This window comes from Roseomonas sp. AR75 (genome assembly GCF_005222815.1).
Classification (GTDB): domain Bacteria; phylum Pseudomonadota; class Alphaproteobacteria; order Acetobacterales; family Acetobacteraceae; genus Falsiroseomonas.
The window spans coordinates 665,447-721,400 of sequence record NZ_STGB01000005.1 but is presented as its reverse complement, the minus strand read 5'-3'; the positions used below and the strand labels follow the sequence as shown (position 1 = coordinate 721,400).

Sequence of the window (55,954 nt, the reverse complement as noted above, 5' to 3'; positions counted from 1 at the left end):
CCTCGCGCAGCGCGCGGCGCGCGGCGCGCAGCACCAGGCGCTTCTCCTCGGCCTCGGTCGCGGCGGGGTCGGGCTCGAAGTGGAAGCCCTTCACGCGGCCGACGGTGTGGCCTTCGACCATCACCTCGCCCTGGCGGGTGACGGCGGAGAGCAGCTCCTTCTCGGAATCATCCAGGCTGCGGATCAGATGCGCCGCGCGCCGGTCGACGAAGCGCGCCAGCAGGCGCTCATGCAGCGCGTCGGAGACATTGTCCTCCGCCTTGCGCGCCTCCGCCTGATGCGCGGCCGCGTCCTCCAGCCAGTCGGCGCGCGCGGCGACGTAGGACCACACGCGGATATTGGCGAGGCGCGCCATCAGCGTGTCGAGGTCGCCCTCGATGTTGTCGAGGCCGGCGATGCTGCCCGCCACCCAGTCCTGCGGCAGCCGCCCTTCCTTCGCGAGATGCCCGAAGATCTTGCCGCACAGCCTCGTGTGGCTGTCATCGGCGATCTTGCGGAAATCCGGCACCTGGCAGGCTTCCCACAGCAGGCGCACGCGGGCGCGCCCCTGCGCGAGATCGCGCATCTCCGCCTCGCGCGACAGCGCATGCAGCGTGATGTGGTCCACCGCGTCATTGCCCTTGGCGAGACCCGGGGCGGGCGGCGGCGCGGCCAGCGAGGCCAGCAGCGCATCGACGCTGCCGAAGTCCAGGTCGCTGTTGCGCCAGGCGAGCTGCGACAGCGGCTCGAATTCGTGGTTCTCGATCTGCTTGGCCATCTCCTCGGGGATGGCCGGAGAATCAGCGGTGGTGCCGAAGGTGCCGTCGCGCATGCCGCGGCCTGCACGGCCGGCGATCTGCGCCGCTTCCTGCGCGGTCAGGTCGCGCAGCGCATGGCCGTCGAACTTGCGGAGCGAGGCGAAGGCCACATGGTCCACATCCATGTTGAGGCCCATGCCGATCGCATCCGTCGCGACCAGGAAATCCACCTCGCGGTTCTGATAGAGCGCCACCTGCGCGTTGCGCGTGCGCGGCGAGAGACGTCCCATCACCACCGCGCACCCGCCACGGCGGCGCCGCACGGCCTCGGCGATGGCGTACACTTCCGTCGCGCTGAAGGCGACGATGGCGCTGCGCGGCGGCAGGCGCGTCAGCTTCTGCTGGCCTGCATGGGTCAGCTGCGACAGGCGCGGCCGCGTCTCGATCTCGGCCTGCGGCACCAGGCGCTGCAGCAGCGGGCGGATTGTCTCCGCGCCGAGGAACATGGTCTCCACCATGCCGCGCGCATTCAGCAGCCGGTCGGTAAAGATATGCCCGCGATCAGCATCGGCGCAGAGCTGTATCTCGTCCACCGCCACGAATTCCGTGCGGCGGTCGAGCGGCATGGCTTCGACCGTGCAGGCAAACCAGCGCGCCTCCGGCGGGACGATCTTCTCCTCGCCGGTGATGAGCGCGACATGCTTCTCGCCCTTCACCGCGACCATGCGGTCGTAGTTCTCGCGCGCGAGCAGGCGCAGCGGGAAGCCGATGATGCCGGAGGCATGAGCCAGCATGCGCGTGATGGCGAGATGGGTCTTGCCGGTGTTGGTGGGGCCGAGCACGGCCCGCACCCGGGCGGGGAACATCGATCGGTCGGACATCGTGTGGTGTGGCGTGGTCCGTCGGGGGTGGGGGACGCGTCGCACGGCGGGGCCGCCTTGGCAACCTCAGGCCCGGCGGGCAGCTTGCGCGCGGTGAACCAACCCCTCCGACACGCCGTGCTCTTCGCCGCCCAGTTCTTTGTGGTGGGCGTCACGCTGCCCTTCCTGCCGGCGGTGCTGGCGGCGCGCGGGCTGACACCAACCGAGGTCGCGGCGGCGCTCGCCACCGGTTCCGCGCTGCGGCTGGTGGCGGGGCCGCTGGGCGGGCGGCTGGCCGATGCGCTGGGCGGGCCGCGCGGCCTGCTCGCGGCGGGTGCGGCGGTGGCGGCGCTCGCCGCCTCCGGCCTGCTGGTCGCCAGCGGCTTCCTGCTGGTGCTGCTGTCCTATGCGGCGATGAGCATCGCCATGGCGCCGATCGTGCCGCTGACCGATGCCGCCGCGGTCGCTGCCTCGCGCCGGGAAGGGTTCGATTATGGCCGCGTCCGTTCGGCGGGCTCGGTCTCCTTCATCCTGGCGGCGCTGCTGGCGGGTCAGGTGGTCGGCGCCTTCGGCACGCAGGCGGCGACGCCGATGATCGTCGCGGGACTGCTGGCGACCTCCCTGGCGGCCCTGGCCCTGCCCGCCGCGCCACGACACCCGGCGGCGCGGCGTGGCGGACTGGCCGGGTTCCTCGCGCCCTTGCGCATACGGGGCTTCCCGTGGCTGCTGCTGGTCTCTGCCCTGGTCCAGGGCAGCCACGCCTTCTACTACGCCTTCGGCACGCTGCACTGGCGCGCCGCGGGGCTCGGCGACGGGCTGATCGGCGCGCTCTGGGCCACCGGCGTGATCGCGGAGATCGCGCTGTTCTTCTGGGGGCGCGGCGTCGCCACGCGGCTCGGCCCGGTCGGGCTTTCGTTGGTCGCGGCCGGCGCGGGCGTGATCCGCTGGGGCGCACTGGCGCTCACCACCGATCCGCTGCTGCTGTTCCCCCTGCAGGTCCTGCATGGCGCCACGTTTGGCGCGCAGCATCTGGCCGCGATGATGGTGCTCGGCCGCATCGTGCCGCCGGCCCAGGCGGCCACCGCGCAGACGCTGCATGCCGCACTCGGCGTCGGCTTCGCCACGGGCGCGCTGACCTTCGCCAGCGGGCCGCTCTACGCAAGCTTCGGCGGCGGCGGCTATCTGGCGATGGCGCTGCTCTGCGCGCTCGCGGTGCCGGCGAGCCTGGCGCTCGGCGCCGCCCTCACGCGGTAGGGCGCGCATCCGCCCAGGCGGACCCGTCCCACACGCGCGACACGACCTCCACGCTGTCGCCTGTCACCGCGATGCGATGCCAGGCATTCGGCTTGCCGCGCAGCCGGTGGGAGGTGGCGGTCGCGCCCTGCACCAGCAGGATGCGCGTGCCGGCGGCCTGCGCGACATCGGCCAGGTGCAGATGGCCGCTCAGCACCATGCCGACGCGCTGCCGCGCGAAGACCGCCAGCGCCCGCGCGGCCCCGCCCACCAGCCTGGCCGCAGGGCTGTCCGCCGGCGCGGCGAAGGGATGATGGCCGACCACGATACGGAACAGATGGGGCGGCAGGGCGGCCAGCCGCGCCTCCAGCCGCGCCAGCCGGCCGCGCCCGATCCGCCCGCGTTCCCATTCCAGGTCGAAGCCGCCGCGCCGCGTGGTGTTCAGCCCCACCACGCCCACGCGGTCATCGGTCCAGACCGGCTCGGTCTCCGCCGAGACATGGCGACGCCAGCGTCGCCAGGGGTCCGCGAAGCGCTCCAGCAGCTCGAAGGAGGGCATGTCGTGGTTGCCCGGCACCGCGAACCAGGGCGCCGGCAGGCTGCGCAGGAAGGCCGCGGCGGCGAGGTACTCGCGGGTGCGCGCGCGCTGCGTCAGGTCGCCGGAGATCACGACGAGATCCGGCTTCGCCGCCGCCACGTCGGCGCCGATCGCCGCGACCACCGCCGGATCCTCGGCGCCGAAATGCAGGTCCGACAGATGCGCGATGACCGTCATGGCACCGGCTCCGCCGCCGGCACGATCACCCGCAGCGCGCCGGGGTGGATGCGGAAATCGAGCGGCGGGTCCAGCAGCAGCGCCTCCCCATCGGCCATGACGCGCAGCGCCTTGCGGGGCGAGGCGACCGTCACCTGCCGCGCCGCATGCTCATGCACCAGCCGCGATCCGCGCCAGGTGCCGAGGAGCATGCCCCCGACCAGCCGCACCCACCACCAGAGGCCATAGCGCCGCGCCACATAGAGCGTGAGTTCCCCGGCATCGAGCCGCGTGCGCTTCATCACCATCCCGACGCCCTCTGCGTAGCGGTTGCTCGCCACCGCCAGGGCGCGGGTCCAGAGCCGAACCGGCCGCGCGCCCTCGAGCGCGACGGAAAGGCGCATCGGGCGATGCTGCCAGGCCGCGCGCAGCCCGGCGATCGCGAAGGCGAGCCGCGAGCGCAGGGAGGCGCGGCCGCGATGCCGCTCGCGATGCCGCCCGAGCCAGGAGGGTGAGCCGATCACCGCGTTGCAGAGGAAGGCATGGCCGTTCACCTCGGCAACGTCGATGGCGCGGATCCGGCCATGCGCCAACGCCTCCGTCGCAGCATCGAGCGCCAGCGGAATGCCGAGATCCTTGGCCAGCATGTTCATCGTGCCGAGCGGCAGGATGCCGAGCGCGGTGCCGCTGCCCATCAGCCTTGCCGCCGCGGCCGCGATGGTGCCGTCGCCGCCGCCGACCACCACGGCGTCCGCGCCGCGCGCGACGGCATCGTCCAGCCGTGCCGCCAGGCCTTCGGGATGGTCGGGGATGTGCACCGCTTCCAGCCCCGCAGCCTCGAGGTGGCGCGCGACCTCCTCCTCCGCCGCGTCCCGGCCGAGCAGCGATCCGGCCGACCGGTTCAGGACGATGGCGACGCGCATGCCGGTGCAACGGTCGCCCGACGCGATGGTTCGTCGGCCGGCGATGGCGGGGCGGGATTCCCCTGCGGCCCGTTCGGCCCTAGCGTCGCGCAACCCTGGCGGGGAATGCGACGCGCCATGTTGCATGCCTGGTTCTACAGCGAGGCCGAGGTCATCGTCGCGAGCAGCTTTGCCGCGGCGCTCCTGCTGGCCGCCCTTGCCTATCTGCTGGTGTTCCACGCGCCGCTGTTCGCGCCGGTGCGGCAGAAGCCGACCGTCGCGCCGTTCCTGAGCGCCACGACCAGCCTGTTTGCGCTGTTCCTCGCCTTCAATGCCGGTCATGCCTGGCTGAACGACACCGCCGCGCAACGCGCCGCGGCGGCGGAACGCGGCGCGGCGGAGCGCATCCTGCACATCCTCGTCCGTTTCCATCCGGTGCCGGAGAGCGGTGTCGCGCCGCTGCGCGACTACCTGAAGGCCGTGGTGGAGCATGAATGGGGGCGCGGCGCGAACACCGATGCTTCGCCGCCCGCGCAGAAGGCGCTGCGGGAGCTGGAAGCCATGGCCTGGGATGCGCGCGCACAGCACGGCATGGAGCCGGGCCTTGCCGATGCGCTGATCCGCGCCATCGACGCGCTGGAGCAGGCGCGTGCCACGCGGCTCGGCCTCGCCGCCAATATCGGCGACGAGGGCCGCTGGATGGTGCTGATCCTGCTGGCCTTCGGATCGCTGCTGGGCATGGCGATGGCGCATGCCGACCGCCCCGCGACGGCGCGGCTGGCGATGGCCGTCTTCGCGCTGGCCATCGCCAGCGCGGCCGCGGTCACGGCGGCGTATGAATCGCCCTATACGGGGCTGTTCTCGGTGGACGCGGACGATCTGGCCGCGGTGCTGCGGGAGATCGGGTCGGCGGGGCGGTGACCACGCCGCGGCCGGCGTACGCGAAAAGGGCGCGGCCCTCGCGGACCGCGCCCCCTGTCCTGTCGTTCCGGCCGGCCGGTCAGGCCGCCTTGGCCATCCCGCGCAGCACGTAGTGCAGGATGCCGCCGTTGCGGTAGTACTCGACCTCGTCCGCCGTATCGACGCGGCAGAGCAGCGTCGTCTCGGTCTTCGAGCCGTCGGCGCGGGTGATGACCATCTTCACGTCCATCCGCGGCTTCAGCTCCTCCAGCCCGAGCAGGTCGATCTGCTCGTTGCCGGTGATGCCGAGGCTCTTGCGGTCCTCGCCATTCTTGAACACCAGCGGCAGCACGCCCATGCCGACCAGGTTGGAACGGTGGATGCGCTCGAAGCTCTCCGCGATCACCGCCTTCACGCCGAGCAGCATCGTCCCCTTCGCCGCCCAGTCGCGCGAGGAGCCCGTGCCGTATTCCTTGCCGCCGATCACCACCAGCGGCACGCCTTCCTGCTTGTAGCGCATCGCAACGTCGTAGATCGGGCCCTGCTCGCCGGAGGGGTAGTGCTTGCTCATGCCGCCTTCCACGCCCGGCAGCATCTCGTTGCGGATGCGGCTGTTGGCGAAGGTGCCGCGCATCATCACCTGGTGGTTGCCGCGGCGGGCGCCGTAGCTGTTGAAGTCGGCCTGCCGCACCTGGTGCTCCAGCAGGTATTCGCCGGCCGGGGACGCCTTGCGGATGGAGCCGGCGGGCGAGATGTGGTCGGTGGTGATGCTGTCGGCCAGCACCGCCAGCACGCGCGCGCCCTGCACCGACTTGATGTCGGCGACATCCATCGTCATGCCCTCGAAATAGGGCGGGTTCTGCACGTAGGTGGAGCCGGAGTTCCAGCGATAGGTGTCGCTGTCCGCATCCACGCGGATCGCCTGCCACTGCGCCGGGCCCTTGAACACGTCGCCGTAGCGCGAACGGAACATCTCGCGCGTCAGCACGGCGTGGACGGTGTCGTTCACCTCCTGCTGCGTCGGCCAGATGTCCTTGAGGTAGACGGGCTTGCCGTCGCTGCCGGTGCCGATCGGGTCGCTCGTCATGTTGAGCTTCACCGTGCCAGCGAGCGCATAGGCCACGACCAGCGGCGGGGAGGCCAGGTAGTTGGCGCGGACATTCTGGTGCACCCGGCCTTCGAAGTTGCGGTTGCCGGAGAGCACGCTGGCGACCACCAGCTTGTTGTTCTCCACCGCGTCCACGATCGGGTCGGCGAGCGGGCCGGAATTGCCGATGCAGGTGGTGCAGCCATAGCCCACCGTCTGGAAGCCGAGCGCGTCGAGATCAGCCTGCAGGCCCGACTTCGTCAGGTAGTCGGTCACCACCTGCGATCCCGGCGCGAGCGAGGTCTTCACCCAGGGCTTCGGCTTCAGCCCCTTGGCGCGCGCCTTCTTCGCCACCAGCCCGGCGGCCACCAGCACATAGGGGTTGGAGGTGTTGGTGCAGCTGGTGATGGCCGCGATCACCACGTCGCCATGGCCGAGGTCGTAATTGGCGCCCTCGACGATCACGCGCAGGTCGGCCTGGTCGCCCGGCACGCCCATCGTGCCCGCGGCCAGGTCCTTGCCAAAGGCGCTGGAGACGGCGGAGAGCGCCACGCGGTCCTGCGGCCGCTTCGGCCCGGCAAGCGAAGGCTCTACGGTCGCGAGGTCCAGCTCCAGCGTGTCGGTGAAGACCGGGTCGGGGGTGGAGCTGTCGCGCCACATGCCCTGCGCCTTCAGATACTGCTCGGTCAGCGCGATACGGTGTTCGTCGCGGCCGGACAGGCGCAGATAGTCCATCGCCTTCGCGTCCACCGGGAAGAAGCCGCAGGTCGCGCCGTATTCCGGCGCCATGTTGCCGATCGTCGCGCGGTCGGCCAGCGGCAGGTCATCGAGGCCCGGCCCGTAGAACTCCACGAACTTCCCGACCACGCCCTTCTTGCGCAGCATCTGCGTGACGGTCAGCACCAGGTCGGTCGCCGTCACGCCTTCCTTCAGCCTGCCATGCAGCTTGAAGCCGATGACGTCGGGAATGAGCATGGCGATGGGCTGGCCGAGCATCGCGGCCTCCGCCTCGATCCCGCCGACGCCCCAGCCCAGCACGCCGAGGCCGTTCACCATCGTGGTGTGGCTGTCCGTGCCGTAGCAGGAATCGGGGAAGGCGTAGGTGTCCGGGCCGTCCTGGCTGGTCCACACCACCTGCGAGAGATACTCCAGGTTCACCTGGTGGCAGATGCCCGTGCCGGGCGGCACCACGCGGAAATTGGCGAAGGCCGACTGGCCCCAGCGCAGGAACTCGTAGCGCTCGCCGTTGCGCTCGAACTCGATGTCCACGTTCTTCTTCAGCGCATCCGCGGTGCCGGAGACATCCACCATCACGGAATGGTCGATCACCAGGTCCACCGGCACCAGCGGGTTCACCTTGCGCGGGTCGCCGTTCAGGCGGTTCAGCGCGTCGCGCATCGCCGCGAGGTCCACCACGGCGGGGACGCCGGTGAAGTCCTGCAGCAGGATGCGGGCGGGGCGGAACGGCACTTCCTTGGTGGAGCGGCCTTCCTTGACCCATTCGGCGATCGCCTTCGCGTCGTTCACCGTGTAGCTGCGGCCATCCTCGAAGCGCAGCACGTTCTCCAGCAGGACCTTCAGGCTGTAGGGCAGGCGGGCGATGTCGGCGCCGTCTCCGCCAAGCGCCTTCGCCGCCTCGGGCAGGCTGAAATAGAAGTATTCCTTGCCGCCGACATTGAGCGTGCGGCGCGTCTTCAGGCTGTCCTGCCCGATCATGCGCATGGTGCGGGATCCCCGTCGCGTTTGGCGCCACGGCCGGATGCGCCCCGGCATCCCGGGTGCCTTCCGCCGGCCTGGCGCGAACCAGCGCCCGGACGCTTTCGCGCCCGCAGCACGCGGCTTAAACCACACCATCACGGGGCAGGCCAGTGGCGCGCCGGCATGGGTCGGCTGCGGGGGGAGCAAGGATGCTGGAGGCGGAGGAGCTGGCCTGCTGGCGGGGCGAGCGGGCGGTCTTCGCCGGCCTGTCGTTCCGGCTTGCGCCCGGCGGCGCCCTGCTGCTGACGGGCGCGAATGGCGCCGGCAAATCCTCGCTGCTCCGGGTGCTGGCCGGGCTGATCCCGGCGGCGGAGGGGCGGCTGCTCTGGAACGGCGCCGACGCCTTCGCCGACCGCGTCGCCCATGCGCGCCGCCTGCGCTACCTCAGCCACGCCGACGCCCTGAAGCCGTCCCTCACCGCCCGCGAGAATCTTCTGTTCTTTGCGCGGCTCTGGGGCGGGGAGGTGGAGCCGGCGCTGGCATCCCTCGGTCTGGCCGATCTCGGTGACCTGCCCGCCCGCGTGCTGTCCTCCGGGCAGAAGCGGCGCCTGGCGCTGGCGCGGCTGGCCCTGGCGCCGGCCGATCTCTGGCTGCTGGACGAGCCGACGGTCGGGCTGGATGCCGCGTCGGTGGAACGGCTGGGCGGGCTGCTCGCCGCGCACCGGCAGGAAGGCGGCATGGTCGTCGCGGCGACGCACCTGCCCTTGCCGATGCCGGATGCCGGGGAGTTCCGGCTGTGACCGCCTTCCTCGCCGTCTTCCGCCGGGAGGTGCAGCTCGCGCTGCGCCACCCCGCCGACACGCTCGCCGCGGTGCTGTTCTTCGTGCTGGTCTGCGCCTTGTTCCCCTTCGGCGTCGGCCCCGCGCCGGAGACGCTGGCGCGCATCGCCCCCGGCGCGCTGCTCGCTGCCGCGCTGCTCGCCGCGCTGCTGCCGCTCGACCGCCTGTTCGGCGCCGAGGCCGAGGACGGGTCGCTGGAGCAGTTGCTGCTCTCCGGCCTGCCGCCGATGGCGCTGGCCATGGCGAAGGCGCTGGGGCACTGGGTCACCACCGGCCTGCCGCTGCTGGCGGCGACGCCGGTTGCCGCGGCGATGCTGAACCTGCCGACCGAGGCCTGGGGCGTGGCGGTGCTGGCGCTCGCGCTGGCCACCGCGATCCTGTCGCTGTTCGGCACGGCGGGCGCGGCGCTGACCCTCGGTGCGCGGCGCGGCGGCGTGCTGCTGCCGCTGCTGGTGCTGCCGCTGGCGATTCCCGCGGTGATCTTCGGCGCCGCGGCGATCGAGGCCGCCGGGGCCGGGCTTGCGGCACGGCCCTTCCTGCTGCTGCTCGGCGCCCTGCTCGCGCTCGCCCTGCCGATGGCGCCGCTCGCGGCGGGGGCAGCCCTGCGCGCGGAGTGATCTCGGCGCGATACGTCGACGATCACGCCGCCCAAAAAGAAACGCCCGGAAGACGATGTCTTCCGGGCAAGTCAAACAGGGAGGCTTCACGTCTGGGAGACGAAGGGGTTCGGGCAGTGCCCGAATGACCCTGCTCCGACGTCTCCGCCGGAACGCCCATGAGAATATGCTGCTTTGCCGCATGCGCGATTGGAGAAAACGCGCGGGCGGGCATGCGTGCGAAGCATGAGTCATCCCGAATTCGCCACCCGTATGCCTTAATGAGCCGGACCGGGTGGAAATGTCGCGCAAACGCGGCATCCGGCGCAGGTTCAAGCACCGCATGCCAATACTGTTCCGCGCGGCGTGACACCGCTGCTGCGGTGCTCACGATTTATTGTGCTGCGAGGCGCCCCGGGGCGGCCAGCTCGGCCACGAGAAAGTCGCGGAACACCGCGACCCGCTTCGAATGGCGCAGCTCTTCCGGGTAGACGAAATAGGCTTCGATTCGCGGCGCCTTCAACTCCGGCAGCACCTGCACCAGCCCGTCCAGCGATTCGCCCATGTAGTCCGGCAGCGCCGCGAGCCCGAGCCCGCTGCGCACGGCTTCCAGGATGCCGGGCAGCGAGTTCATTTCCAGCACCGCGCGGCGCGGCGCGCCGGGGCGCCGCCCGGCTTCCGCGAGCCAGTTCACGCTCTCGATCGGCGGGCGGTAGTCGCCATAGACGATCATCCGGTGCGCATCGAGGTCCTCGGCGCGTTGCGGCATGCCGAATCGCTTGAGGTAGTCGGGCGCGCCGCAGACCCGCCAAGCGAAGCTGCCGAGGTTGCGCTGGATCAGGTCGGGCTGGCGCGGCGGATGCAGCCGGATCGCGACATCCGCCTCGCGCATCGCGAGATCGAGATCGGCGTCGTCCAGCAGCACCGTCAGCGACACGTCCGGATGCAGTTGCAGGAAGCGGTGCAGCCGCGGCGCCAGCCAGATGCTGCCGAAGCCGGTGGTGGTGGTGACCTTCAGGCGCCCCGTCGGCTTCTCCCGGCTTTCGGTGAGCAGAGCTTCGGTCATCGCGAGCTTGGCGAAGACCTCGCGCACGGCGCGGTTCAGCGTCTCGCCCTGCTCGGTCAGGATCAGGCCGCGTGCATGGCGGTGGAACAGCGGCACCTGCAGCGCTTCCTCCAGCGCCTGGATCTGCCGCGACACCGCGGATTGGCTGAGGTTCAGCGTCTCGCCGGCATGGGTGAAGGAACCTGCCTCCGCGACCGCGTGAAAGACGCGCAGCTTGTCCCAATCCAGCGGCATGCCCGCGGCGTCTCCCTGGCGGCACGACCTGCACAGCGACCGTTCACGAATCCGGAACGGGGCAGGGCGCGCCGAAAAGCCTCTCCCGAGTCGTCAGGCTGCCATGAGGCGTGGCCGCCTGAATAGTGCAACTCGCGCATCCCCTGCGGGATGCGCGGAACCCGGCCTAGTACGCGGCGGCGGCGGGCGCCTCGGCCGGCGCATGCGCCAGGAACTTCTCCGCCTCCAGCGCCGCCATGCAGCCCGTGCCGGCCGCCGTGACCGCCTGGCGATAGATCCGGTCCTGCACGTCCCCGGCCGCGAACACGCCGGGTACGGACGTGCGCGTGGTCCCGGGCTCCGTCAGGATGTAGCCATCCGCATCCATCGCGACCTGACCCTTGAACAGGGAGGTGGCAGGATCGTGGCCGATCGCCACGAAGACGCCGTGCACCGGCAATTCGCTGCGCTCCCCGGTGTTCACGTTGCGCAGCGCCAGCGCGCGCGCCACCGGCATCCGCCCACTGCTGTCGGCCAGCACCGCCTCCACCACGCTGTGCCAGACGACCGAGACATTCTCCTTCGCGAACAGGCGCTGTTGCAGGATCTTCTCCGAACGCAGCTCGCCGCGCCGATGCACCAGGGTGACGTGGCGCGCCAGGTTAGAGAGATAGAGCGCCTCCTCCGTCGCGCTGTTGCCGCCGCCGATCACCGCGACATCCTTGCCGCGATAGAAGAAGCCGTCGCAGGTCGCGCAGGCCGAGACGCCGAAGCCCGACAATTCCTTCTCGCCGGGAATGCCGAGCCAGCGGGCCTGCGCGCCGGTCGCGATGACCACCGCCTCCGCCTCATACACGGTGCCGGAATCGCCGGTCGCGCGGAACGGCCGCCGGTCGAGCCGTACCGCCGTGATGATGTCCTGCACCACCGTCGCGCCGACATGCTCGGCCTGCGCCTGCATCTGCTCCATCAGCCAGGGCCCCTGGATCGCCTGGGCAAAGCCGGGATAGTTCTCCACCTCGGTGGTGATGGTGAGCTGGCCACCCGGCTGCAGCCCCGCCACGACGAGCGGCGCCAGCCCGGCGCGCGCGGCGTAGATCGCCGCGGTGTAGCCGGCCGGGCCGGCGCCGATGACGAGGAGCCTGGTGCGGCGGAGTTCTGACACGGTCGTTCTTCCAGGGTGCGTGCAGCGCACCATATCGCCCCGCATCGACGCTTGCTCAACCGGTTCCGTGCCAATTCGGCCCGCAGCAGGGCGCGGGAGCGGGTGGTTCTCACCTTGCCAAATCTTAATGTAGAACTATGTTCCAGCCGTAACGTATGCGGATGCAACAAGAGGCCAGCGATGCGACGCCACGACCTGCCTGACCTGGACGCGGTGGATCGGCAGATCATTGCCGAACTCCAGGCGGACGGCCGCATGACGAATGTGGAGCTGGCCCGCCGCGTCGGCCTCTCCGCCCCACCCTGCCTCCGCCGCGTCCGCCGGCTGGAGGAACAGGGTGTCATCCGCGGCTACCACGCGGATCTGGACCCGCATGTGCTGGGCTGGCAGATCACCTTCTTCGCCCTGGTCGGGCTTGAGACCCAGAAGGAGGCAGTGCTCACTGCCTTCGAACGCATGGTCACGTCGTGGCCGGAGGTGCGGGAGTGCCACATGATCCGGGGCGGGGGCGATTTCCTGCTCCGTCTCGTCGCGCGGGACACGCAGCACGAGAATGCGCTGACCTCGCGCCTGACCGAGGCGCCGCATGTGCTGCGCGTGCAGACCATGCCGACGATCCGCACCGCGCAGGACCTGTCCGGCGTGCCGGTGGAGCGGGAAACCGAGCCCGCCTGACCGGCCTGCTGGCGGCGCTGCCGGCGCTGGTGGCGCTGGGCGCCGCCGCATTGGCCGTCGGTCCCGGCGGCAGCGCCTGGCAGATGCCGGCAGCCTGCCCGCCCGGCCTGCCCGACAGCGTCACCTGCTGGCGCGGCCAGGACGAGAACGGCGCCCATCTGCTGATCGCCCGCCCCGCCGACTGGAACGGCCGCCTGCTGGTCTTCATCCATGGCGGCCCCCGCATGGCCGCGCCCGGCCCGCATACCTCGGACGAGGATCTGCTGCGCTACCAGGCCTATCTGCGGCATGGCTGGGCCTTCGCCGCGACCAGCCGCCGCAGGGCCGGCTTCGCCATCACCCGCGCCGCCGAAGACACCGAGAATGCCCGCCGCGCGGCCGTGGAGGCGCTCGGCCCGCCGCGCCTGACCGTGCTGCAGGGCCAGTCCTGGGGCGCCGCGGTCGCCGCCAAGGCCATCGAGGTGATGAACGAGCCGGGGCCCGATGGTCGTCGTCCCTGGGATGCCGCGCTGCTGACCAATGGCGTGCTTGCCGGCCCGACCCGCGCCTATGACATGCGGGTGGATCTGCGCGTCGCATTCCAGGCGGCCTGCGGCACCCACCCGGCACCCGATGAGCCGCAATACCCCGTCACCATCGGCCAGCCGGATGGCCAGCGCCTCACGCGCGACGCCGTCATGGCGCGCTACCTCGCCTGCACCGGTGCCGATCTCGCGCCGGAGGCCCGCAGCGCCGCGCAGCGGCAGGCGCTTGCCGACCTCGTTGCCGCCAGCCGCATCCCGGAGGAGGCGCTGCCCGGCCATCTCTGGTACGCCACGCAGATCTTCGCCGACATCGCCCACAACCTGACCGGCGGGAAGAGCCCCTTCGGCAATGCCGAGGTGCGCTACCGCGGCACCGCCGACGACGCCGCCTTCAACGCCCGCGTGCCCCGCATCGATGCGGACCCCGAGGCCGCCGCTCGGCTTGCCGCGGATGGCGACCTGACCGGCGCGGTGGCGATCCCCGTGCTGACCCTGCACGGCATCGGCGATGCCACCGTCTTCGTCGAGAACGAGGCCGCCTACCGCGCGACACGCGAACGCGCCGGCACCGCAGACCGGCTGGTGCAGGTCTTCGTGGACGAGGACACGCATCTGCAGCTCTCCCCGGTGCTCTATCCGGCGGCGCTGGATGCGCTGGCAGACTGGGTCGAGCGCGGCGAGGTGCCGACGCCCGCCACGATGCAGGCGCGCTGCGCGGCGCTGCGCGACCGCTACCCCGGTGATTGCCGGGTGCGGCCCGAATACCGCCCGCAGCCCTGGGAGGCCCGCGTCAATCCCCGTCGCCCGCCCGAGCTCACCGCCGGGCGCTGAACCGGCCTGCGAGCCGCGCAAGGGCAATTGAGCGACCGGGAGCCTGGGCGCGTGTCGCCATGCGGGTATACTACAACCATTGCGTGTTCTCTGCGGGTGCCGTGACCTTCGCCCTTGTCGACTTCCCCGCCATGCCCGCCCCGCCGAATGGCGAAGGCTGGGCCGGCACGCCGCTCGGTCCGCCCGCCGCCTGGCCACCCGGGCTGCGGCTGCTGGCGGATGCGCTCATCGCCCTGCCGATGCCGGCCTGCCTTCTGTGGGGGCCGGACCTGCTGCACCTGCACAACGGCGCCTGGGCGACGCTCGCCGGGCCGCGCCACGCGGAGGCGCTTGGTCGCCCTGCCGCCGCCGGCCCGGCGGCGCTGTGGGGTGCCGCCTCCTTCGACCCGGTGCGGCGCGGCGGCGCGCTGGACCTGCCATCCGGCACCGGCGCCGCCGCCGGCCACGTCATCAGCCTGCGCCCGCTGCGCGAAACCGCCGCCACCGCCGGGGGCGAGCCGCGGATCGCGGCGATCCTGGCCTGCGCCGTGCGCGGCGCGGCCCAGGCGCTCGCCGCCGCCGAGGCCGCCCTGACCCGCGCGGAATCCGCGCTGCGCGAGAGCGAGGCCCGCTTCACCCGTGCCGTGGAGGCCGCGCAGGCCGGCACCTGGGAGTGGGATCCGCTCGCCGATGTCTGGACCGGCTCGCCGGGACAGGAGGAGCGCCTGGTCGGGCGGCCAGCCGGCAGCCTGCGCAACCTCGCCGCCGTGCTGGACGCCGTGCATCCCGAGGACCGGCCTCAGGTGCGCCAGGCGGTGCGCCGCGTCCTTGCCGGCGAGACCGACACCTACCAGGCCGAGTTCCGCACGCTCTGGCCCGACGGCACGGTGCGCTGGCTGCGCTCGGTCGGCCGCGCCACGCGGGAGGGCAGCGTGGTCCGCCACCTCAGCGGCGTCTCGCTCGACATCACGGCGGAGGTGGAGGCGCGGCAGCGCCAGGCGCTGCTGGCGCGCGAGGTGGACCATCGCGCCAAGAACGCGCTGGCGGTGGTGCAGAGCGTGGTGCGGCTGACCCAGGCCGAGGACCCCGTGCGCTTCCGCGCCGCGGTGGAAGGCCGCATCGCGGCGCTGGCGCGGGCGCAGACCTTGCTCGCCGCCAATCGCTGGCAGGGCGCCGACCTGCACGCGCTGCTGGAGGGCGAGCTGTCCCCCCATCTCGGCGCGGCGCCGCGGGTGGAGCTGCATGGCCCGCTGGTCTCGCTGCCGGCGCGCGCCGCGCAGCCCATGGCGATGGCGCTGCACGAATTGGCGACCAATGCCGCGGCCCATGGCGCGCTGTCGCACCCGGATGGGCGCGTGCAGGTGCGCTGGACCGTCTCCGGGCCCGGCGGCGCGCTGCGCCTGCGCTGGGTGGAGCAGGGCGGCCCGCCCCTGCCGGAGGCGCCGCCACGCCGCGGCTTCGGCTGGCGTGTGCTGGACGGCACGGTGCGTCATCAGCTCGGCGGATCGCTGGCGCTGGACTTCGCGCCGGATGGCCTGACCTGCACCATCGAGATGTCGCTCGGCGATCGCCTGCGCGCCGCCTGATTTTTCCTTCTCCCTCCCCCGCATGCGGGGGAGGGTCGGCGTGGGGGCCGCGCAACCATCACTTGATGGCGCGCACGCCCGTCTCACCGCAGGCGCGCCATCACCCCCGCCGCACCTCGTAGTTGCCGGCGCGGAGCGCGGCGATGATGGCGTTGCCCTGGGCGGCGTCGCGCACCTCCACCATCAGGTGCAGCTCGGTGCTCTGCACCGTCGGCGCGCCGAACAGTTGCTGGTGCTGCACCTCGATCACGTTGCCGCCGAGATCGGAGATGCGCTTGGCGATGTCGGCCAGCATGCCCGGCCGGTCGGGGATGTCGAAATGCAGGCGCAGCAGCCGCCCGTCGCGCAGCAGCTGGCGCAGCAGCACGTTGGACAGCGCACGCGCATCGATGTTGCCGCCGCAGACGGGGATGCCGACCGCCTTGCCGGCGAAGCGCTCGGGGAAGGCGAGCACGGCGGCAAGGCCGGCGGCGCCGGCGCCTTCCGCCACCACCTTCGCACCCTCCGCCAGCAGCGCGATCGCTTCCTCCACCGCGCGCTCCGGCACGACCAGCACCTCGAGCCCGAGGCGCTTGATCAGCGCGAAGGGCAGCTCGCCGACGTCGCGCACGGCGATGCCTTCGGCCACCGTCGGCCCGCCGACCTGCACCGGCTTGCCGGCCAGGCGCTGCGCCATGGCGGAATAGGCCTCGACCTCCACGCCGAACACGGTCGCGCCGGGCTTCATCTCATGCGCCGCCGTCGCGCATCCCGCCAGCAGGCCGCCACCGCCGACCGGCACGGCGAGCCTGTCGATCTCCGGCGCATCCTCCAGCATCTCGAGCGCGGCGGTGCCCTGGCCGGCGATCACGCCGGGATCGTCATAGGGATGGATGAAGAACAGCCCCTCGCGCAGCGAGAGATCGAGCGCATGGGCCGCGGCCTCGGCGAGCGTCTCCCCGTGCAGCACGACGCGGGCGCCCCAGCCTTCGGTGCGCGTGACCTTCGTGGCCGGCGTGTATCGCGGCATGACGATGGTGGCGCGGATGCCGGCGAGCGAGGCATGGCGCGCGACGGCCTGTGCGTGGTTGCCAGCGGACATCGCGATGACACCCGCCTCCCGCTCGCGCGCCGAGAGCAGCGCGATCCGGTTCGCCGCGCCGCGTTCCTTGAAGGCGCCGGTGGCCTGCAGATTGTCGAGCTTGAGGAAGACCGAGGCGCCGGTGACGCGGGAGAGCGTTTCGCAGCGGATGGTCGGCGTGCGCAGCACCGCGCCCTGGATGCGCGCCGCGGCGGCGCGGATATCAGCGAGGGTGACATGCGCCGCCGGCGGCGCGTCGAGTGCAGCGGCGTCGCCGCGCATCGGGGACATGGCGACCTAGCCGAACCGTACGCCCGCGATTTCGTAAACCTTGGAACCACCCGGCGCCGGCACTTCCACGCTGTCGCCGACCTTCTTGCCCATCAGCGCCTTCGCCAGCGGCGAGGACAGCGAGATGGTGCCAGCCTTCATGTCCGCCTCGTACTGGCCGACGATCCGGTAGGTCTTCTCGTCCTCCGTCTCCTCGTCCACCACGGTGACATGCGCGCCGAAGCGCACCTGGTCGCCCGACAGCTTGGAGGTGTCGATCACCTCGACCGAGGGGATGATGCTCTCGAGCTCGGTGATGCGGCCCTCGATGAAGGACTGGCGCTCGCGCGCCGCGTGATACTCCGCGTTCTCCGAGAGGTCGCCATGCGCGCGCGCCTCGGCGATGGCACGAATGACCGCCGGCCGCTCCTCGGCCTTGAGCACACGGAGCTCCTCCTGGAGGCGATTGAGGCCCTCCGCGGTCATCGGGAACTTCTGCACGTCACGTCCTTCCTTCAGACGACCACCGGGCCGACCCCAACAGGCTCGATCCGGCTTGGCAAGAAAGCAGAGAGGGCGGCGGAGGGGGGGTACCCTTCCGCCGCCCGCTCAGAATGATCGCCCAAAATAGGCCTGAAGGGGTGCCACATCAAGGGTTCCGCCCTTCAGCGCCGCGATGGCATGCACCGCCGCCCGGGCGCCGGACATCGTCGTGTAGTGCGGAACGCCATGCGTCAGGGCGCTGCGGCGAATGTCGAAACTGTCGGACACCGATTGCCCCCCGCTGGTGGTGTTGATCACGAGTTGGATGGCGTCGGACTTGATGGCGTCCACGCAGTGCGGCCGGCCTTCCAGCACCTTGTTGACCACCGCGGCCTCGATGCCGGCCTCCTTCAGCCGGGCCGCCGTGCCGCGGGTGGCGCTGACCCGGAAACCCATCTCCAGCAGCCGCCGCGCCAGCGTCACCGCCGCGCCCTTGTCGGAATCCTTGACCGAGATGAAGGCCGTGCCGGCTTCCGGCAGCTTTACGCCGGCGCCGAGCTGGGACTTCAGGAAGGCCCGCTCGAAGCTGCTGTCGAGGCCCATCACCTCGCCGGTGGACTTCATCTCCGGCCCCAGCAACACGTCCACGCCAGGGAAGCGGTTGAAGGGGAACACCGCCTCCTTCACCGCGACATGCGGGGAGATCGCGGCATCGTCCAGGTCGAACTCGCGGAGCGACGCGCCGGCCATCACCCGCGCGCCGATCTTCGCCACAGGCACGCCGGTCGCCTTGGCGACGAAGGGCACGGTGCGGGACGCCCGGGGGTTGACCTCCAGCACGTACACCTCGCCGTCCTTCACGGCGTATTGCACGTTCATCAAACCTTTGACCTTCAGCGCCTTGGCCATCGCCTCGGTCTCGGCCTTCAACTCCGTCACCAGCGCAGGCGCGAGCGAATAGGGCGGCAGGGAGCAGGCGCTGTCGCCGGAATGGATGCCGGCTTCCTCGATATGCTCCATCACGCCGGCGACATAGACCTCGCCGGCCTCGTCGGCGATGCAGTCCACATCCACCTCGATGGCGTCCACCAGATACTTGTCGACAAGGATCGGGTTCTCGCCGGAGACCTGCACGGCGACGGCGCCGAAACGACGAAGCTGCTCGCGGTTGTGGCAGATCTCCATCGCGCGTCCGCCGAGCACATAGGAAGGCCGCACCACCACGGGATAGCCGATGCGCTCCGCGACGCGCTCCGCCTCGTCCAGGTCGCGCGCGGTGCCGTTCGCCGGCTGCTTCAGGCCGAGCCCCTTCAGAAGCTGCTGGAAGCGCTCGCGATCCTCTGCGATGTCGATGCTGTCGCTCGACGTGCCGAGGATCGGGATGCCCGCCTTGTGCAGCGCCTGGGAGAGCTTGAGCGGCGTCTGCCCGCCATACTGCACGATGCAGCCGAGCACCTCGCCGTTCTCCTGCTCCTTGCGGACCAGCGCGATCACGTCCTCCGCGGTCAGCGGCTCGAAATACAGGCGGTCGGAGGTGTCGTAGTCGGTGCTCACCGTCTCCGGGTTGCAGTTGACCATGATGGTCTCGAAGCCGGCCTCGCGCAGCGCATAGGCGGCGTGGACGCAGCAATAGTCGAACTCGATGCCCTGCCCGATCCGGTTCGGCCCGCCGCCCAGGATGATTATCTTGTTCCGGTCGGTCGGACGTGATTCGCAGACGGGCGTGCCGAAGCCGCCCTCATAGGTCGAGTACATGTAGGGCGTGTCGGAGGCGAACTCGGCGGCGCAGGTGTCGATGCGCTTGAACACTGGCGTGACGCCCAGCGCCTGCCGCGCCGCGGCGACCTTCGCTTCCGTCGTCAGTGCCAGCTTCGCCAGGCGACGGTCGGAGAAGCCCAGCGCCTTCAGCGCGCGGAAGGCATTCGCGGTCTTCGGCAGGCCGTGCACGATGACATGCCGCTCCGCCTCCACGATGCGCTCGATCTCGCGGATGAACCACGGGTCGAATTTCGACGCCGCGTGGATCTCCTCGACGCTCATGCGCGCGCGCAGCGCCTCCGCCACCACCAGCGCGCGATCCGGCGTCGGCGTCGCCAGCGCGGTGCGCAGCGTGGTGTGGTCGGTGATGTCGAGGTCATCGAGGCCCGAGAGGCCCGTCTCCAGCCCGCGCAGCCCCTTCTGCAACGCCTCCGCGAAGCTGCGGCCGATCGCCATGGTCTCGCCGACCGACTTCATGCTGGTCGTCAGCGTCGCCGGCGTGCCTGGGAATTTTTCGAACGTAAACCGGGGAATCTTGACGACGACGTAGTCGATGGTCGGCTCGAAGCTCGCGGGCGTGACCTTGGTGATGTCGTTGGCGAGTTCATCCAGCGTGTAGCCCACTGCCAGCTTCGCCGCGACCTTGGCGATCGGGAATCCGGTCGCCTTCGACGCCAGCGCGGAGGACCGCGACACGCGCGGGTTCATCTCGATGATGACCATGCGGCCATCGGCGGGGTTGATGCCGAACTGCACGTTCGACCCGCCGGTGTCCACGCCGATCTCGCGCAGGCAGGCGATGGAGGCATCGCGCATGCGCTGGTATTCCTTGTCGGTCAGCGTCAGCGCCGGCGCGATGGTGACGGAATCGCCGGTGTGCACGCCCATCGGATCGAGGTTCTCGATGGAGCAGATGATGATGCAGTTGTCCGCCTTGTCGCGGACCACCTCCATCTCGAACTCCTTCCAGCCGAGGACGGATTCCTCCACCAGCACTTCCGTGGTCATCGAGGCTGCGAGGCCCGCCGAGACGATCTGCTCGAACTCCTCGCGGTTGTAGGCGATGCCGCCGCCGGTGCCGCCCAGCGTGAAGGAGGGCCGGATCACGCAGGGCAGGCCGACCTGCTCCAGCGCCGCATGCGCTTCCACCATGGAATGCGCGATGGCGCTGCGCGGACTCTCGATGCCGATCTTCGACATGGCGTCGCGGAACTTCAGCCGGTCCTCCGCCTTGTCGATCACCTCCGCCTTCGCGCCGATCAGCTCGCAGCCGTATTTCGCGAGCACGCCCGCTTCCGCCAGCTTCAGCGCGGTGTTCAGCGCGGTCTGGCCGCCCATCGTCGGCAGCAGCGCATCCGGCCGCTCCTTGGCGATGATCTTCTCGACCATCTCCGGCGTGATCGGCTCGATATAGGTCGCATCGGCCAGCCCGGGGTCCGTCATGATCGTGGCGGGGTTCGAGTTCACCAGGATCACGCGATAGCCCTCGGCGCGCAGCGCCTTGCAGGCCTGCGCGCCGGAATAGTCGAATTCGCAGGCCTGGCCGATGACGATCGGGCCGGCGCCGATGATGAGGATGGAGGTGATGTCGGTGCGCTTCGGCATCTCGGGTCAGCCCTTCGGCAAGGTCTTGGTCGGGGAGGAAGGCGGTGCGGAAAGGCTCACGATCCGCGCTCCTGCCGCCGCGCCGTCCACAGCAGCACCGGCAGCCACAGCAGATGCGGCACCAGCCAGAACAGGGTCAGCGGCAGCCAGCGTTCGGAATCCGCCAGCATGAAGGGCGTCGCGCCATGCACGACCGCGGAGATGCCGAAGGCCGTCCAGGCCGCGCGCATCGGCGGGTAGAGCTTGCGCAGCGCCTGCGCCAGCATGAACAGCACCAGGCCGGAATAGCCGAGTGCGAAGAGGCCGAGGACAGGCAGGTTCATTCGCGCATCGCATCCACGATCAGCGCCGCGGCCACCATGGCCATTGCCACGCCGACGGCGCGCTGCTGCACCGCCGCAAGTTCCGGCCGGCGCCGCAGCAGCCCCGCGAAGCGCTCCGCCCCCAGCACGATGACCGCGTCGCAGAGCGTGTTGAGCGCGACATAATACACGCCGAGCACCAGGCCCTGCGTCACCGGCGATCCCTTCGCCGGATCGATGAAATGCGGCAGCCCCGCGATGAAGAACGCAGCGACCTTCGGGTTGAGCGCGGAGGTCGCGAAGCCCAGCCCGAACAGCCGCGCCGGCGTGTCATGCGGCATCGCCGGGTCGTGCCGGAACAGCGTGTGTCCGCCGCCCGGCTTCAGGTAGCCCCAGGCCAGCCAAAGCAGCCCCGTCGCGCCGATCAGGCGCACCGCCTCCCACAGATGCGGCATCGCCGTCAGGATGCTGGCCAGGCCCAGCACCGACAGCAGCATCACCAGGAACAGCCCCGCATTGGTGCCGGCCAGCGAGATAAAGCCGGCATCGTGCCCCTGCGCCATGCTGCGCGACATCAGATAGGCCATGTTCGCGCCCGGCGTCGCCGCCAGCGCGAGGCCGATGCCCGTCAGCACGACGAAGGTGTGCCACTCCGGCATGTCAGCCCCGACCGCTCTCAGTGGCGAGCTTCACGGCGAGCAGCCCGAGCGCCGCACCCAGCACCCAACGCTGCACCGCCATCCAAATCGGCTTGGTGGACAGGAAGCGTGCCGTGCCCGCCGCGCCGAACACCAGCACCGCATCCCAGGCGGCGCAGATCGCGATCTGCAGCGCGCCGAGCACCGCCGCCTGCAGGAACAGGCTGCCGCGATCGGGATCGAGGAAGGGCGGCAGCACCGCCATGTAGAACAGCGCGACCTTCGGGTTCAGCGCCGCGGTGGCGAAGCCCACGCCGAACAGCCGCGCCGCCGGTTCCTGCGGCAGCCGGCGCGGCGCGAAGATCGGCTGCCCGCCCGGCCGCACGCATTGCCAGGCGAGATACAGCAGGTAGATCGCGCCGCCGATGCGCAGCACGTCCCAGGCATAGGGGATGGCCAGCAGCGCCGCGGTGATGCCGGCCGCCGCGCAGAGCATGATGAACAGCGACCCCGCCTGGCAGCCGACGAGGGAAATCATCCCCGCGCCCACGCCCTGCGCGAGGGAACGCGAGACGAGGTACAGCATGTTCGGCCCCGGCGTGACCGCCAGGCCGAGCGACAGCGCGGCGAAGACCAGCAGCGTGTCCGTCGCCGGCATGGCTCAGCCGATGATCGAGAAGCCGCCATCCACCGGGATGGCCGTGCCGGTGACGAAGGCGGCGGCGTCGGAGGCGAGGAAGGCCGCGATGCCCGCGAGATCCTGCGGCACGCCCCAGCGCTTCATCGGCGTGCGCCCGAGCACGCTGTCATGCAGCGTCGGAACCTCGCTGCGGCCGCGCCGCGTCAGGTCGGTGTCGATCCAGCCGGGCAGCACGGCATTGGCGGTGATGCCCTCGGTCGCCCAGGCGGTGGCGAGGCTGCGGGTGTACTGCACGATCGCGCCCTTGCTCGCGCCATAGGCGGGCGAGAAGGGCACGCCGAACAGCGACAGGATCGAGCCGACATTGATCACGCGGCCATGCCCGGACGCCTTCAGCGCGGGATAGGCGGCGCGCGTCAGCCGCATCGCGCTGGTCAGGTTGGTGTCGAGGACGGTGGCCCAGTCCTCGTCGGTGATCAGCTCCGGCCGCTTGCGGATGTTCATCCCGGCATTGTTGACGAGGATGCCGAGCCGCCCCGCCTGCGCCAGCACCTCGGCCACCAGCCTCGCCGGCGCATCCGGGTCGCGCAGGTCGGCGGCCAGCGCGAAGGCCTCGCCGCCGAGTTCCGCGACGGCCGCATCGTTCTTCGCCGCGTCGCGCCCGGTGACGACGACGCGCGCGCCGCAGGATGCGAGCCCCTTCGCCATGCCGAGCCCGATGCCGCCATTGCCGCCGGTGACGAGCGCGACGCGGCCTGAGAGGTCGAACAGCGCCATCTCAGCGCGCCTGCCGCTGCTCGATCAGCCCGACGAAACGATGGAACAGGTAATGGCTGTCGCTGGGCCCCGGCGAGGCTTCCGGATGGTACTGCACAGAAAACGCCGGATGCTTCGTGCTGGCGATGCCCTCGTTCGTGCCGTCGAACAGGCTGCGATGCGTCACCTCCACGCCCTCCGGCAGCGTCGCCTCGTCCACCGCGAAGCCGTGGTTCTGGCTGGTGATCTCCACCTTGCCCGTCCGCAAATCCTTCACCGGCTGGTTGCCGCCGCGATGGCCGCGGTCGAGCTTGTAGGTGCGCGCACCCAGCGCCAACGCCAGCAACTGGTGACCCAGGCAGATGCCGAAGGTCGGCACGCCCGCCGCCAGCACGCCCCGGATCGCGGGCACCGCGTATTCCCCCGTCGCCGCCGGATCGCCGGGCCCATTCGAGAGAAAAACGCCATCCGGCTTATGCGCCAGAATCTCCTCCGTGGTGGCGGTCGCCGGCACCACCGTCACGGCGCAGCCGGCCGAGGCCAGGCAGCGCAGGATGTTGCGCTTCGCGCCGTAATCCACCGCCACCACCTTGAAGCGCGGAGACGCCTGCGTGCCGTAGCCCTGGCCGATCTCCCAGGTGGTCTCGTCCCAGGCATAGGTCTGGCGGGTGGAGACCACCTTCGCCAAATCCATCCCCTCCAGCCCCGGCCAGTCCCGCGCCTGCGCCACCAGGCCAGGGATGTCGAATCGCCCATCGACGGGGAAGGCCAGCACGCCATTGGGGGCGCCGCCGTCGCGGATGCGGGCGGTCAGCGCGCGGGTGTCCACGCCGGCGATCCCCGGCACGCCATGCGACTTCAGCCAGTCGTCCAGGTGCCGAGTCGCCCGCCAGTTGGAAGGCTCGGTCACGTCCTGCTTGACGATCAGGCCTCGCGCGACGGGCGTGACCGCCTCGATATCCTCGGGATTGGCGCCGACATTGCCGATATGGGGGAAGGTGAAGCAGATGGTCTGGCCGGCGTAGGAGGGGTCGGTCAGCACCTCCTGGTAGCCGGTCATCGAGGTGTTGAAGCAGATCTCGGCGACGCTCGTGCCATGCGCGCCGAAGCCGCGGCCCCAGAAGACGGACCCGTCTGCCAGCACCAGCGCGGCTGTCGCGCCCTCAGGGATGGCTGTGTCGGCATCGGTCGTATCGGTCACGGCGGTCTCCGCGGGGCTCTTGCGGGGCAGGTCATCGAGGGCGAGGCCGGTGGCGGCAATCACCGCCGGCCAGTGCTTGGCCGGTATGGCACGCGCCTGGCGCCACTTGCGCAGGGCTTCGGTGCCGATGCCCAGGCGGGTCGCGGTGGTCTCCGGGCCGCCCAGCAGGGCGACGATGTCCTCGACGGTGCGCATGGCCTCGATATGTGGGAAGTTTTTTCCCATGTCCAGCAGGAGGGCCGATTGGGAAGAAAATTCCCGAGTTGGAAGGGCCGTGCGGCCCCCACCCCGGCCCTCCCCCGTGAACGGGGGAGGGAGTAGAGGGCAGGCATAGGAGAGACAGACATGGCCGACGACCTGCGCACGCGCTTCAATGCCGCCCTGAAGGAGTCGATGCTGGCCAAGGACGCCGCGAAGACCTCCACCATGCGGATGATCCTGGCCAAGCTGAAGGATGTGGACATCGCCGCCCGTCCCTCCGGCGTGGACAAGGTGCCGGAGGAGCAGATCGTCGCCATGCTCCGCTCCATGCAGAAATCCCGCCGCGAGAGCGTGGATCTCTACCGCCAGGGCGGCCGCGAGGAGCTGGCCGCGAAGGAGGAAGCCGAGATCGCCGTGATCGAGGGTTTCCTGCCGCAGCAGATGGACGAGGCTGCCATCGCCGCCGCGGTGGACGCGGCGATCGCGGAGACCGGCGCCACCAGCGTGAAGGACATGGGCAAGGTCATGGGCGTGCTGCGCAAGCATGGCGGCGCGCTGGACATGGCGAAGGCCAATCCGCTGGTGAAGGCGAAGCTCGGCGGGTAGGATCGGGCGCCATGGATCGGCCCGCCATCCATTCCGCCAAGGACGACCCGCTGCCCCATTGGGTGCCGCGGCGCCGCATCGACGTGCACGAATACCTGCGCATGGGCGAGGCCGGCATCCTGCGCCGGGAGGACAAGGTCGAGCTGATCGACGGGGAGCTGATCGCGATGTCGCCCGCGGGCGTCCCCCATATCAACAGCATCAACGCCTTGAACCGCATGATCGTGCTCGGCGCGGGGGACCGCGCGCTCGTCTCCGTGCAGAACCCGCTGCGGCTCAGCGACTACACCGAGCCGGAACCCGACATCGCGGTGATCCGGCCATCCTCGCCCAACTACAAGACCACGCCGCCCCAGGCGGAGGACGTATTCCTGCTGATCGAGGTGGCGGGATCCTCCCTGCGCTACGACGTCGGCGTGAAGGCCGGCCTCTACGCGCGCCACGGCATCCCCGAATACTGGGTCGTGGATCTGGAGGCGCGCGTCGTGCTGGTGCATCGCGAGCCGACGCAACTCGGCTACGCCAGGGCGTGCGAGGCGAAGCCGGGCGAGATGCTGGAACCCGCCCTGCTCCCCGGCCTGCGCCTGGCCGTCGCCGACATCCTCGCCTGACATGCGGGGCTGAGGGGCCGCGCCCATGGCCCTGCCGCCGCAATTCCTGGACGAGCTCCGGCTCCGCACCCCGCTCGCGCCGCTGATCGGGCGGAAGACGCGGCTGGCGCGCTCCGGCCGCAACTGGAAGGGCTGCTGCCCCTTCCATGGCGAGAAGACGCCCTCCTTCTACGTCTATGACGATCACTTCCACTGCTTCGGCTGCGGCGCGCATGGCGACGCCATCACCTTCGTCATGCGCGCCGAGGGTGCCAGCTTCCCCGAAGCCATCGAGCGCCTGGCCGCCGAGGCCGGGCTCGATGTGCCGAAGCCCACGCCGGAGGCGGCGGCGCGGGAAAAGCGCGCGCGCGACCTGCACGGCGTCATGGAGGCCGCCGAAGCCGCCTTCCGCCGCCGCCTGCGCCTGCCCGAGGGCGCCGAAGGACTTGCCTATCTCAAGCGCCGTGGCCTGACGGAGGAAACGCTCGAGAAATTCGGCCTGGGCTGGTCCGGCGCCGGGCGCGGCACGCTGATCGCGGACCTGAAGGGCGAGGGCATCACGCCCGAACAACTTCTCGAAGCCGGCCTGCTGCGGGAGCGGGAGGACGGGCCGCCGACCGAACTCTTCTTCAACCGTGTGATGTTCCCGATCCGTGACCGGCGCGGTCGCATCATCAGCTTCGGCGGCCGCATCCTCGGCGACGGCGTGCCGAAATACGTCAATGGGCCGGAGACGCCGCTCTTCCAGAAGCGCCGCAGCCTCTACGGCCTCGATCTCGCCCGCGAAGGCGCCTTCCGCGGCGGCATCGTGGTGGCGGTCGAGGGCTACATGGACGTCATCGCGCTGCACCAGGCCGGCTTCGCCGCCGCCGTCGCGCCGCTCGGCACCGCGCTGACCGAGGAGCAGATGGAGGAACTCTGGCGCCTGACGCCCGAGCCCGTGCTCTGCTTCGACGGCGACGCCGCCGGCGCCCGTGCCGCGGCGCGGGCGGCGGAGGCGGCGCTGCCGCTGCTGAGCACCGAGCGCAGCTTGCGATTTGCGTTGCTGCCAACTGGCGAAGACCCTGACTCGTTGATCGGACGCAGCGGCCGTGCAGGGTTTGAAAGGATCCTTTCCGCAGCGGAGCCGTTCGATACGGCGATCTTCCGCTTTCTGCGTGACGCGATAAGCGACGATTCCACCTTTGGACGAGCCAAGCTTCTGAAGCTGATCGACGATAGCTGCGGTAAAATCACCGATGCCGCCACCAGGAGCGAGATCCGCGCTGAATTGAGACGCAAATTTTTTGATGTCTATCGGACAAAGGGGCGGCCAAAAAAAGCCTATTATAGTGTCAGACCACTCCTCAACGAGAACAGCGCGCGATATTTTAGGAGCGCCGTATTGCTGAGACTGGTTGTCGATCACCCGGAAATTCTGAACGAATACGAAGAAGAATTCGCTAATCTAGACATGCTGGAAGACCATTCGATCATAAGGGGAGTTGTTCAGGATTGGTGGGCTGTCCACAATAATCCGAACGCATTAGACCTGATGGAAGCAATTAAGGGTCGTGAAAGCGACAAGCTTGTTGAGGTTCTCCGCTATGAGTATCAGCGGTATCCGGGTTTAGATAAAAAATACGGGAGAGATTTGGCGACGCCGCATGAAATTTGGAAGCATATGTGTGAATTAAATTCTGTTGGTGCTATCCAAGAGATGATTAGGGAGAAGGTCATCCAATTCGGTAAAGAGCGTGACCCAGAGCGTGCTGCGCGTATACAGGCGCTTATTGTGAGTTTGCGGCAGGCGATCCACGATGCTCATGAATACTAGGCGATGCCAGGATTCTTATTACAAACCGCCATATTCTTGCCGAGTCGAAGGCCCGCTCGCGCAATGCCGCGCGGGCGCTCTCGCATGGCTTGCCGAGGGCCACGTTCTTGACTCGGCGGGGTTGATGGACCACCTCGCGGGGATTGGACTCGGGGAATTCAGCGCGCGGCTGCTGCGCGACGCCGGGCTTCCCGCGGCGGCACGGGTGGACGCCCAGCCGGGGGAGGCCCTGGACGCCTGGTGGCATTTCTTCGGCCTCCTGCGCGGAGAGGCGGAGCTGCGGGCCGACCAGGCGGCCGCAAGGCAGGCCCTGGCGGAAACCAACGATGCCGCGGCGCAGCGCCGGCTGATCGGACTCACCCAGGCGCTCGAAGCGCTGCGGCGGGGCGAATGGAACGAAGGGGGCGGGCCCGAGGCGACCGAAGCGTCGCCGATGGGTGCAAGCACCACCCCATAGGGTAGAGGGGCTTCGCATCGCCGTCACGGCGGTGCCCCCCGCGGTTTCGACGGAGCAGGTCAGGCATGGCAACCAAGGTCGCGAGCGGCACCGAGACGGTCGAAGGTCGGGACGAGGCGGTGGAGGGCGTGCTGCTCGACATCCAGTCGGCCGCCGTCAAGAAGCTGGTCGCCCGTGGCAAGGAGCGCGGCTACGTCACCTATGACGAGCTGAACGCCGCCCTGCCCCAGGAAACGGTGTCCTCTGAGACGATCGAGGACACCATGGCGATGCTCTCCGACCTCGGCATCAACGTGGTCGAGAACGAGGAGACCGAGGACGGCGAGGTCGCGACGCCGAAGCCCGCCGCCGCCGAGAAGGAGGAGGAGGAGGAGGAATCCGGCGGCAACGTCGACGAGGAATCCCTCGGCCGCACCGACGACCCCGTCCGCATGTACCTTCGCGAAATGGGCAGCGTCGAGCTGCTCTCCCGCGAGGGCGAGATCGCCATCGCCAAGCGGATCGAGGCCGGCCGCGACATGATGATCGGCGGCCTCTGCGAGAGCCCGCTGACCTTCAAGGCCATCGTCGCGTGGCACGATGCGGTGAAGGAGGGGAAGATGCTCCTCCGCGACGTCATCGACCTCGAAGCCACCGCCAATGCCGACAACCCCGAGGTGGCGGCCGCGGCCGAGCCGCAGGAAGAGGAGGCCGAGGAGGGCGAGGAAGGCGAGGGCGGCCTCGGCCTCTCCCTCTCCGCCCTTGAGGAGAAGCTGAAGCCGGAGGCGCTGGCCGCCTTCGAGGCGATCGAGGCCGCCTATGGCAAGCTGCACAAGCTCTCCTCCAAGCGGATGGACGCCTACACCTCCGGCGGGGAGACCTCCGCGCGGTCCGAGAAGACCTATGAAAAGCAGCGCAGCGAGCTGGTGGCGCTGGTCCAGAAGGTGCAGCTCCACAACAACCGCATCGAGGAGCTGGTGGACCAGCTCAAGGGGCTGAACCGCCGCCTGACCGGCCATGAGGGCCAGATCCTGCGCATGGCCGAGGGCCACAAGGTGAAGCGGGAGGAGTTCATCGGCGCCTGGCGCGGCCATGAGCTCGATCCCGCCTGGTTCGACGGGCTGGCCAAGCAGAAGGGCAAGGCCTGGCAGAACTTCGTCGCCAAGGCGAAGGACGATGTCGAGGCGGTGCGGGCCGAGATCGCCCGGACCTCGGCCGAGACCGGGCTGCCTGTGGACGAGTTCAAGCGGGTCTATTCCACCGTCTCGCGCGGCGAGCGCGACATGACGCAGGCGAAGAAGGAGATGATCGAGGCGAATCTGCGCCTCGTGATCTCCATCGCCAAGAAATACACCAATCGCGGCCTGCAGTTCCTGGACCTGATCCAGGAAGGCAACATCGGCCTGATGAAGGCGGTCGATAAGTTCGAATACCGCCGTGGCTACAAGTTCTCGACCTACGCGACCTGGTGGATCCGGCAGGCCATCACGCGCTCCATCGCCGACCAGGCGCGGACCATCCGCATCCCCGTGCACATGATCGAGACGATCAACAAGCTGGTCCGCACCAGCCGCCAGATGCTGCACGAGATCGGTCGCGAGCCGACGCCGGAGGAATTGGCCGAAAAACTCGGCATGCCGCTGGAGAAAGTGCGGAAGGTGCTGAAGATCGCGAAGGAGCCGATCTCCCTCGAGACGCCGATCGGCGACGAGGAGGACAGCCATCTCGGCGACTTCATCGAGGACAAGAACGCGATCATCCCGCTCGATGCCGCGATCCAGTCCAACCTGCGCGAAGCCACCACGCGGGTGCTGTCGAGCCTCACGCCGCGCGAGGAGCGCGTGCTGCGCATGCGCTTCGGCATCGGCATGAACACCGACCACACGCTGGAAGAGGTCGGGCAGCAATTCAACGTCACGCGCGAGCGCATCCGCCAGATCGAGGCGAAGGCGCTGCGCAAGCTGAAGCATCCGAGCCGCTCGCGGAAGCTGCGGTCCTTCCTGGACAACTGAGATGTCCGCGGCGGTGCAGCGCGAGCCGGTCACGCGGATCGCGGTGGACGTGACCTTCCTGCGCATGGATGCGCCGCCTTCCGGCCTGGCGCCGCCGCTGGCGGCGGGCCTTGCGGTGGTCCGGCTGGCGCGCTGCTCCGTGCCGTTCTACCGGTACCTCTACGACACGGTCGGCCGCGACTGGGTGTGGTGGCTGCGCCGCACCGTGCCGGATGACGAGATCGCCGGGCTGCTCGCGCGGCCCGACATCTCCATCCATGTGCTCTACCAGGGCGGCGAGCCCGCCGGCTTCTACGAGCTGGAGCGCCGGGGCGGGGAGGCCGGAATCAACCTCTCCTATTTCGGCCTGATGCCGCATGCGATCGGCGCCGGCACCGGCCGCGCATTGCTGCGCCATGCCGTGGACACCGCCTGGGCCGAGAAGCCGCGCGCGCTGACGGTGAACACCTGCACCGCCGACCATCCGCGCGCCCTGCCGAACTACGTCGCCGCCGGATTCAAGGTGCTGCGCACGATCCGTGAGGTCTGGCCGGTTCCCAACCGCCTGGGGCTGCGCATCCCGGAACGCCTGCGCATCTGACCCGGCCTTTCCCCCGCCGCGCCAGCGGATAGACTGGTCCGAGGATTGGGGGCGGACCGGATGCGCAGCAAGGCCTGGATCATCGCGGGGCTGTTGCCACTCGCCGCCTGTGCGCCCGACTACGGCGCCGTGCGCGACTGGTCGCTCGAGGCGCGCGGCGCGCTGCTGCCCTCGCCGCTGGTCCGCGTGCCTCCGCCAGCGGCCGCCGCGCCGGCGCCGACCGCCACGGTGGCGGAGCAGGGCCGCGCCGGCGCCGTGCGCGCCCTGCAGGAAGGGGCCGCCGCCTGGCTCGCCGCCCTCGCCTATCTCGCCGACGACGGGAGGCTGAGCGCGCGGGAGAACCCGCTGGCTGAGCTGCCGCCACGCATTGCGCCCTTCGATGCCGAAGGCGCGGCGGGCGTGACGGGCATCGGCGACACCCTGGCCTACATGGCGCGGCGGAGCTGGCGGGCGCCGGAACTCGCCTATGCCGTGCTGCAGGGCGCGCCCGCCTTCGAGCAGGTGATGGCCGCGCTGTCCCGCCAATCCGACCTGCTGGCCGCCGAGCAGCCCGACCCGCGCCAGGCGCTCGACGCGCGCATGGCGACCCTGATCGCCGACTCTCGCCAGCCGGAAGCACGCACCGCGCTGGAGGAACTGCGTGTGACCCGCCAGGCCGAGCTGGACCGCCGCGCCGAGGTCGCCGCGGCACGTCGCGCCGCCATCGCCCGCGTCACGGAGGGCTACGCGCTGATCGTCGAGCGCGCGAAAAAGCTCTCGCAGGCGGAGACGGCGCGCCTGCTGCGCGTGCAACAGGAGGAACTGCGCCGGCTGGCGACGATCATCCTGGCGGGGTGAGGGCGGCCGGCTCCAGGCCGAGCGCGGCGAACGCCTCCCGGAACAGGTGCACCGGCTCCGCATAGGACGGCACCGCGCCCTTCGGCTCGCGCAGGCCGCGGTCCGGCCGGCGAATCAGCGCCCCGCCCTCGAACGATTCCACGCTCGGCTCGCCCACGGCAACGACCACGACGCGCAGCTTGCGCCCGAGCCGGGCGCGCACCTCCGCGACCAGCTCGCCCGGCGGGATACGCCCGTTCAGCGCCGCATTCCATTCGCCCGTACCCGTGGGGTCGGTCCGCCATCCGGCGGAAACGCCCCCGAGCAGCGCGAGCGGCGCATGCGCCGCGTCCACATCGGCCCGAAGGCGGGCGAAACGCTGCGTGTATTTCCGGTTGATCTCGGCGATCCGCTCCGCGTCGATGCGTGTCACCAACTGCTTTTCCCGCGGGAAATCGTGGTGGTGGAGGATGTTGAGCTTCCGGTTGTAGACCGAATTCTCGCCATTCTCCTTGGGCGGCGTGAGGACGAGATCCTCCGCGGCGACGGCAAAGGCGAAGCCCGGCTCGATCATGCGCAGCATCGAGCGGGCAGGGGTGATCCACCAGTCAAAGGGATAGGCGCGCGTGACGCTGAAATGCGCGCGCGTGTTCCAGGCCGTCTTGCAGTTCGGTCCCAGGCTGAAGACGAGATCGTGGCGCTGCACCGCCGGTGGCCTCCGTCGAAACGCACGCCAGGGCGTGATGGCAGAGCGCCGCGTAAACGAAAAGGGCCGGCGGGTTGCCCCGCCGGCCCGGTCTAGAGTTCAGGCAATGCGGCCGATCTAGTCGGCCGAGCCGCCGAACGGCGCCCGCCGCCAGTGCGGCGAGCCAAGGCCGCGGATGCGGCCGCCCGGCGCCTGAGGGCGCCAATCAATGCGCCAGCATCGCGAGCAGCAGCAGCGCCACGATGTTGGTGATCTTGATCATCGGGTTCACCGCCGGGCCCGCCGTATCCTTGTACGGGTCGCCGACCGTGTCGCCGGTCACCGCGGCCTTGTGGGCTTCGCTGCCCTTGCCGCCGAAATTGCCTTCCTCGATGTACTTCTTCGCGTTGTCCCAGGCGCCGCCGCCCGTGGTCATGGAGACCGCGACGAAGAAGCCCGTGACGATCACGCCGAGCAGCATCGCGCCGAGCGCCGAGAAGGCCGCCGCCTTGCCGCCGATCAGCAGGATCACCAGGAACACCACGATCGGGCTGAGCACCGGCAGCAGCGAGGGGATGATCATCTCCTTGATCGCCGCCTTGGTCAGCATGTCCACCGCGCGCCCGTAATCCGGCTTGTCGGTGCCCTGCATGATGCCCGGCTTCTCGCGGAACTGGCGCCGAACCTCCTCCACCACGGCGAAGGCCGCGCGGCCCACCGCCGTCATGGACATGCCGCCGAACAGGTAGGGCAGCAGGCCGCCGAACAGCAGGCCGACCACCACATAGGGGTCGGACAGGCTGAAGCTCAGCGCCCCGATTCCCGCGAAGAACGGATAGGTTTGCGGGTTGGCGATAAAGTAGTTCAGGTCCTGCGTGTAGGCCGCGAACAGCACCAGCGCGCCGAGGCCCGCCGAGCCGATCGCATAGCCCTTGGTCACCGCCTTGGTCGTGTTGCCCACCGCGTCCAGCGCGTCGGTGGAGACGCGCACTTCCTTCGGCAGGCCGGCCATCTCCGCGATGCCGCCGGCATTGTCCGTCACCGGGCCGAAGGCATCCAGCGCCACCACCATGCCGGCCAGCGCCAGCATCGTCGCGGTCGCGATGGCGATGCCGTAGAGACCCGCCAGGCCATAGGCGCAGAGCACGCCCGCGATGATGATCAGCGCCGGCAGGGCCGTGGATTCCATCGAGACCGCGAGGCCGCGGATCACGTTGGTGCCGTGGCCGGTCTGCGACGCCTCGGCGATCGACTTCACCGGGCGGAAATCGGTGCCGGTGTAGTATTCCGTCACGACGATGATCGCCGCGGTCACGGCCAGGCCGACCGCGCCGCAGAGGAACAGGCTGAAGGCGCCGAAGCTGGCGCCGCCGGCGGTGATCGTGCCGGTGCCGAACACGATGTAGGACAGCGGCAGCAGCACCGCGAGCGAGAGCGCGCCCGTCACGATGAAGCCGCGATACATCGCGCCCATGATCGAGTTGTTGGCCGGCAGCTTCACGAAATAGGTGCCAGCGATGGAGGTGACGACGCAGACCGCGCCGATCGCCAGCGGGAATAGCATCGCCGCCGTGCGGTACTCGTCGCCGAAGGAGATCGCGGCCAGCACCATGGTGGCGACCATGGTCACGGCGTAGGTCTCGAACAGGTCGGCCGCCATGCCCGCGCAGTCGCCCACGTTGTCGCCGACATTGTCCGCGATGGTGGCGGGGTTGCGGGGGTCGTCCTCGGGGATGCCGGCCTCGACCTTGCCCACCATGTCGCCGCCCACATCGGCGCCCTTGGTGAAGATGCCGCCGCCGAGACGGGCGAAGATGGAGATCAGCGAGGCGCCGAAGCCCAGCGCCACCAGCGCGTCGATCACCAGGCGGCTGTTCGGCGCCGCGCCGCCGATCGGCACCAGGATGAGGAAGTACACGGCCACGCCGAGCAGCGCGAGGCCCGCTACCAGCATGCCCGTGATGGCGCCCGACTTGAACGCCACGTCGAGGCCCTGCGCCAGTGACTGCGTCGCCGCCTGCGCGGTGCGGACATTGGCGCGCACCGAGACGTTCATGCCGATGAAACCGGCGGCCCCCGACAGCACCGCGCCGATCAGGAAGCCGATCGCCACCGCGAAGGCATGCCCGCCGAAGCCGAAGGCGATCAGGATCAGGAAGAACAGCACCACGCCGACGATGCCGATGGTGGTGTATTGCCGCTTCAGGTAGGCCGAGGCGCCTTCCTCGATCGCCTTGGCGATCTCCTGCATGCGGGCGGTGCCGGCGTCACGCCCCAGCACCTCCTTGGACGTCACCACGCCGTAGGCGATCGACAGCGCCCCCAGCAGGATGATCAACAACACGGACAACGTCATCAAGGTGGCGTACCCCCCTTCCTCTCCCCTGCGCAGGCCAAGCGGCCGGCCTTCGGGCGCGCGCATGCGCGCATGGCCGAGCCGGCCCGGCCTGCGAGCCGGCGGCAAATTGCGCGAAGCCCGCGGGGCTGGCAACGCCACCGCGGGCCGGAATCGTTAAAAATCCGCAGGCTTCCGACGGCTTCCGCCCGCCGGGCGGCTACCGGGCCTTCGCGGCCTCGCGATAGGCCGCCATGGAGCGCAGGATGATCTCCACCGCCTCGCCCGCGGTGCCCCAGCCCTTCACCTTGACCCACTTGTCGCTTTCCAGGTCCTTGTACGTGGCGAAGAAGTGCTCGATGGTCGCGCGGGTGATGTGCGGCAGCTCGTCGGCATCGGTGATGCCCGAGAACATCGGGTGGACCTTGTCGTGCGGCACGCAGATCAGCTTCTCGTCCGAGCCGGCCTCGTCCTCCATGTGCAGCACGCCGATCGGGCGGGAGCGCAGGACGCAGCCCGGCACCACCGGCGCCGGCGTCAGCACCAGCACGTCGGTCGGGTCGCCGTCATCGGCCAGCGTGCCCGGGATGAACCCATAGGCGGCGGGATAGGCCATCGGCGTGAACAGGAAGCGGTCCACCACCACCGCGCCGCTGTCCTTGTCGAGCTCGTATTTCACCTGGCTGCCCTGGGGGATCTCCACCACCACGTTGATGTCGTGGGGCGGCGCCTTGCCGGTCGGGACCTGCGCGAGATTCATCGGGGGAAGCCTTGCCGGGGTGGGGGAGGGGGCTGCGCGCGCGTAGCAGCCTTCCCCCTGCGGGGCAAATGGATGTGGGCGCGGGCGCCGAGGCTTGGCGGGGCGGCGCATGCTTGCCATGCTCCGCCCGCTTCACCGAACGGGAGAACGGACCCATGCGACGCAGCGCGATCCTCGCCGCGTTCACCGCCCTCGGCATCGCCGCCGCCGCCCCGGCTCTTGCCCAGGGCGGGCAGATGACGCTGCAGGCCTATGCCGGCATCTTCCGCGACAACTACACCGAGGTGGTGGTGAACCCCTTCACCGCGCGCTCCGGCACGCAGGTGCAGTATTTCGACGGCGGCACCAGCGCCCAGATGCTGGGCCGCCTGCGCGCGCAGAAGGCCGATCCGCAGACCGACGTGGTCATCATGGACGTCACCACCGCCGCCGTCGCCTGCGCCGAGGGCCTGGTCGAACGCATCGACGCCTCGACCCTGCCGGTGATCGGTCAGCTCGGCGAGATGGCGCGGGAGGCAGGCGGCGCCTGCGGCCCGGCCGTCACCTATGACCACCTGGTGATGGTCTACGACACCCGCGCGGTGCAGCCGGCGCCGACGCGCTGGGCGGCGATGTGGGACCCGGCGCAGCGCGGCCGCGTCGCCGTCTCCGCGCCGCCGAACATCCAGGGCCTGGCGCTGACCGCGATCCTGGCCAAGGCAGCCAGCGGCGACTGGCGCAACATCAACGCCGCCATGCCGCGCCTGCGCGAGCTGGCGCCGAACGTGCAGACCTTCACGCCGAATCCGGACGGCTACACGCTGATCCTGAACGACCAGGTGCGCTTCGCCACCGGCTGGAATGCGCGCGCGCAGCTCTACAGCGACCAGAGCCAGGGCCGCATCGGCGTGGTGCTGCCGGAGGAGGGCACCGCCTTCCAGATCAACACGATCAACGTCGTTGCCAATGCCAAGAACCGCGCCCAGGCGCTGGCCTTCGTCGCCCATGCGCTGTCGGCCGAGGCCCAGAAGGCCTTCACCGAGCGGATGTTCTACGGCCCTACCAACCCGAATGCGCAGGTCTCCCAGGCGGCGCTGAACCGCACCGCGCTCGCGCCGCAGTTCCGCGAGCGGATCGTCGGTGTGAACTGGGACGAGATGGTGCGGCTGCGCGAGAGCTGGAACCAGCGCTGGCGCCGCGAGGTCATCGCCGCCAGCGGCCGGTGACCCATCTCCGTCTGGAGGGCCTGACCCGGCGCTTCCCGGGCGCGGCCCATCCGGCGGTGGACGGCGTCTCGCTGCAACTGCCGAAGGGCGCGCTGCTGGCGCTGCTCGGCCCCTCCGGCTGCGGCAAGACGACGACGCTGCGCATGATCGCCGGGCTCGAGGTGCCGGATGGCGGCCGCGTGCTGGTCGCCGGCCAGGACGTCACCGCCCTGCCGCCGCATCGGCGCAACATGGGCGTGGTGTTCCAGTCCTACGCCCTGTTCCCGCACATGACCGCCGCGGCGAATGTCGCCTTCGGCCTGGAGATGCGCGGCATCGGCCGCGCCGAGCGGCGGGCGCGCGTGGACGAGGCGCTGGCGCTGGTCGGCCTGTCGGACCTCGCCTTGCGCAAGCCGCGACAGCTTTCGGGCGGGCAGCAGCAGCGCGTGGCCCTGGCGCGCGCGCTGGCGATCCGGCCCGACCTGCTGCTGCTGGACGAGCCGCTCTCCGCGCTCGACGCCAAGCTGCGTGAGGGCGTGCGGGACGAGATCCGCGCGCTGCAGCAGCGCGTCGGCGCCACCACGGTCTTCGTCACGCATGACCAGACGGAAGCGCTCGCCATGGCCGACCTGGTCGCGGTGATGAACGAGGGCCGGGTCGAACAGCTCGGCGCGCCGGAGGAGGTGTTCGAGCGTCCGGCGACCCGCTTCGTCGCCACCTTCGTCGGCCGCGCCGCGCGCCTGCCGGGCAAGGTGGAGGGGCCGGGGGTGGTGCGCTGCGGGGAGGTTGCGCTGCGCTTCTCTCCCTCCCCCGTTCACGGGGGAGGGCCGGGGTGGGGGGACGCCGCAGGCACGACCGTCGAACTCTTCATCCGCCCCCACCACATCCGCCCGCTCGTCGAAGGCCAACCGGCGGACAACGTGCTGGACGCGCAGGTGCTGCGCCGCACCTTCACCGGCGACGTCGTCGCGCTGGAATGCGCCACGCCCGCCGGCACGTTGCTGGCCGAGCTGCATGGCGGCACGCGAGGCGCCTCCGCCGCGGTCGGCAGCCGGCTCCGCCTCGGCTTCGCCGCGCAGGATGTGCGCGTGTTCCCCGCATGAACGCCGCGCTGCTGCTGCTGCCGGCGGTGCTGATCCTGGCCGCGGGCTTCCTCTATCCTGTCGCGCTGCTGGGACGCATCAGCCTCAACCGCACCAGCGACATCGGCGCGATGGAGCCCGATCTCACCCTCGCCACCTTCGAGAAGGTGGTGGGCGACGACTTCACCTGGGAACTCGCCTGGAACACCGCGACGCTCGCCGCAGGCAGCGCGCTGGCCGCGACGGCGCTCGCCTTGCCGGTCGTGCTGCTGATCCGGGCCGCGCCGCCGCGCTGGCGCGGGCTGCTGTCCCTGATGGCGATCGCGCCGCTTCTGGTCTCCGGCACCGCGCGCATCGTCGGCTGGCTTGCGATCCTCGGCGACCAGGGGCTGATCAACGCGGCGCTGGAAGGCCTCGGCCTGGCGACGGAGCCGCTGCGCCTGATCAACAACCTCACCGGCGTGCGCATCGGCCTGACGGAAAGCCTGATGCCCTATGCCTGCCTCGTGCTGATCGCCGGCCTGGGGCGCCTCGATCCGCGGCTCGAGGAAGCTGCCGCGACACTGGGTGCGACACGCACGAAGACCTTCCTGCGGGTGACGCTGCCGCTGGCCGCGCCGGCGCTGCTGGCGGCCTTCCTGCTGACCTTCGTGCTTGGCGTCTCCGCCTTCATCACGCCGCGGCTGATGGGCGGCGGGCGCGTCTTCGTCATCGCGACGGAGATCTTCGACCTGGCGCTGGAGACGGTGGACTGGCCTGCCGCGGCGGCGCTGGCGATGCTGCTGCTCGGCGCGCTGGCGGTGGCGCTGGTGCTGCGCACGGCGCTGACGCGGAGCGCGCGCGCATGAGGCCGGGCTGGGTGCTGCGGCTGCTCGCCTTCTGCGGCTATGCGCTGCTGCTGGCGCCGGTGATCGTCGTCGCCATCATCTCCTTCTCCGCCGGCGACTTCCTGACGTTCCCCCCGCCGGGCTTCTCGACACGGTGGTATGAGGCGCTGTTCGCCAACGGCCAGCTGATGGCGGCGCTGCAGCGCTCCGCGATCCTGGCGTCGGTGGTTGCCGTGATCGCGCTGCTGGCCGGCATGCCCGCCGCCTACGCGATCGCGCGCCTGCGCTTCCCGGGGCGCGACGCCATCGCCATGCTGATCGCGGCGCCGCTGCTGCTGCCGACGCTGGTGCTTGGCCTCGCGCTGCTGCTGGCCTTGCAGCCGCTGAAGCTGGCGGCGACCTGGCCCGGCCTCGTGCTGGCGCATTCCATGGTCGCGCTGCCCTTCGCGGTGCGCATCATGACCACCGCCTTCGGCGCCGTGCCGAAGGAAGTCGAGGAAGCAGCCTGGACGCTCGGCGCCACGCCGGCGCGCGCCGCGCTGCGCATCACCCTGCCGATCGCCGCACCGGGCGCGGCGGCCGCCGGGGCGCTGTGCTTCCTGGTCTCCTTCGACGAGACGGTGATCAGCCTGTTCCTCGTCGGCCCGCGGCTCTCCACGCTGCCGGTCGAGATGTTCCGCTATGTCGAGACTCGCACCGATCCGCTGGTCGCCGCCCTGGCGATGGCGCTGATCGGGGTGGCGCTCGCGGTCGTGCTGCTGGTGGAGCGGCTGGTCGGTTTCAACCGCGCGCTCGGAAGGGGATGAGGATGGCGAAATACGTCGTGGAGACGATGCCGGCGCCGATCAGCGCCGAAGTCATCGCGCTGCTGGAGAAGACCGAGACAGCCACTGTCGGCCATTGGCGCCACTGGGGCTTCTGCGACCGCCGTATCCAGGGCCTGCTGCGCAAGCGCGTGGCCGGCACGGCGGTGACCGTGCAATGCCCCGGGCCCGATTCCACCATCCTGCACCACGCGCTCGGCCTGCTGCGGCCCGGCGACATCCTGCTGGTGGATCGCCTCGGCGACGACCGGCACGCCTGCTGGGGCGGCGGCGTCACGGTTGCGGCCAAGGCGGCGGGCTGCAAGGCCGGCGTGGTGGACGGCGCCTGCACCGACATCGAGGAGGTGGAGGCCAGTGACTTCCCGCTGTGGTGCCGCGGCCTCGCGCCGATCACCACGCGCATTTACGACCTCGGCGGGCGGATGAACGTGCCGGTTTCGATCGGCGGGGTCGTGGTGATGCCCGGCGATGCCGTGCTGTGCGACGAATCCGGCGTGCTGGTGCTGCCGCCCGGCGAGGCCGAGGCCGAGGCGCGCCAGGCGATCGCGCGGCAGGAGCGGGGCCTCGGCACGCAGGCCCGCGTGGCGGCAGGCGAGAAGCTCGGCGAGATCAGCGGCGCGAGTGCGAAGGTGCTGGCCGGACTCGCGTGAGCGCCTCCGCGCTGACAGCGTGGCTCACCGGCCGCTGGGTAGCGGCGGCCGGCTTCATGGCGGCCGCGCTGCTCGCCATCCTGCCCTTGCTGCACGCGGCCTATGCCTTGCCGCTCGTGCTGATCTTCCTGCACAGCCCGGGCTACATGCTGCATCAGGTGGAGGAGCATGCCGGCGATCGCTTCCGCAGCTTCGTCAACCGGCGGATCTTCGGCGGGCGGAACGCGCTCAGCGCGGAAGCTGTCCTGGTCATCAACATCCCCGTCGTCTGGGGCCTCAACCTGGCAGCGCTCCATGCCGCCTGGGCCTGGGGTGACGGGTTCGGACTGGTGGCGCCCTATGCGATGCTGGTGAACGCCGTCACCCATATCGGCGCCGCCTTGCGCTTCCGCTGCTACAATCCCGGCCTCCTGACGTCCGTGGTCCTGTTCCTGCCCCTCGGCCTGTGGACGCTGTTCGCCATCGGGCCGGTGGAGTCAGGCTTTCGTGTGGCGGGGCTGGGCCTCGCGCTCCTGCTGCATCTCCTCATCGTCGCCCATGTCTTGCTGCGCCTCAGGCGGCACGCGGCCTGAGCGCCCGGGTGCTGGCCGGGCTTGCGTGAGCGGCCGGGTTTGGCGATGTGTGGCGGCGCAGGTTCGGGCCTGTAGCTCAATGGTCAGAGCGGGCCGCTCATAACGGCTTGGTTGGGGGTTCGAGTCCCTCCGGGCCCATTTCCAGCGCTCCCTCGGCGCCGCATGGCGCCGAGGGATAGGACGCGCAGCGTCCGTAAGCGCGGAAATCCCCCGGAGGGACAAGATTCGCGCCGCGCAGCGGCGCACTTGATCGCTTCGCCAGCGCTCCCTCGGCGCCGCATGGCGCCGAGGGATAGGACGCGCAGCGTCCGCAAGCGCGGAAATCCCCCGGAGGGCGCAAGACCAGCGCCGCGCAGCGGCACACTTGATCGCTTCGCCAGCGCTCCCTCGGCGCCGCATGGCGCCGAGGGATAGGACGCGCAGCGCCCGCAAGCGCGGAGATCCCCCGGAGGGACAAGACTCGCGCCGCGCAGCGGCGCACTTGATCGCTTCGCCAGCGCTCCCTCGGCGCCGCATGGCGCCGAGGGGTAGGGCGCGCAGCGTCCGCAAGCGCGGAAATCCCCCGGAGGGCGCAAGACCAGCGCCGCGCAGCGGCACACTTGATCGCTTCGCCAGCGCTCCCTCGGCGCCGCATGGCGCCGAGGGATAGGACGCGCAGCGCCCGCAAGCGCGGAGATCCCCCGGAGGGACAAGACTCGCGCCGCGCAGCGGCGCACTTGATCGCTTCGCCAGCGCTCCCTCGGCGCCGCATGGCGCCGAGGGATAGGGCGCGCAGCGTCCGCAAGCGCGGAAATCCCCCGGAGGGCGCAAGACCAGCGCCGCGCAGCGGCACACTTGATCGCTTCGCCAGCGCTCCCTCGGCGCCGCGCAGCGCCAAGGGATAGGACGCGCAGCGGCGCTCCTTTCCCCGACTGCTCCCTCCCTCGCCTGCGGGGGAGGGTCGGGGTGGGGGCACGCCCACCCTTCCCGTCAAGCTCTGCTAACCTCCCCCCATGTCCACGCGCCACCACCCATGACCGCCTGGCGCGCCCTGTTGCGCCCGCTCGTCCCCGCGCGACTCCGCCGCTGGCGGCAGGCCATCCGGCGCGTCCGTGCCGACTACCGCGCCGCGCATGGACATGCGCCCCACCTGTTCCGTCCGCGCCGCTTCAACGAGAAGATGCAGTGGCGCAAGCTGTTCGATCTCGATCCGCGTCTTGCTCTGTTCTCCGACAAGCTCGCCACGCGCGACCACGTCGTCGGCGAAGTCGGGCGCGCCCATGTGGCGCCCCTGCTGTGGTCGGGCAGCGATCCCGATGCGATGCCGCTCGAGACGCTGCCGACGCCCTTCATCGTGAAGAGCAGCCATGGCTCGGGCGATGTCGTGCTCGTCCGTGATCGTGCCCGGCTCGACGCCGCCGCGCTGCGGGCCACGGCGCGCGGCTGGCTGGCGACCTGCCACGGCACCCGCCTCACCGAGCCCGGCTATGTCCACGTCCCCCGCCGCCTGGTGGTGGAGGCGCTGCTGCGCGGCCATGGCGGCGCCGCGCCTGTCGAATACAAGGTGATGTGCTTCGGCGGCCGGCCGCACAGCATCCTCTGCGTCGTCGCGCCGGACGGGCCGGTCGGCCGCCGCACCGCCTTCCATGCGCCGGACTGGCAGCCTCTCCCCTTCCGCCATGCGCATCTGGTGCCGATCGAGGGCACGCTGCCGCGGCCGGAAGCTCTGGCGGAGATGCTGGCCATCGCCGCGCGGCTCGCTGCCGGCGTGTCGCAACTGCGCGTGGACCTCTACGACACGGCGGAGGGGATCGTGGTGGGCGAATTGACGGCCTATCACCTTTCCGGACTCGATCCTTTCGTGCCGGACGCGGCGGATCTTGCGCTCGGCGCGGCCTGGCCGCTGCGCTTCCCCCTGTTGCGCGCGCTGTGGACGATGGCGACGCGGGAGCACGCCATCCCCGCGTGGAGAAGGGAATGATACCCGGCGCACGCGTTCCGACCTGCGGCCACCTGCCGATGGCGCGACCTTCTTGCCGTGCAGGACCGCCCATCGCCGAGGTTGTCACGCAACAGCGCGCGCATGGCATGCCCCCTGTCACCGATGGCGCGTATCGCCGGCTCGATTGGCAGGTCGCGGCGAAGACGGCGCGCTGGGCGCATGCGGCATCACAAGCCGGAGACCGACCGCCGAGACTGGCCCGTCCTGCGCGGTATGGCGTAGCGTGCCGCCGCGACCTTGCCAGGAAACCGCCGTGACGCACCGCCTGCCCATCGCCGCCGCCCTGCTGCTCGCGCTCGCCGGCCCGTCCGCGGCCGTTGCGGGGCCGGCGCCGCTGGCGGCGCAGGGCTGCGTGGGGTGCCATGGTCCGGAGGGGCGTGGCGCAGGCGCGGTGCCGGCCCTCGCGGGGCGCGACGCTGCGGAGCTTCAGGCCTTGCTGAACGCCTTCCGCAGCGGCGATCGGCCGGCGACGATCATGACGCGCATCGTGCCCGGCTACAGCGAGGAGGAACTCGCCGCCGTCGCCGCGCATTTCGCCGGGTTGCGCTGAGCATGCGTGGGATCGGGCGACGCCGCGCGATGCTGCTGCCCGCGCTGCTTGCCGCCCCCGCCCTTGCACGCGCGCAGGGACAGGCGCGGCTGGTCGTCGTCGGTGGCGGCTTCGGCGGCGCCTCCGCCGCGCGCTTCGCGCGCATGACGGCGCCGGAGGTCGCGGTGACGCTGATCGAGCCGCAACCGCGCTTCATCACCTGCCCCTACGGCAACCTGGTGCTTGGCGGGCTGCGCGACATCGAGAGCATTGCCTTCGGCTACGAGCGCCTGGCCGCACGCGGCGTGCGCGTGGTGCAGGATCGCGCGCTGGGCATCGACCCGGTGGCGCGGACGGTGCGGCTCGGCGGCGGCGATACGCTCGGCTACGACCGCCTGATCCTCTCGCCCGGCATCGCGCTGCGCTGGAACGCGATCGAAGGCTACGATGCGGCGGCGGCGGAGATGATGCCGCATGCCTGGATCGCCGGCGACGGCGCGCAGCTTCGCCTGCTGCGGCGCCAGCTGCAGGCGCTGCCGGAAGGCGGCGTGGTCGGCATCGCGATCCCGCCCAACCCCTTCCGCTGCCCGCCCGGCCCGTATGAGCGCATCAGCATGATCGCGGCCTGGCTGAAGCGGCACAGGCCGCGCGCCAAGATCCTGGCGCTGGATGCGAAGGAACGCTTCAGCAAGCAGCCGCTGTTCCAGGATGCCTGGCGCGCGCTGTACGGCGGCATGATCGAATGGGTGCCCGGCAACGTGGATGGCCGCGTCGTGCGCGTGGAGCCCGGCGCCGGCGTGCTGGAGACGGAGCTCGGCACGCGGCACCGGGTGGACGTCGCCAACGTCATCCCGCCGCAATCGGCCGCGGCGGTCGCGCTGGACAGCGGGCTGGCCGACCGCACCGGCTGGGTGCCGGTGGATTTCCGTACCTTCGAGGCGCGCAACGCGCCCGGCATCCATGTGATCGGCGATGCGAACCAGCCGGGGCCGATGCCGAAATCCGGCTTCGTCGCCAACAATACGGCGAAGCAGGCGGTGGCGAGTGCGCTTGCCGCGCTGCGCGGCACGGCCCCGCCCGAGGGCGTGTATTTCAACACCTGCTATTCGCATGTCGCCGACGACTACGGCATCTCCATCGTCGGCCTTTTCCGCCCCAATGCCGATGGCAGCGCGGTCGAGGAATCGCGCGACGCCGGCGGCACCTCGCCGCGCGGCGACCTGCCGGAGCAGCGCCGCCTGGAAGCGCGCTACGCCGATGGCTGGTACGAGAGCATCACCGCGGACATGTTCTCGTGATCAGGGCCACGCTTTCCGCCTCCTTCTCCCTCCCCTGCGAAGCGGGGGAGGGTCGGGGTGGGGGCACGACCGACTTGACCTGATGCGCGGATCTACCGCCTGAGCCCCGGCGCCTCCACCGGCAGCCCGCGCGCGCGGTCGGCCAGGAACAGCTCCAGCGCCAGGTATTCGGGCGATCCCAGCGGGAATTGCGTGGCCCGGACGCCGAGCGAACACGCCCGCAGCCGCCGATGCAGCGAGCCCATGCTGTCCCATTCCAGCCGATAGGCGGGATACCCCGTCCCGAGCCCGTTGGAGATCACGTCGCCGCGCAGCCGGCGCCCGGCATTGTCGTCATGGCACTGTCCGCAGGCGAGGTTGAGCTGCCCTTGCCGTGTCTCGTAGAAGCGACGGCCGGCTTCGAGGAACGGGGCTGCCGGGCCATCCACGGCAACGGACATCGGCATGTCCCGCGACCGCAGCGCGACCGCGGCGGTCAGCGACAGCAGGGCGTCGCTCTCATAGCCGAAGGCGGGCAGTTGCTGGTGCTCCGTCCGGCAGCGCTCGATGCGGCCTTCCAGGTTCAGCAGCGCGCCGTCCCGCGCCACGGCCGGATAGCGCGTGGCGACGCCTTGCATGCGCGCGATGTCGCCATGGCAGGACTGGCAGCTTCGCTCGCCGCGGCGCCACAGCGCCTCGCCCTCATCCACCCAGAGCCAGCCGGGATGGCGCGAGGGATCGTCCTGCTGCGCGCGCAGCTCGGGCGAGAGATAGTCGCGCGAGGGGCGGATCTCCGCGGCGCCCGCCAATGTCGCGGCGCAGAGCCCTGCCAGCAGCGCCGCGCGGCCCCTCATGCGACGACCAGCCGTGCCTCCCGCCGATAGACCGCGCCGCCATCCTCCCGCCACTCGAACACCATGTCGCCGGTCTCCACGGCGACAGTGGTGAACTCGACGTAGGGATTGGCGGCGATGCCCGGCGACATCTCCATGCGGAACACCTCGGCGCCCGCATAGGTGACGACGAGGGTGTGCAGGATGCGCCGCGGCACCGGGCGCAGGCCCGGCGCGTCCACCGCACGCTCCATCGGGTGGCGCACGATGACGCGGACGGGCACGACCTCGCCCTTCGCGGCGCTGTCCGGCAACGTGATGCGGGCGACGATGCTGGCGACGCTCATCTCAGCCCCCGTCCACGCAGGCGCCGAGCACGACGATCACCTCGCGCCCCGCGCGATGCACCTGGCCGGTGCTGGTCTCCGCCAGCACCAGGACGGTCTGCGTGGTGGCGAGGCGGATGCGCGTCGCGACCTCGGCGCGTCCGGCGCGCGGCGAGAGGCCGAAGCGCGCGACGCGGGGGAAGGGATTGCGTTCCGAAAGGATGTGGATGGCGGTCACGTGGTCCGCCTCGGTCATCGGGCTCGCGACCCTGATCGAGAGATCCACCGCATTGCCGTTCTCCGACAGCGGCGGCATGTCGATGACGATGCCCTCCGCCACCGGCGTCCGGCCGGCCAGGATGGCGCGCTCGGCGGCGGCGAAGCTTTCGCCGGTGACCGATTGCGCGGCAGCCTGCGTGGCGGAGGCCGCGAGCGGCAGGGCGAGCACGGTGCGTCGGTGCAGGCTCATCCTCTCAATCCTTCAGCGTGGCCAGCCAGGCGACCAAATCCTCGATCTCCTGGGCGGTCAGCACGGGCTGGCCGCGATGGCGCGCATCCACGTTCACGAAACCCGCCACGCGGTGATAGGCCGGCATGACCGCAGCGGCGTTAAGCAGCGTGGGGTCCACCAGGCGCAGACGGATCTGTCCCGGCGTGAGCCGCGTGCCGACGCCGGCGAGCGGCGGCCCGATGTCGCCCATGAAGCGCTCCGTCGGGTCCGGTATCGCGTGGCAGATCAGGCAGTTCGCCGTCTCCCTGTTGCGCACCACCGCCGCGCCGCGCGCCGCATCGCCGGTGAGGCCGAGCAGCGGCGCCGTGATCGCGTCGTCCGTCACGACGAAAGGCGCGACCTGCGCGGCGGCGGGGGGCGTAGCCGACATGAACAGTGCGAATGCAAGCGCGCGGTGCCCCCACCCCGGCCAGCCTGCGCAGGAGGCGGCTTCGCCACCTCGGCTCCGGCGTCCGGCGCCTTCGGCGCCGGACCCCCCACGTGCGGGGGAGGGAGACGCGGCGGCAAACACGCCGTCACGCGCGGCGGAGGTCCTGGTTCTTCAGGGGTACGTCGCGGATGCGCTTGCCGGTGGCGGCGAAGATCGCATTCAGCACCGCGGGCGCCGCGACCATGATGGTCGGCTCGCCCACGCCGCCCCAGAATCCGCCGGAGCCCATGACGATCGTCTCGACCTTCGGCATCTCGTCCATGCGCAGGACATTGTAGGTGTCGAAGTTGGTCTGCTCGATCGCGCCGTCCTTCACCGTGCACTCGCCATGCAGCAGCGCAGAGAGGCCGTAGACGAAGGAGCCTTCCACCTGCATCTCGATGAGCTTCGGGTTCACGGCGTAGCCCGGATCGGTCGCGGCCACGATGCGATGGATCTTCAGCTCCCCCTTGTCGTTCACCGAAACCTCTGCGGCGGCGGCGACATAGCTGCCGAAGCCCATCTGCTGCGCGATGCCGCGGCCCTGGACACCGGCCGGAAGTGCGCCGCCCCAGCCGATGCGCTCCGCCACCGCGTTCAGCACGGCCAAGTGCTTCGGATGGTTCGCCATCAGCTTGCGCCGCAGCGCCAGCGGGTCCTGGTTCGTCGCATGCGCCACCTCGTCCAGGAAGCATTCAAGATAGACGGCGTTCTGGTTGTGGTTCACGCCGCGCCAGAAATGCGGCGGCACATGCGTGTTCCGCATCGCGTGGTCGATCAGCAGGTTCGGGAAGCTGTAGCCGATGGCGCTTTCCGCACCGCTCGGGTTCAGCCCCTGGAACACCACGGGATCGCGACCGGCCTGCAATGCGTTGGGGAACACGTAGGACAGGATGGACTGGCCGGAGATGCGCATGTGCAGGCCGGTGACGTTGCCCTGCGCGTCCACGCCGGCCGTCAGCTTGCACTTGGTGACGGGGTGATAGCGCCCCTGCACCATGTCCTCCTCGCGCGTCCACATCGTCTTGATGGGCACGCCCGGGATCTGCTTCGCGATGAGGATCGCGTCCGCCAGCCAGTCATGCGTCGTGCGCCGGCCGAAGCCGCCGCCGAGGTCCATGCGGTGGATGTCGCATTGCTGCTGCGGCAGCCCGGCGGCCTGCGCCGCGGTGGCCAGCGCGGCCTCGCCATTCTGCGTCGGGCACCAGACGTCGCAGCGCTGCGGCGTCCAGACCACCGTCGCGTTCATCGGCTCCATCGGCGCGTGGTTCTGGAAGGGGTAGGAATACACCGCCTCCACCTTGCGCGGCGCCGCCGCGATGGCGGCGCGGGCATCGCCGTTCTGGTTGCCGACGAAGGCTTCGGACGCGCCCAGCCCCTCGGTCAGCATCGCATCGATCGTGGCGGAGGAGACGTTGCCGTTCGCGCCGACATCCCACTCGACCTTCAGCGCATCCAGCGCCGTCTTGGCCTGCCAGAAGGTGTCGGCCACCACCGCCACGGCGCCGTCGCCGACCTGCAGCACATGCCGCACGCCCGGCATGGACGCGACCGAGGCGCGGTCGAGCGAACGCACCGTTCCGCCGAAGACCGGGCAGCGGCGCGGCACGGCCACCAGCATCCCCGGCATCTTGAGGTCGGCGCCATAGACCAGCGCGCCGGTGGTCTTGGCCGCGGTGTCGAGCCGCGCGCGGGACGTGCCGATCACCGTCCAGGTCGAGGGGTCCTTCAGCGGCACCTCGGCGGGCGGCGTCAGGCGCGCGGCCTCGGCCGCCACCTCGCTATAGCGCAGCGTGCGGCCGGTGGGGCCATGCGTGACCACGCTGTCCTTCGCGCTGCACTCCGCGGCCGGCACGTTCCAGCGATTGGCCGCGGCCTGCACCAGCATGATGCGCGCCGCCGCGCCGCCCTTGCGGACATAGTCCTGGCTCTGCCGGATGCCCTGGCTGCCCGCTGTGAGGAAGGCGCCCCAGGCGCGGTTGCGGCGCAGGCTCTCGCCGGGCGTGACGTATTCGGTACTGATCTTCGACCAGTCGCAGTGCAGTTCCTCGGCGATCATCTGCGCGAGGCCGGTGCGCGTGCCCTGCCCCATCTCGGAGCGGGCCATGCGCAGCACCACGCGGTCATCGGGGTGGATCACCACCCAGGCATTGACCTCCGGCACCTGGCCAGGGGACGCCGACGGTGCGGTCTGGGCGAGCACGCCCTTCGCCGGGACATGGAAGCCGAGCAGGACGGCGCCGGCCGCGGCGCCCTTCAGAAGCCCGCGGCGGGAGGAGGAAACGGTGTCGAGCGGAGCCATGATGCCTGTCCCCCTCAACCCGTGATGCCGCCGCCGGCGGCCTGGTGGATGCCGGCGCGCACGCGGTTGTAGGTGCCGCAGCGGCAGATGTTGCTCATGGCCGCGTTGATGTCCTCGTCGGTCGGCTTCGGCGTCTGCGCCAGCAGCGCCGCCGCGGCCATTATCATGCCGGACTGGCAGAAGCCGCATTGCGGCACGTCGAGTTCGCGCCATGCGACCTGCACGGGATGGTTGCCGTCGGGCGAGAGTCCTTCGATCGTGACGATCTTCTGGCTCTCGTCCAGCGCCGAGAGCGGCGTGACGCAGGACCGGATCGCCTGCCCGTCGATATGCACGGTGCAGGCACCGCAGGCGGCAATGCCGCAGCCGTATTTCGTGCCGGTCAGGCCGACATGGTCGCGCAGCGCCCAGAGCAGCGGCGTGTCGGGGGTGGCGTCGACCTCCACCACCCGTCCATTGACGGTGAGCTTCGTCATCCTCTCGGTCTCCTGCCCGTCGCCGCGCATCGGTGCTGCCGGCGGTTGTGGATCAACCATGCCACGCCGGGGAGGTGGCCGTCATCCGGGGATCGCGCAAGGTGTGGTTGCCGAACGACCGCCCTATCGTAGCGGAGCGCAGGCCTGGTCCAGCCAGGCGCGGGTCGGCGCGTCGAGCAGCGGGCCGATCTCGGCCTGCACGCGGGCGTGATAGGCATCGACCTGGGCGCGCTCGGCCGGCGTCAGCATCGCCCCCTCGATCAGCGCGCGTTCATACGGCGCGAGCGTCAGCACCTCGAACGCCAGGAACGGCTTGCGCTGGCCGGGCTGCGACGCCGCCCGCTGCACGAGCAGCAGGTTCTCGATGCGGATGCCGTAGGCGCCGGGTTCGTAGAAGCCGGGCTCGTCGGAGAGGATCATGCCGGGCTTCAGCGGCACGGGCTTGGCCGCGCGGCTGATCCCCGCCGGGCCTTCATGCACCGACAGGAAGCTGCCGATGCCGTGGCCGGTGCCGTGGTCATAGTCCAGCCCCGCCTCCCACAGCGGGCGGCGGGCAATGGCATCGAGATGCGGGCCGGCGACGCCTTCCGGGAAGCGGGTCGCGGCCAGCGCCAGGTGGCCCTGCAGCACGCGCGTGTAGCGTTCGCGCAGTTCGGCGGGCGGCGCGCCCGGCCCGGTCCACAGCGTGCGGGTCACATCGGTGGTCCCGTCCCGGTACTGCGCGCCTGAATCGAGAAGAAAGACCTCGTCGGGGCGGATGGGGCGGTCGGTAGCCTCGGTCGCGCGGTAATGCACGATGGCGCCATGCTCGCCCGCGCCGGCGATGGCGGGAAAGCTTTCGGCGACGAAGCGCGCGCCCCCGGCGCGCAGCGCCAGCAGATGCGCGGCGGCGCGCATCTCCGTCAGCCCGTCGCGGGGAACGCCGGCAAACCACGCCAGGAAGCGCGCCAGCGCCACCGCGTCGCGCCGGTGGGCGGCGCGCGCCCCGTCCTGCTCGACCGCGTTCTTGCAGGCGCGCGGCAGACGGCAGGGATCCTCGCCGGCCACCACCTCCGCTCCCGCGGCGCGCAGGCGGCGCGCGATCCAGGCCGGGGTGACATCCGGGTCCAGCCGCAGCTTGCGGCCCGCCATCCCGTCCAGCGCCGCGCCCAGCTCGCTGGGCGGTCGCAGGGCCACGGCATTGCCGAGATGCGCCCGCAGCGCCGCATCGGCACGCGCCGGATCGAGGAACAGCGTCACCGTCCCGTCCGCGCGCAACAGCGCCTGGGCCAGTGCGAGCGGGGTGTAGGCCAGGTCGGCCCCGCGCATGTTCAGCAGCCAGGCGACGGAATGCGGGTCCGCCAGCACCGCCGCGTCCTCGCCGGCGTCGCGCAGCGCCTTCGCCGCTTCCTCCCGCTTCGCGGCGGAGTCGAGGCCGGCGAACTCCAGGGGATGCGCGACGGCGGGCGCCTCCGGCGGCGCGGGCCGGTCGCGCCAGACGGCGTCGATGGGGTTGCCGTCCAGAGGCACCAGCGCGGCGCCGGCATCCGCCAGCTTGGCGAGCGCGGCCTCCGTGTGAAGCCACGGATCGTAGCCGATGCGCCTGCCCTTCGCCTCGGTCCGCAGCACCTCCGCCGGCGGCTGCTCCGTCACGTGGCGCAGGGTCCAGAGGGTGGGGTCCGCCTCGCGCTCCGCCTGGGTGGTGTAGCGCCCATCGACGAAGAGGAACGCCTGCTCGGGCAGCACCAGGGCAAGCCCGGCGCTGCCGGTGAATCCGGTGAGCCAGGCCAGGCGCTCGGCGGAAGGCGGGACATATTCGCCGAGGAAGGCGTCACCCCGCGGCACCAGCATGCCGTCGAGCCCAAGGCGGCCGAGCTCGGCGCGCAGCGCCGCAAGGCGCATGGCGGGGGAGGTGGGGTCGGGCATCACGGGAGTTTACACTTCATGGCATATGTCCACAGGATTGCATGCGTATGACGCATGGCTCGACTGTTGCCGTACCGCATCACCTGTGGCCCTGGCGTCCCTATCTTCCGCTCACGCAGCGCGGCACGGAGAGAGGCCACAGGGGCCGGCCCGGGCAGCGCCGCAACGATTGAGAGCATCATGAACCCCCGTCACACCCAGGAACAGATCGGGCTGTTCCCCGCCACCCCCACGAAGGCCGCCGCCGAGGTGGACGCGCTCCGCGCCGAGGCCGCGGCCGCGCGCGACGCCGCCATCGCCGGGCTCTTCACCCGCGCCGTCAAGGGCATCGCGCAGTTCTTCACCGCCGTGGGCACCGCGCTGGTCACGTACCCCGAGCGCCGCGCGGCCTATGACCGGCTGCGCACGCTGACCGATCGCGAGCTGGCCGATATCGGGCTGACCCGCAGCGAGATCGTCCGCGTGTTCGACCCGGAGTTCCGCGTGCCGTCCCGCCCGGCCAACACCAACGCTCGCCCGCTGCCGAGCGGCCGCCCCCGCGTCGCCTGACGCGGCCAGCGAGACGCAAGGTTACTCCGCGGGGCCCTGCCCCCTCCTATTCGGGTCCCGCGGACGCACGGGGCCGGCGCCCTCCCCCCGGGTGCCGGCCCCGTTCTTCTATCCGGCCTTGCGCAGGACCAGCGTGGTCCAGGGGCCAATCGGCAGCGCGCGCTCCAGCACCAGCCCCTGGCGCCGATGCGCCGCCAGCACCATGCGCGCCTGCGTGCCGAGCAGCCCGGCCAGGATGGCGGTGCCGCCCGGCGCCAGCCCCGCCGCCAGGCGCTTCGCCATGGCGCAGAGCGGCCGGGCCAGGATGTTGGCGAAGACCAGGTCATAGGGGCGGCCGGCGCGCACATGCCGCTCACCCCAGCCATCGGCCAGCCGTGCGCGCACCAGCCTCCCGACGCCGTTCATCTGCGCATTCTGCTCCGTCACGCGTACCGACCACGGCTCGATATCCGTCGCCAGCACCCGGCGCCTGCGCCGCTTCGCGGCCGCCATCGCCAGGATGCCCGACCCCGTCCCGAGATCCAGGATTCGCCGCATGGGCCGCGCATCCTTCGCGGCGCGCGCGAAGGCGATCAGGCAGCCGCGGGTGGAGGCGTGCTCGCCCGAGCCGAAGGCGATGCCGGCATCCAGCACCAGCACCATGCGGCCGTAGATCCGTCGCGGCGGGACATGGGTGGGCCGGATCAGGAAGTCGCCGCCGATCTCCTGCTCGCCAAAGGCCTGCGCGGTGCGCGCCAGCCACCCCTCCGATTCCACCGGCGCCGCCTGCAGCGCGGCGTCGTGCCCGGTGACAAGCGCCGCCAGCGCCAGCGCCCCCGCCAGCGCATCCTCCCCCGCACCCTGCGGCCGCACGCCCTCCACCCGCCAGGTGTCGGTGGCCTCGTCCAGGAACAGCGCGACGGAGCGGCAGACGGTCTGGAACGCCGATTCGTAGGACGGCACGGCCTGTTCCGGCAGCGCCTCCACCCAGATCGTCTCCAGCGGATCGGCGCGGCGGTCGCGCGGGCCGGAATAGGTGTCGCGCCTCATGGCGCGCGGACCACGGTCTGCGCCATCACGCCTCGCTCGCCTTGCGCAGGAACCGGTCCAGCACGCGCTTGGTGTCCGCCTTGTCGAAGGCGACCTCCAGCCGGTCGTCCTCCACCTGCAGCACGGTGCCGTAGCCGAACTTGTCGTGGAACACCCGCTCCCCGCGCGCGAAGCTCGCGGCCAGCGCCGGGCGTTCCTTCACCTCCCACGCGCCGGCCTCGATCACGCGCGGGCGGCGTGCGAGCAGGCCGCCGCCGCCGAAGACGGAGGGCGTGTCGCGCATCCCGCGGCTGGCCGAGGCGCCTTCGCGCTGCACCATCTCGTCCGGCAACTCGTCGAGGAAGCGGGAGGGGATGGCCGGCGACCAGTTGCCGTAGATGCGGCGGTTCGCGGCGTGGCTGATGAAGGCGTGCTTGCGCGCCCGCGTGATGCCGACATAGGCGAGGCGGCGCTCCTCCTCCAGCGCCTTCTCGCCGCCTTCGTCCAGGCTGCGCTGGCTGGGGAACAGCCCTTCCTCCCAGCCCGGCAGGAAGACGGTGTCGAACTCCAGCCCCTTGGCGGCGTGCAGCGTCATGATCTGCAGCCGCTCGCCTTCCGCGTTCTCGTCGTTCTCCATCACCAGCGCGACATGGTCGAGGAAGCCGGCGAGGGACTGGAACTCGCCCATCGCGCGGATCAGTTCCTTCAGGTTCTCGAGCCGGCCCTGCGCCTCGACATCCTTCTTCGTCGCCATCGCCTCCTGCCACATGGCGGTGTAGCCGCTCTCCTCCAGCATCGTGGTGGCGGCGACGATGTGGCCTTCCGTCTCGTTCACCTGGCGCCAGCGGGCGAAGCCCTGCATCAGCTCGCGCACGGCGTTGCGCGGCTTCGGCTTCAGCGCATCGCCCTCCACCACGCGCAGCGCGGCGGCAGCGAGCGGGATTGCCTCGGCGCGCGCCACCTCGTGCAGCGCGCGCAGGCCGGAATCGCCAAGGCCGCGCTTCGGCACGTTGACGATGCGCTCGAAGGCCAGGTCGTCGGCGGGCTGGTTCAGCACGCGCAGATAGGCGAGCGCGTCGCGGATCTCGGCGCGCTCGTAGAATTTCAACCCGCCCACCACGCGATAGGGCAGGCCGAGCACGATCAGCCGCTCCTCGAAGCTGCGGGTCTGGAAGCCGGCGCGCACGAGGATCGCCACCTCGTTCAGCGAATGGCCGGATCGCCGCAGCGATTCGATGCGCTCGCCCACCATCCGCGCCTCCTCCTCGCTGTCCCAGAGCGAGACGACGCGCACCTTCTCGCCCTCGGCGTCGTTGCGACCGGGCCGCAGCGTCTTTCCGAGACGCCCGGTGTTCTTCGCGATGAGCCCGGAAGCGGCACCCAGGATCGGCCGGGTCGAGCGGTAGTTCGCCTCGAGCCGCACGATGCGCGCGCCGCGAAAATCCTTCTCGAAGCGCAGGATGTTCTCGATCTCCGCGCCGCGCCAGGAATAGATCGAATTGTGCGTCACGATGCCGTTGGCAACGAAGTTGTGGACGCCGGCGATGTCGAGGTCGAACACCTCGCGCACGTCGTCCACCGGCTCGACCGCAATGACGGCGTGATGCCGTCCGTCCAAGCCCGCCATCATCATCCCCGGCCTGATCTGTGCCGCGGCGCGCATCGTGAGTGGCCGCCCGAGCAGATTCGCCTTCCGCACGAGCGTCACCGGCAGATGCGGCGCGAGGCGCGAGACGACCTGCTCGATGGCGCCGACATCGCGGAAGCAGGTCTCGAAGCGCCAGTTCCGGGGATTGCGGCGATAGGCGCGCGCGTTCAGCCCCGCGGCGGCCAGGGCAGCGCGGCCTTCCTCGTCATTGCCGCTGGTGGCGATCCGGTGCATCGGCGTGGTGCCGCGGCGATCGGCGAAGAAGGTGACGGTCAGATTGCGCCTTCGCCCAGGCGCGCCCTGCGGCACGTGATGCGGCGCGTCGGGGTCAAGGCCCCTCTCGGCCATCAGGCGCCTTGCGCCTTCCTCGGCTTCGGGGCGCGCATGGATGCGGTCCAGCCGCGCCTGGTCATGCACCAATCCCTTCGCCGAGGCACCCTGGCGCGCCACGAAGGGCAGGGTGGAGATCGCATGACGCAGGCTCAGCAGATGCTCGCATTCGCGCGCATCGTTCTCCGTCTCGAAGGCGTCCACCAGCCAGAGCGCGTCGGCATGTTCCTGCACGGCGCGCAGCTTGAAGCCGATCACCGGATGCTGCTGACCCTGCGTGTAGACCTGCGACGTGCCAAGCCGCCAGCCGACGCCGCGCTTGTGCATCAGGTAGGTGAAGAAGCGCTGGGGGCTGTCGCCGAGGATGACATCGGCGAAATGCATGTGCTCCGGCGTGCTGACGAGTTCAGCGCCGTTGGAGAGGCGGATGCGCAACAAGCGACTGTTCGCCCTGCGCCGGGCGCTGCGCAGTACCTCGGCGGGGCGGAAATCGCCGGAGCCGTGGCAGGCCTGCACGAGCTCGCCGGGCTGGACGGTCTCGATAGGCCGGTCGCTGCCGTCGGCCATGCGGATGAGGGTCCCGGCCGCAAGACACTGGTCGTCGTCGCCGACGCAGCAGATGTTCTGCGGCAGCGGCTCCGGCCGCTGTGCGAGCAGGCGGAGCCAGTAGTACTGCACCAGGTTCGTGTCCTGGTACTCGTCCACCAGGATGTAGCGGAACAGGCGGTGATACTCGGCCAGCACCTCCGGATGGCCGCGCAGCACCTCCACCACATGCAGCAGCAGGTCGCCGAAATCGGCGGCGTTCAGCGCGCGCAGCCGCGCCTGGTACGCCTCGTACAGCGCGCGGCCGCGGTTCGCGGCGTAGTCGGTGTCTTCCGCCGGCGTGACGCGCGAAGGCGTCAGGCCGCGATCCTTCCAGCGCTGGATGATGGCCATCATCCCCTGGGCGGGCCAGCGCTTCAGGTCCACGCGCTCGGCTTCCATCACCTGCTTCAGCAGGCGCAGCTGGTCGTCGGCGTCGAGGATGGTGAAGCCGCTCTTCAGCCCGACCAGCTCCGCATGCCGGCGCAGCATCCGCGCACACAGCGCGTGGAAGGTGCCGAGCCAGAGTCCCTCCACCGGGCGGCCGAGGATGTGGGCGATGCGCTCGCGCATCTCGCGCGCGGCCTTGTTGGTGAAGGTGACGGCCAGCACCTCCCAGGGGCGGGCCTTGCCGCTGACGAGGATGTGGGCGAAGCGCGTGGTCAGCACGCGGGTCTTGCCGGTGCCCGCGCCGGCCAGCACCAGCAACGGGCCGTCCAGCGTCTCGACCGCCTCGCGCTGCTCGGGGTTCAGCTTCGCGAGATAGTCGCTCACTGGCAGGACCCGACGCTGCCTGCGGCGCAGATGCGCTGCCCATCCGTCCAGCGCACGCCGCCGAGCGTCGCGTTCGAGAAATCGGCGCCGTCGAGATTGGCGCCCGTCAGGTCGGCCCCGGACAGGTCCGCGCGGAACAGCCGCGCCCGGCGCAGGTCGGCGCCCGCCAGCTTCGCG

At 70.8% G+C, this 55,954-nt stretch carries 51 protein-coding genes and 1 tRNA gene (2 of these 52 cut by a window edge); 25 read left to right on the top strand and 27 right to left on the bottom strand.

Annotation, left to right across the window (positions count from 1 at the left end; genetic code table 11):
• On the bottom strand, positions 1–1,618 hold the 5' portion of the coding sequence (locus E4T13_RS22845; protein ID WP_240791247.1) for a helicase-related protein. It extends 1,355 nt beyond the left edge of the window; 1,618 of the gene's 2,973 nt are visible here — the first part of the coding sequence; the start codon lies at positions 1,616–1,618; the stop codon falls past the left edge of the window.
• 93 nt (positions 1,619–1,711) lie between these two features.
• On the opposite strand from E4T13_RS22845, the gene E4T13_RS22840 reads away from it, so the two are divergent.
• A complete protein-coding gene (locus tag E4T13_RS22840) occupies positions 1,712–2,851 on the top strand; it encodes an MFS transporter (RefSeq protein WP_170985169.1) in 1,140 nt (379 codons plus the stop codon).
• Here E4T13_RS22840 and E4T13_RS22835 read toward each other — a convergent pair.
• Together E4T13_RS22835 and E4T13_RS22830 are read right to left on the bottom strand one after the other, a co-directional pair.
• The gene (locus tag E4T13_RS22835) at positions 2,841–3,605 is read right to left on the bottom strand and encodes a metallophosphoesterase (protein ID WP_137180642.1); all 765 of its coding nucleotides are present in this window, start codon (positions 3,603–3,605) and stop codon (positions 2,841–2,843) included. The two genes, E4T13_RS22840 and E4T13_RS22835, sit on opposite strands and share 11 nt — an antisense overlap.
• Positions 3,602–4,507: a diacylglycerol kinase family protein gene (locus E4T13_RS22830; protein WP_137180641.1), complete on the bottom strand. Its 906-nt coding sequence runs from the start codon at positions 4,505–4,507 to the stop codon at positions 3,602–3,604. Before E4T13_RS22830 ends, E4T13_RS22835 begins: the two co-directional genes overlap by 4 nt.
• Before the next feature lie 117 nt (positions 4,508–4,624).
• Here E4T13_RS22830 and E4T13_RS22825 point away from each other — a divergent pair, with 117 nt between their 5' ends.
• Positions 4,625–5,407, top strand: coding sequence for a DUF4239 domain-containing protein (locus tag E4T13_RS22825; RefSeq protein WP_170985168.1), 783 nt, complete (start codon positions 4,625–4,627; stop codon positions 5,405–5,407).
• A gap of 79 nt (positions 5,408–5,486) precedes the next feature.
• Here the strand turns inward: E4T13_RS22825 and acnA are convergent, their stop codons facing one another.
• Positions 5,487–8,195 (bottom strand): aconitate hydratase AcnA, encoded by a 2,709-nt coding sequence (gene acnA / locus E4T13_RS22820; protein ID WP_137180639.1) that lies wholly within the window; start codon positions 8,193–8,195, stop codon positions 5,487–5,489.
• A 185-nt stretch (positions 8,196–8,380) separates the two neighbouring features.
• On the opposite strand from acnA, the gene ccmA reads away from it, so the two are divergent.
• Together ccmA and ccmB are read left to right on the top strand one after the other, a co-directional pair.
• Positions 8,381–8,971 (top strand): heme ABC exporter ATP-binding protein CcmA, encoded by a 591-nt coding sequence (gene ccmA, locus E4T13_RS22815; protein ID WP_137180638.1) that lies wholly within the window; start codon positions 8,381–8,383, stop codon positions 8,969–8,971.
• Positions 8,968–9,627, top strand: a complete 660-nt coding sequence (gene ccmB, locus E4T13_RS22810) for a heme exporter protein CcmB (protein ID WP_137180637.1) — start codon at positions 8,968–8,970, stop codon at positions 9,625–9,627. The genes ccmA and ccmB overlap by 4 nt, the downstream gene beginning before the upstream one ends.
• Before the next feature lie 373 nt (positions 9,628–10,000).
• Here ccmB and E4T13_RS22805 read toward each other — a convergent pair whose 3' ends face one another.
• Both E4T13_RS22805 and trxB read right to left on the bottom strand, forming a co-directional pair.
• On the bottom strand, positions 10,001–10,906 hold the full coding sequence (locus E4T13_RS22805; RefSeq protein WP_170985167.1) for a LysR family transcriptional regulator: 906 nt from the start codon (positions 10,904–10,906) through the stop codon (positions 10,001–10,003).
• Between the two features lie 166 nt (positions 10,907–11,072).
• Positions 11,073–12,083, bottom strand: coding sequence for a thioredoxin-disulfide reductase (trxB, locus tag E4T13_RS22800; RefSeq protein ID WP_408906398.1), 1,011 nt, complete (start codon positions 12,081–12,083; stop codon positions 11,073–11,075).
• 147 nt (positions 12,084–12,230) lie between these two features.
• On the opposite strand from trxB, the gene E4T13_RS22795 reads away from it, so the two are divergent.
• Genes E4T13_RS22795 through E4T13_RS22785 form a run of 3 tightly spaced genes read left to right on the top strand, consistent with a single transcriptional unit; the run spans position 12,231 to position 15,645 of the window.
• Positions 12,231–12,725 carry an Lrp/AsnC family transcriptional regulator gene (locus tag E4T13_RS22795; RefSeq protein ID WP_137180635.1) on the top strand — a complete coding sequence of 165 codons (495 nt, stop codon included), beginning with the start codon at positions 12,231–12,233 and terminating at the stop codon, positions 12,723–12,725.
• Between the two features lie 29 nt (positions 12,726–12,754).
• Complete coding sequence (locus E4T13_RS22790) at positions 12,755–14,080, top strand: hypothetical protein (protein ID WP_137180634.1); 1,326 nt, start codon at positions 12,755–12,757, stop codon at positions 14,078–14,080.
• Positions 14,081–14,139: 59 nt separating this feature from the next.
• Positions 14,140–15,645, top strand: coding sequence for an HWE histidine kinase domain-containing protein (locus tag E4T13_RS22785; RefSeq protein ID WP_137180633.1), 1,506 nt, complete (start codon positions 14,140–14,142; stop codon positions 15,643–15,645).
• Between the two features lie 100 nt (positions 15,646–15,745).
• Here the strand turns inward: E4T13_RS22785 and E4T13_RS22780 are convergent, their stop codons facing one another.
• The 8 genes from E4T13_RS22780 to carA all read right to left on the bottom strand — a co-directional run bounded on the left by E4T13_RS22780 (position 15,746) and on the right by carA (position 24,553).
• A complete protein-coding gene (locus E4T13_RS22780) occupies positions 15,746–16,996 on the bottom strand; it encodes a threonine ammonia-lyase (RefSeq protein WP_408906397.1) in 1,251 nt (416 codons plus the stop codon).
• A gap of 6 nt (positions 16,997–17,002) precedes the next feature.
• Positions 17,003–17,476: a transcription elongation factor GreA gene (gene greA, locus E4T13_RS22775; RefSeq protein WP_137180632.1), complete on the bottom strand. Its 474-nt coding sequence runs from the start codon at positions 17,474–17,476 to the stop codon at positions 17,003–17,005.
• 108 nt (positions 17,477–17,584) lie between these two features.
• Complete coding sequence (carB, locus tag E4T13_RS22770; protein WP_137180631.1) at positions 17,585–20,821, bottom strand: carbamoyl-phosphate synthase large subunit; 3,237 nt, start codon at positions 20,819–20,821, stop codon at positions 17,585–17,587.
• 56 nt (positions 20,822–20,877) lie between these two features.
• Positions 20,878–21,144, bottom strand: coding sequence for a hypothetical protein (locus tag E4T13_RS22765; protein WP_137180630.1), 267 nt, complete (start codon positions 21,142–21,144; stop codon positions 20,878–20,880).
• Entirely contained in the window at positions 21,141–21,782 is a 642-nt protein-coding gene (locus E4T13_RS22760) for a LysE family translocator (RefSeq protein WP_137180629.1), read from the bottom strand. Before E4T13_RS22760 ends, E4T13_RS22765 begins: the two co-directional genes overlap by 4 nt.
• A gap of 1 nt (position 21,783) precedes the next feature.
• Entirely contained in the window at positions 21,784–22,419 is a 636-nt protein-coding gene (locus tag E4T13_RS22755; protein ID WP_137180628.1) for a LysE family translocator, read from the bottom strand.
• Positions 22,420–22,422: 3 nt separating this feature from the next.
• The gene (locus E4T13_RS22750) at positions 22,423–23,178 is read right to left on the bottom strand and encodes an SDR family NAD(P)-dependent oxidoreductase (RefSeq protein ID WP_137180627.1); all 756 of its coding nucleotides are present in this window, start codon (positions 23,176–23,178) and stop codon (positions 22,423–22,425) included.
• Position 23,179: 1 nt separating this feature from the next.
• Complete coding sequence (gene carA, locus E4T13_RS22745) at positions 23,180–24,553, bottom strand: glutamine-hydrolyzing carbamoyl-phosphate synthase small subunit (RefSeq protein WP_137180626.1); 1,374 nt, start codon at positions 24,551–24,553, stop codon at positions 23,180–23,182.
• A gap of 150 nt (positions 24,554–24,703) precedes the next feature.
• On the opposite strand from carA, the gene E4T13_RS22740 reads away from it, so the two are divergent.
• The 7 genes from E4T13_RS22740 (at position 24,704) to E4T13_RS22710 (ending at position 31,436) form a co-directional block, all read left to right on the top strand.
• Positions 24,704–25,165, top strand: coding sequence for a GatB/YqeY domain-containing protein (locus E4T13_RS22740; protein ID WP_137180625.1), 462 nt, complete (start codon positions 24,704–24,706; stop codon positions 25,163–25,165).
• Between the two features lie 11 nt (positions 25,166–25,176).
• A complete protein-coding gene (locus E4T13_RS22735) occupies positions 25,177–25,776 on the top strand; it encodes a Uma2 family endonuclease (RefSeq protein ID WP_137180624.1) in 600 nt (199 codons plus the stop codon).
• 25 nt (positions 25,777–25,801) lie between these two features.
• A complete protein-coding gene (gene dnaG / locus E4T13_RS22730) occupies positions 25,802–27,571 on the top strand; it encodes a DNA primase (RefSeq protein WP_137180623.1) in 1,770 nt (589 codons plus the stop codon).
• A gap of 124 nt (positions 27,572–27,695) precedes the next feature.
• Positions 27,696–28,028 carry a hypothetical protein gene (locus E4T13_RS22725; protein WP_137180622.1) on the top strand — a complete coding sequence of 111 codons (333 nt, stop codon included), beginning with the start codon at positions 27,696–27,698 and terminating at the stop codon, positions 28,026–28,028.
• Positions 28,029–28,093: 65 nt separating this feature from the next.
• On the top strand, positions 28,094–30,019 hold the full coding sequence (gene rpoD / locus E4T13_RS22720; RefSeq protein WP_137180621.1) for an RNA polymerase sigma factor RpoD: 1,926 nt from the start codon (positions 28,094–28,096) through the stop codon (positions 30,017–30,019).
• A 1-nt stretch (position 30,020) separates the two neighbouring features.
• On the top strand, positions 30,021–30,599 hold the full coding sequence (locus E4T13_RS22715; RefSeq protein ID WP_137180620.1) for a GNAT family N-acetyltransferase: 579 nt from the start codon (positions 30,021–30,023) through the stop codon (positions 30,597–30,599).
• Positions 30,600–30,659: 60 nt separating this feature from the next.
• A complete protein-coding gene (locus E4T13_RS22710) occupies positions 30,660–31,436 on the top strand; it encodes a hypothetical protein (protein ID WP_137180619.1) in 777 nt (258 codons plus the stop codon).
• Here E4T13_RS22710 and E4T13_RS22705 read toward each other — a convergent pair.
• The 3 genes from E4T13_RS22705 to ppa all read right to left on the bottom strand — a co-directional run bounded on the left by E4T13_RS22705 (position 31,420) and on the right by ppa (position 35,195).
• Positions 31,420–32,121 carry a DUF1796 family putative cysteine peptidase gene (locus tag E4T13_RS22705; RefSeq protein WP_170985165.1) on the bottom strand — a complete coding sequence of 234 codons (702 nt, stop codon included), beginning with the start codon at positions 32,119–32,121 and terminating at the stop codon, positions 31,420–31,422. The genes E4T13_RS22710 and E4T13_RS22705 overlap by 17 nt on opposite strands.
• Before the next feature lie 205 nt (positions 32,122–32,326).
• The gene (locus tag E4T13_RS22700; RefSeq protein WP_137180998.1) at positions 32,327–34,456 is read right to left on the bottom strand and encodes a sodium-translocating pyrophosphatase; all 2,130 of its coding nucleotides are present in this window, start codon (positions 34,454–34,456) and stop codon (positions 32,327–32,329) included.
• Positions 34,457–34,655: 199 nt separating this feature from the next.
• Positions 34,656–35,195: an inorganic diphosphatase gene (ppa, locus tag E4T13_RS22695; RefSeq protein WP_137180617.1), complete on the bottom strand. Its 540-nt coding sequence runs from the start codon at positions 35,193–35,195 to the stop codon at positions 34,656–34,658.
• A gap of 155 nt (positions 35,196–35,350) precedes the next feature.
• On the opposite strand from ppa, the gene E4T13_RS22690 reads away from it, so the two are divergent.
• From E4T13_RS22690 to E4T13_RS22645, 10 genes are all read left to right on the top strand, one after another.
• Positions 35,351–36,400 carry an ABC transporter substrate-binding protein gene (locus tag E4T13_RS22690; RefSeq protein WP_137180616.1) on the top strand — a complete coding sequence of 350 codons (1,050 nt, stop codon included), beginning with the start codon at positions 35,351–35,353 and terminating at the stop codon, positions 36,398–36,400.
• The gene (locus tag E4T13_RS22685) at positions 36,397–37,482 is read left to right on the top strand and encodes an ABC transporter ATP-binding protein (RefSeq protein ID WP_137180615.1); all 1,086 of its coding nucleotides are present in this window, start codon (positions 36,397–36,399) and stop codon (positions 37,480–37,482) included. The genes E4T13_RS22690 and E4T13_RS22685 overlap by 4 nt, the downstream gene beginning before the upstream one ends.
• The gene (locus E4T13_RS22680) at positions 37,479–38,309 is read left to right on the top strand and encodes an ABC transporter permease (RefSeq protein ID WP_137180614.1); all 831 of its coding nucleotides are present in this window, start codon (positions 37,479–37,481) and stop codon (positions 38,307–38,309) included. Before E4T13_RS22685 ends, E4T13_RS22680 begins: the two co-directional genes overlap by 4 nt.
• Positions 38,306–39,094 (top strand): ABC transporter permease, encoded by a 789-nt coding sequence (locus tag E4T13_RS22675; RefSeq protein WP_137180613.1) that lies wholly within the window; start codon positions 38,306–38,308, stop codon positions 39,092–39,094. Before E4T13_RS22680 ends, E4T13_RS22675 begins: the two co-directional genes overlap by 4 nt.
• Positions 39,095–39,096: 2 nt before the next feature.
• Complete coding sequence (locus E4T13_RS22670) at positions 39,097–39,762, top strand: RraA family protein (RefSeq protein WP_137180612.1); 666 nt, start codon at positions 39,097–39,099, stop codon at positions 39,760–39,762.
• The gene (locus tag E4T13_RS22665) at positions 39,759–40,334 is read left to right on the top strand and encodes an HXXEE domain-containing protein (RefSeq protein WP_206030272.1); all 576 of its coding nucleotides are present in this window, start codon (positions 39,759–39,761) and stop codon (positions 40,332–40,334) included. Before E4T13_RS22670 ends, E4T13_RS22665 begins: the two co-directional genes overlap by 4 nt.
• 65 nt (positions 40,335–40,399) lie before the next feature.
• A tRNA-Ile gene (locus E4T13_RS22660) sits at positions 40,400–40,472 on the top strand.
• Positions 40,473–41,346: 874 nt separating this feature from the next.
• On the top strand, positions 41,347–42,294 hold the full coding sequence (locus E4T13_RS22655; protein WP_137180611.1) for an ATP-grasp fold amidoligase family protein: 948 nt from the start codon (positions 41,347–41,349) through the stop codon (positions 42,292–42,294).
• A 274-nt stretch (positions 42,295–42,568) separates the two neighbouring features.
• Entirely contained in the window at positions 42,569–42,865 is a 297-nt protein-coding gene (locus E4T13_RS22650) for a c-type cytochrome (RefSeq protein WP_137180610.1), read from the top strand.
• A gap of 2 nt (positions 42,866–42,867) precedes the next feature.
• Positions 42,868–44,142 carry an NAD(P)/FAD-dependent oxidoreductase gene (locus E4T13_RS22645; RefSeq protein ID WP_137180609.1) on the top strand — a complete coding sequence of 425 codons (1,275 nt, stop codon included), beginning with the start codon at positions 42,868–42,870 and terminating at the stop codon, positions 44,140–44,142.
• 92 nt (positions 44,143–44,234) lie between these two features.
• On the opposite strand, the gene soxA is transcribed toward E4T13_RS22645, so the two are convergent.
• The 7 genes from soxA to E4T13_RS22610 all read right to left on the bottom strand — a co-directional run bounded on the left by soxA (position 44,235) and on the right by E4T13_RS22610 (position 50,883).
• A complete protein-coding gene (gene soxA / locus E4T13_RS22640) occupies positions 44,235–44,975 on the bottom strand; it encodes a sulfur oxidation c-type cytochrome SoxA (protein ID WP_137180608.1) in 741 nt (246 codons plus the stop codon).
• The gene (locus E4T13_RS22635; RefSeq protein WP_137180607.1) at positions 44,972–45,301 is read right to left on the bottom strand and encodes a thiosulfate oxidation carrier complex protein SoxZ; all 330 of its coding nucleotides are present in this window, start codon (positions 45,299–45,301) and stop codon (positions 44,972–44,974) included. Before E4T13_RS22635 ends, soxA begins: the two co-directional genes overlap by 4 nt.
• A 1-nt stretch (position 45,302) precedes the next feature.
• Complete coding sequence (locus tag E4T13_RS22630) at positions 45,303–45,749, bottom strand: thiosulfate oxidation carrier protein SoxY (protein ID WP_137180606.1); 447 nt, start codon at positions 45,747–45,749, stop codon at positions 45,303–45,305.
• 4 nt (positions 45,750–45,753) lie between these two features.
• Positions 45,754–46,161: a sulfur oxidation c-type cytochrome SoxX gene (gene soxX, locus E4T13_RS22625; RefSeq protein ID WP_137180605.1), complete on the bottom strand. Its 408-nt coding sequence runs from the start codon at positions 46,159–46,161 to the stop codon at positions 45,754–45,756.
• A 145-nt stretch (positions 46,162–46,306) separates the two neighbouring features.
• Positions 46,307–48,502, bottom strand: coding sequence for a molybdopterin cofactor-binding domain-containing protein (locus tag E4T13_RS22620; protein ID WP_137180604.1), 2,196 nt, complete (start codon positions 48,500–48,502; stop codon positions 46,307–46,309).
• A 14-nt stretch (positions 48,503–48,516) separates the two neighbouring features.
• Positions 48,517–48,978 (bottom strand): (2Fe-2S)-binding protein, encoded by a 462-nt coding sequence (locus E4T13_RS22615; protein ID WP_137180603.1) that lies wholly within the window; start codon positions 48,976–48,978, stop codon positions 48,517–48,519.
• Positions 48,979–49,101: 123 nt separating this feature from the next.
• Positions 49,102–50,883 carry an aminopeptidase P family protein gene (locus E4T13_RS22610; RefSeq protein ID WP_170985164.1) on the bottom strand — a complete coding sequence of 594 codons (1,782 nt, stop codon included), beginning with the start codon at positions 50,881–50,883 and terminating at the stop codon, positions 49,102–49,104.
• Positions 50,884–51,063: 180 nt separating this feature from the next.
• Here E4T13_RS22610 and E4T13_RS22605 point away from each other — a divergent pair, with 180 nt between their 5' ends.
• Positions 51,064–51,432, top strand: coding sequence for a DUF1127 domain-containing protein (locus E4T13_RS22605; RefSeq protein ID WP_137180602.1), 369 nt, complete (start codon positions 51,064–51,066; stop codon positions 51,430–51,432).
• Positions 51,433–51,540: 108 nt separating this feature from the next.
• Here the strand turns inward: E4T13_RS22605 and E4T13_RS22600 are convergent, their stop codons facing one another.
• The 3 genes in view from E4T13_RS22600 to E4T13_RS22585 are tightly spaced (at most 25 nt apart) and all read right to left on the bottom strand, a layout consistent with a single transcriptional unit that may run on beyond the window.
• The gene (locus tag E4T13_RS22600; RefSeq protein ID WP_137180601.1) at positions 51,541–52,461 is read right to left on the bottom strand and encodes a 50S ribosomal protein L11 methyltransferase; all 921 of its coding nucleotides are present in this window, start codon (positions 52,459–52,461) and stop codon (positions 51,541–51,543) included.
• 25 nt (positions 52,462–52,486) lie between these two features.
• Positions 52,487–55,777 (bottom strand): UvrD-helicase domain-containing protein, encoded by a 3,291-nt coding sequence (locus tag E4T13_RS22595; protein ID WP_240791246.1) that lies wholly within the window; start codon positions 55,775–55,777, stop codon positions 52,487–52,489.
• Positions 55,774–55,954 carry the 3' end of a pentapeptide repeat-containing protein gene (locus E4T13_RS22585; protein ID WP_240791245.1) on the bottom strand. The gene runs 203 nt beyond the window's last position, so the window shows 181 of its 384 coding nt (coding positions 204–384); its start codon lies off the right edge, out of view; it ends in the stop codon at positions 55,774–55,776. The genes E4T13_RS22595 and E4T13_RS22585 overlap by 4 nt, the downstream gene beginning before the upstream one ends.

Excerpts from the sequence above, each read along its gene's own strand:
- E4T13_RS22740 (WP_137180625.1), top strand. The coding sequence starts at position 24,704 with ATGGCCGACGACCTGCGCACGCGCTTCAATGCCGCCCTGAAGGAGTCG.
- E4T13_RS22670 (WP_137180612.1), top strand. The coding sequence starts at position 39,097 with ATGGCGAAATACGTCGTGGAGACGATGCCGGCGCCGATCAGCGCCGAA.
- trxB (WP_408906398.1), bottom strand. The coding sequence starts at position 12,083 with ATGGTGCGCTGCACGCACCCTGGAAGAACGACCGTGTCAGAACTCCGC.
- E4T13_RS22805 (WP_170985167.1), bottom strand. The coding sequence starts at position 10,906 with ATGCCGCTGGATTGGGACAAGCTGCGCGTCTTTCACGCGGTCGCGGAG.
- E4T13_RS22830 (WP_137180641.1), bottom strand. The coding sequence starts at position 4,507 with ATGCGCGTCGCCATCGTCCTGAACCGGTCGGCCGGATCGCTGCTCGGC.
- soxA (WP_137180608.1), bottom strand. The coding sequence starts at position 44,975 with ATGAGGGGCCGCGCGGCGCTGCTGGCAGGGCTCTGCGCCGCGACATTG.
- E4T13_RS22675 (WP_137180613.1), top strand. The coding sequence starts at position 38,306 with ATGAGGCCGGGCTGGGTGCTGCGGCTGCTCGCCTTCTGCGGCTATGCG.
- rpoD (WP_137180621.1), top strand. The coding sequence starts at position 28,094 with ATGGCAACCAAGGTCGCGAGCGGCACCGAGACGGTCGAAGGTCGGGAC.
- E4T13_RS22655 (WP_137180611.1), top strand. The coding sequence starts at position 41,347 with ATGACCGCCTGGCGCGCCCTGTTGCGCCCGCTCGTCCCCGCGCGACTC.
- E4T13_RS22645 (WP_137180609.1), top strand. The coding sequence starts at position 42,868 with ATGCGTGGGATCGGGCGACGCCGCGCGATGCTGCTGCCCGCGCTGCTT.
- carB (WP_137180631.1), bottom strand. The coding sequence starts at position 20,821 with ATGCCGAAGCGCACCGACATCACCTCCATCCTCATCATCGGCGCCGGC.
- E4T13_RS22610 (WP_170985164.1), bottom strand. The coding sequence starts at position 50,883 with ATGCCCGACCCCACCTCCCCCGCCATGCGCCTTGCGGCGCTGCGCGCC.
- E4T13_RS22710 (WP_137180619.1), top strand. The coding sequence starts at position 30,660 with ATGCGCAGCAAGGCCTGGATCATCGCGGGGCTGTTGCCACTCGCCGCC.
- carA (WP_137180626.1), bottom strand. The coding sequence starts at position 24,553 with ATGCGCACCGTCGAGGACATCGTCGCCCTGCTGGGCGGCCCGGAGACC.
- E4T13_RS22700 (WP_137180998.1), bottom strand. The coding sequence starts at position 34,456 with ATGACGTTGTCCGTGTTGTTGATCATCCTGCTGGGGGCGCTGTCGATC.
- ccmA (WP_137180638.1), top strand. The coding sequence starts at position 8,381 with ATGCTGGAGGCGGAGGAGCTGGCCTGCTGGCGGGGCGAGCGGGCGGTC.
- E4T13_RS22605 (WP_137180602.1), top strand. The coding sequence starts at position 51,064 with ATGAACCCCCGTCACACCCAGGAACAGATCGGGCTGTTCCCCGCCACC.
- acnA (WP_137180639.1), bottom strand. The coding sequence starts at position 8,195 with ATGCGCATGATCGGGCAGGACAGCCTGAAGACGCGCCGCACGCTCAAT.
- E4T13_RS22680 (WP_137180614.1), top strand. The coding sequence starts at position 37,479 with ATGAACGCCGCGCTGCTGCTGCTGCCGGCGGTGCTGATCCTGGCCGCG.
- E4T13_RS22690 (WP_137180616.1), top strand. The coding sequence starts at position 35,351 with ATGCGACGCAGCGCGATCCTCGCCGCGTTCACCGCCCTCGGCATCGCC.
- soxX (WP_137180605.1), bottom strand. The coding sequence starts at position 46,161 with ATGTCGGCTACGCCCCCCGCCGCCGCGCAGGTCGCGCCTTTCGTCGTG.
- E4T13_RS22785 (WP_137180633.1), top strand. The coding sequence starts at position 14,140 with ATGCGGGTATACTACAACCATTGCGTGTTCTCTGCGGGTGCCGTGACC.
- E4T13_RS22615 (WP_137180603.1), bottom strand. The coding sequence starts at position 48,978 with ATGACGAAGCTCACCGTCAATGGACGGGTGGTGGAGGTCGACGCCACC.
- E4T13_RS22755 (WP_137180628.1), bottom strand. The coding sequence starts at position 22,419 with ATGCCGGCGACGGACACGCTGCTGGTCTTCGCCGCGCTGTCGCTCGGC.
- E4T13_RS22780 (WP_408906397.1), bottom strand. The coding sequence starts at position 16,996 with ATGTCCCCGATGCGCGGCGACGCCGCTGCACTCGACGCGCCGCCGGCG.
- E4T13_RS22825 (WP_170985168.1), top strand. The coding sequence starts at position 4,625 with ATGTTGCATGCCTGGTTCTACAGCGAGGCCGAGGTCATCGTCGCGAGC.
- dnaG (WP_137180623.1), top strand. The coding sequence starts at position 25,802 with ATGGCCCTGCCGCCGCAATTCCTGGACGAGCTCCGGCTCCGCACCCCG.
- E4T13_RS22795 (WP_137180635.1), top strand. The coding sequence starts at position 12,231 with ATGCGACGCCACGACCTGCCTGACCTGGACGCGGTGGATCGGCAGATC.
- E4T13_RS22750 (WP_137180627.1), bottom strand. The coding sequence starts at position 23,178 with ATGGCGCTGTTCGACCTCTCAGGCCGCGTCGCGCTCGTCACCGGCGGC.
- E4T13_RS22620 (WP_137180604.1), bottom strand. The coding sequence starts at position 48,502 with ATGGCTCCGCTCGACACCGTTTCCTCCTCCCGCCGCGGGCTTCTGAAG.
- ppa (WP_137180617.1), bottom strand. The coding sequence starts at position 35,195 with ATGAATCTCGCGCAGGTCCCGACCGGCAAGGCGCCGCCCCACGACATC.
- E4T13_RS22765 (WP_137180630.1), bottom strand. The coding sequence starts at position 21,144 with ATGAACCTGCCTGTCCTCGGCCTCTTCGCACTCGGCTATTCCGGCCTG.
- E4T13_RS22835 (WP_137180642.1), bottom strand. The coding sequence starts at position 3,605 with ATGACGGTCATCGCGCATCTGTCGGACCTGCATTTCGGCGCCGAGGAT.
- E4T13_RS22735 (WP_137180624.1), top strand. The coding sequence starts at position 25,177 with ATGGATCGGCCCGCCATCCATTCCGCCAAGGACGACCCGCTGCCCCAT.
- E4T13_RS22635 (WP_137180607.1), bottom strand. The coding sequence starts at position 45,301 with ATGAGCGTCGCCAGCATCGTCGCCCGCATCACGTTGCCGGACAGCGCC.
- E4T13_RS22725 (WP_137180622.1), top strand. The coding sequence starts at position 27,696 with ATGGACCACCTCGCGGGGATTGGACTCGGGGAATTCAGCGCGCGGCTG.
- E4T13_RS22760 (WP_137180629.1), bottom strand. The coding sequence starts at position 21,782 with ATGCCGGAGTGGCACACCTTCGTCGTGCTGACGGGCATCGGCCTCGCG.
- E4T13_RS22715 (WP_137180620.1), top strand. The coding sequence starts at position 30,021 with ATGTCCGCGGCGGTGCAGCGCGAGCCGGTCACGCGGATCGCGGTGGAC.
- E4T13_RS22600 (WP_137180601.1), bottom strand. The coding sequence starts at position 52,461 with ATGAGGCGCGACACCTATTCCGGCCCGCGCGACCGCCGCGCCGATCCG.
- E4T13_RS22630 (WP_137180606.1), bottom strand. The coding sequence starts at position 45,749 with ATGAGCCTGCACCGACGCACCGTGCTCGCCCTGCCGCTCGCGGCCTCC.